Here is a 57671-nt window from a genome sequence, read left to right on the forward strand (position 1 = left end):
ATGCCTCTTTAATCTTTCCAAGTTGCTTTCCATACTTTGGTCCTACTGTCTTTAATTGTGGCTTAAAGGTATAATTTACAAAGTCCTCAACATCATCTCTAAAGCTCACCTGCTTTACATTGAGCTCATCCTTGATAATGTCCGTATAGAATTTGTCTAACACATTGTCAGACTTCACATACATATCTGCAATTGGCTGACGATTTTTAATGTTTGCTTCATTTCTCGCCGCACGACCAAGGACGACAATGTCCAACACCTCATCCATGTCTACTTCCAATTTCTTGTCAATCAACCGCTCATTCACCTGTGGATAGTCGCAAAGATGAATACTTTCTGGTGCACTTTTATCCACATTTCGCACAAGATTTTGATAAATCTGCTCTGTCATAAATGGAATCATTGGTGCAGCTAGCTTAGAAAGTGTCACCAATGCTGTATATAAGGTCATATAGGCAGAAACTTTATCTTGCTCCATTCCCTTAGCCCAGAATCGTTCTCTACATCTGCGAACATACCAATTGCTCATCTCATCAGTAAAGACTTGTAATGCTCTGGCTGCCTCAGTCACCTTATAGTTTGCCAAATCCTCATCAACTTCCTTAATTAAAGAATTAAGCTTTGACATCAGCCACTTATCCATCACAGTCAGCTGATCATACTCCAGCTTATGCTTTGTCGGATCAAACTGATCAATCTCTGCATAGAGCACATAGAAAGCATAGGTATTCCAAAGGGTACCCATAAACTTTCTCTGACCTTCCTGTACTGCCTTTCCATAGAAGCGGTTTGGAAGCCAAGGTGCGGAATTGATATAGAAATACCAACGAATCGCATCTGCACCATATTCCCTGAGTGCATCCATTGGGTCTACTGCATTTCCCTTTGACTTACTCATCTTCTGACCATTTTCATCCTGTACATGTCCAAGGACAATGACATTTTTATATGGTGCCTTATTAAAAATCAAGGTAGAAACTGCCAGTAGAGAATAGAACCAACCTCTTGTTTGATCCACAGCCTCAGAAATAAAGTCTGCTGGGAATTGCTGTTCAAATACTTCCTTATTCTCAAATGGATAGTGATGCTGAGCAAATGGCATAGATCCTGAATCAAACCAACAATCAATCACTTCAGGAACTCTCTTCATCTGTCCACCACACTCTGGACATTTGATGGTCACTGCATCAATAAATGGACGGTGCAACTCAATATGTTCTGGACAATTCTCTGACATCGACTTTAATTCCTCAATGCTTCCAATCGAATGCATAGCTCCACAGGAACATTGCCAAACATTGAGTGGGGTACCCCAGTAGCGGTTTCTTGAAATTGCCCAATCCTGTACATTTTCAAGCCAATCTCCAAATCTACCCTTTCCAATGCTTTCTGGAATCCAATTGATGGTTTGATTATTGCGAATTAAATCATCTTTCACTTCCGTCATCTTGATATACCAAGACTCTCTTGCGTAATAAATTAGTGGTGTGTCACATCTCCAGCAATGTGGATAGCTATGCTCAAATGTCGGTGCAGCAAATAATTTTCCATTTTCCTTTAAATCTTTTAATACTAATGGATCTGCCTTCTTTACAAATACACCTTCCCACTTGGTTTCCTTTGTCATCTCCCCCTTGCTGTTGACAAGTTGGATAAATGGCAGATCATATTTTCTTCCAATTCGAGAATCATCCTCACCAAAGGCCGGTGCAATATGTACAATACCTGTACCATCGGTCAAGGTGACATAGTCATCACAGGTCACAAACCAAGCCTTCTTCTTTGGATCAACAAAATCAAACAAAGGCTCATATTCCTTATATTCAAGGCTCTTTCCATCAAAGCGATCTAAAATTTCAAAATCACTTTCCAATACCTTCTCTACTAAGGCCTCCGCCATAATATAAGTTGTTCCCTCTTTCCTCACACGGACATAGGTTTCTACAGGATTCACACAGAGTGCCACATTGCTTGGCAATGTCCAAGGTGTTGTTGTCCAAGCAAGGAAGTAGGCATCTTCGCCCTTTACCTTAAACTTGACAATCGCCGATTTTTCCTTGACATCCTTATATCCTTGTGCAACCTCATGGCTAGAAAGAGGTGTTCCACATCTTGGACAATAAGGTACGACCTTAAAGCCCTTGTACAAAAGTCCCTTGTCCCAAATCTGCTTGAGGGCCCACCACTCAGACTCAATAAAATTGTTCTCATAGGTGACATATGGATTTTCCATATCTGCCCAAAATCCAACGACACCTGAAAACTCTTCCCACATGCCCTTGTATTTCCAGACGCTCTCCTTGCACTCCTTGATAAATGGCTCAAGACCATATGCCTCGATCTGTTCCTTTCCATCAAGTCCAAGCTTTTTTTCTACTTCAAGCTCCACAGGAAGCCCATGCGTATCCCATCCCGCCTTTCTTGGAACTTTATAGCCTTTCATTGTTCGATATCGTGGAATCATATCCTTGATCACTCTGGTCAAAACATGACCAATATGTGGCTTTCCATTCGCTGTTGGCGGACCATCATAAAACATATATGTTGGGGAATCTTTTCGATCTTCAATACTCTTTTCAAAGATCTCTTCATCTTCCCAAAATTTCTCTACTTCTTTTTCTCTTTCTACGAATTTCAAATCAGTAGGTACTTTGTTGTACATATTTAAACTTCCTTTCATAAAAATAGCCCCATCCTGTGAACAGGACGAGGCAAATGCGTCGATAAAATTACATTCTCTCCATCTCAGCCTTTTCTCTTCCCTATTTAAACATAGTTTTTTATTGCTGTCAAGGATTTGTCACAAGTTCTACTTCCTCGTCCCGACCATGGCAAGAAATATAAAAAGTGTTGACAAATACCAAAGATAAATCCTTGCATCCTTTAATTGATACTTTAATATCATCACAGTCACCACCATGGTCAGAAAAAACAAAATAGCAAAAAAGTAAAAATGCCAATTTTCCTTCCTAAATCGCTTTCTTCCTCCAAGAAAACAAAAATTCAAAAAACTAATGACTACAATAGCTAGACAATATTGAGAGATCTGAATGCTATAGTCAATATGAGAGAGTAGGTAAAAACAACCTCCACAACCCAAAGTTCCCATTCCCCACATCAAGATATCCATAAGAAATAACCCAATGCTCCCCATCTCTAGCGTCTTTGGTCGATTGCGTATTTGATAAGTAAAAATGATTGCCACAAATACAGGAATAACGACAATAAAGAATAAAAGAATAGAAACCAGACTCTGCATCTATGAACTACCCCCTCCTTATAACCTGTTTGTCATTTTAACATTGCAAAAATTTCTTGTCAACAAAGCAAAAAGAGCGTGCAACCTAGGCACGCTCTTTCTTACTATGAATTTGAATTTTCCTGTGCATCCTGTGCTCTTAAAAACTCATCGTCAAAGGCTCTAGCCACCTTCTTACCGCTGTCATTAAAATAAATCCATTGGTCTTTAATCAGTGTCCAGCCCTTGGCCATCTTTCCTTCATTCTTGTCTTTTCCTTCGTGAAGGTAATAGGTGTCTTTGTTCTTATCGACAAATAGACCAGTTTCCATTCTTCCCTCAACTTTTGGAGCCGAAGTATTAAAGTAATACCAATCATCTCCAATCTTTCGCCAACCAACAACAAGTTCGCCAGCGTATTGATCTTGACTTTCTTCGAGATAGAACCAATGTCCCTTCTCATCCTTTACCCAACCAGTTTGCATATTTCCATCGCTGTCAAATCGGAACCACGAAAAATGTGTTCCCTGTTTTGTCTGCGATGTTGTGTAGGCCTTTACCCAAGTGTTCTTATATGGTTCTCCATTGCTTCGAAGAAGTTGCCAATGATTGCCATTTCTTTGCCACTTGCGGTCTACTGTATCGCTGGCCACCAAATGTCCATGCATATTTTTTGCCTGATCTTCCCAACCATAAATCTTACCACTTCGACTTGTCTCTGTGCCCACAGGTGCTTTTACACCTGAGCCATCACTTTTTTGACGATAATCTTTTTGTGGTAAAGTTTCTGACTGTGTTGATTGTGTTGGTGTCTGTGAATGAGTCTGTGAATGAGTCTCTGGAACGCTCACTTGAGGTAAATTTTCAACATTTGGCTCCTCGACATCTGTTGCATTGCCTGAAGTTGTTCCAGAATACCACTTTGTTGTAATCGCAAATCCACCCTCTGAAAGGCTTGAACGCTCTGATACAGGTGAAAGCTCACCATTAAATAGATAGGATTGATTTTTATTGTTCTCTGATGCATTTTCATCATACGCCACGCCAATGGACTCTCCAATTGGCTTTGCATAGCGAACAGCAACATAAATTGGATCGCTTGTCTTTAGGTAATAATCGCTAAAATCTACGCTATTCCAGCCGCTGTGTGCATTTTCCACATCCCTAAATGGAATTAATTCGCGAAGTCGTCTTCCACTATCATAGCCAACGACACCCACTTGAATGTGATTGCCACGGTAATCGCCGCTATTGACCAAGTACAAATTCGCACTCTTTAAAATTCCACCATCAACAGGTGTGACAAATTTCACAGCAACACCCTGTTCCTGACCGCCAGTCATTACAGCTTCCACATTTGCACCATCAACATCACCAACACCATTATTTTGTGAATATTCCTCTAAGTTAGATAACTGAAAAAGAGTCACATTTTTTAGTGTGTTTTCGCCTGCATTGAGTCTTAACTTCATGGTCTTAGAAAGATATCCGTACTTAGAAAAACGAAGTGTATAATTTCCCTCATATGCCGCTTGAATGCGGTATGAACCATCTTCGTTTGTCTGCACATTATCAACATTTTCATCCTCTACAACTTTGACATTGACACCAGAAAGAGCATTTCCTGTCTCATCAAGTACTTTGCCACTCACCTTCGCAATCTGCGCAGGTTGAAGTACAAAGTCTACTTTTTGATTTGACTGACTAGATAAATCCACCTGTGCAGTTTGCGTAATATAACCATAGGCAGAAACTTCTACTGTATATGGTGAACCCGCTTGATTCACTGCATGGGGAATCTTATAACTTCCATCTGACTTTGCATAGGCATAGGCTCCTGTGTCCAATACCTTGATTAATGGCTTAAATGCAATATTTCGGTTGATACTCTGCTTTTTAACCATCACAGCAGTACTCGTCTCCTCTTTCGATTCGTTCTCCTTGGCCTCATCTGTAGCGTCAGCAGGCGTTGCCACTCTAGCTGCTGATACGCTCTCTCCACTGTGAGAACTCTCGCTTTGTTCTTGAGTTGTTTGAGTTGTCTGTGCTTGGGTTGTCTGTGCTGGTGAAACTTCAACCTCTTCATATGCACTCATATTTCTTTCGCCACCCTTTGTGACCTTGCCATAGATGGATCCCTGTTCTCTTCCCCTTAAGCTAGCCACTGCATCGTAGGCATTGACCAAGCCATAGCCATAAGCCATGTTGGGAGATTGAGAAAATTTTTCATCGGTCAATGGCTCTGCTGTCTTTTCCAAAATTTCCTTTGCTCTTTGTGGAGTCAAACTTGGATCTGCTTGTTTTAAAAGTGCCAAAACACCACTGACATGCGGAGCTGCCATGCTGGTTCCGCTGTCATTAACATACTCGCCCATTGCATTCAATGAACGAATAGAAACACCAGGTGCTGATATTTCTGGCTTAGTTACATTTCCAGAAGGATCAAACACAGATGGTCCTTTCTCTGAAAATGGAGCAATCTTCTTTTTCTTATCTACTGCTCCTACAGCGATAACATCCAAAAGATTTGCTGGATTGGCAATGGTGCCAAGTCCACTTTCACTATCTGTATTTTCTGCATTTCCTGCAGCAAATACAGCAATAATTCCTGCATCCTGCCAGGTCTGTGCCATTCTGGCAAACCACTCATCATTATTATTTGATGCACCTGCCCAAGAGTTATTAATAATATCTGGATGCATACTATACATCCAATCACCAGCTCTTAAAATCACATCACTGCTGGTCATTCCCTCAGAGATTGCCCTTGCATTAATAAACTTTGCCCCCGGGGCTACTCCAATTCGATTTAAGCTGTCACCTTCTTTTCCAAGAATTGTTCCTGCAACATGAGTTCCATGTGTGTTCTCTGATGAAGCCGCTGGCTCCACCTTATCTGGATCAATAAAATCCTTGTAATACTTTGTGTCATATGTTCCCGTTGCCGCATCATAGCCCTTATAGGCATTGCGAAGTACAGGAAGTTTATAATTGACACCTGTATCAATAATTCCAATGGTCACACCACTTCCGTCAAGATGAAATTCATCCCAAACACTGTTTGCACGCACCATCTTTACGCCCCAATCAATGCCATCTGCACTGTCGATTGCATCTCCACCATTTTGTGCACTCGATGAACTTGATGTGTCCACTGCACTGACTTTACCATTTAAGGCAATGTCCTCTACGGACGGATGGGCTGCCAATTGTCGGATAAAATCGATATCACTTGCAATGACATGGATTGAATTTGACGAAAAAAAGCTCTCATATGATGAGACCTTTCCCTGCTCCAGTGCACGATCCAACATCTCCTTGATGTCATTTTGTGCCACTGCTGCAGCCTTTTGCGCACTCATATCATCAGCATTCTTATCCTGCCTAATCAGGAGCAAAAGGTCATAAGGGCCACTGCTTTGCTTTTTTAGAATCTCGTCTAAGTGGTTGCTCTTTGCATTTTCTTGAGCTGCATAGGCAATACCTGAGCCAAGTCCAAAGGGCAAGCTAGAACAAGAGAGCACTGCAACAAGTCCCAAACTCAAAACTTGTTTCCATAACTTTTTCATTCCTTGAAATCCTCTCAAAACTTTATGCGTGAGAGGAAGAATCTCTGAAACTTTCAACTCTCACGCCAAAATTATTTTGTAGTTTGAGCCATACTCTAGTTCCAGATTCCTATTCAATTTTTTGTTGCTAAACATTTTATGCTAACAACTGAGATATGCAACGAAAAGGTATGCTACTCGCGATCACCCAGCATATCTTCGGGTCTGTATAAACTTGTTAAATCAAAAAATCGTAACTCGAAATACCACCATCCTTTGAGTATTATAGTTCTCTGAAGCTAAAGAACAGCTTCGCACAATATCATAACAACAAATCACAGAATTGTCTATTTCTATTTTTCTGTGCTATAATTAGGTAAAATTATTTTTAAGAAAAGGAGAATCCCATGGCACAACAAAACTTAAGCCTGCTGACTGACCTATACGAGCTCACCATGATGCAGGGCTATTTTCTATCACATAACACCAATGAAACTGTAATTTTTGACGCATTTTATCGAAGTAATCCTGGACACAATGGCTATGCTATCTGTGCAGGGCTTGAACAGGTGATTCAATATGTAAAAAATCTTCATTTTTCAGCGGAAGATATTCAATACTTAGAAAGTCTTCACCTGTTTCAGCCTACCTTCTTGGAGTATTTAAAAAACTTTAAATTTTCAGGAAGTATCTATGCCATTCCAGAAGGAACGGTGATGTTTCCTAGAGAACCTTTTATCAAGATTATTGCTCCTGTTATTGAGGCACAAATTCTTGAGACAGCTATATTAAATATCATTAACCACCAATCCCTTATTGCCACCAAAGCCGCCAGAGTCGTCCACGCAGCAGATGGCGATGCCGTTCTTGAATTTGGACTTCGAAGAGCACAAGGTCCTGATGCTGGCATCTATGGGGCAAGAGCTGCTGTTATCGGTGGTTGTAGTGGAACAAGTAATGTCTTAGCTGGCAAAATGTTTGACATCCCTGTGATGGGCACACACGCACACAGTTGGATTATGAGCTTTCCCGACGAACTCACTGCCTTTCGAAATTATGCAAAAATTTATCCAAATAATTGCATCCTTCTTGTTGATACCTACGACACGCTAAAAAGTGGCGTTCCCAATGCCATCAAAGTCTTTCTCGAAATGAAGGAGGCAGGGATAAAACTAGAACACTACGGCATTCGCCTAGATAGTGGAGACCTTGCCTATCTTTCCAAGAAAGCAAAAAAAATGTTTGACCAGGCCGGACTAAAGGATGCCATTATTTCTGCCTCCAATGATCTAGATGAAGATTTAATTTCTTCTCTAAAGATTCAGGGTGCACAAATTAATTCCTGGGGTGTCGGTACCCATTTGATTACCTCCAATAAGTGCCCTTCCTTTGGCGGTGTCTATAAGCTCGCAGCCATCAAAGATCTAGCAACTGGTGAGTTTATTCCAAAGATTAAGCTTTCAGAAAATGCTGAAAAAATTACGAATCCAGGAAATAAGACTATTTATCGCATCTATGACAAAAAGGAACACAAAATCATCGCCGATTTAATTTGTATGGCCGATGAACATTTTGATGAAAACAAACCGCTCAATCTCTTCGACCCCATCGAGACATGGAAACGAACTCATCTCGACCCTGGCAGCTACACCCTTCGAGAATTGCTTGTTCCCATCTTTGTGGATGGAAAATGCGTCTATGAAAGCCCAAGTGTGATGGAATTGCAAAAAATTTGCAATGCAGAAAAAAATACACTCTGGGATGAGGCAAAGCGCCTGGCTTATCCTCATGAGACCTATGTCGATCTTTCCAACAAGCTCTGGCATACCAAAAATGAGCTTTTGAAAAAATATCATGTGGCCAATGCCACGCCACTTGATCAAGCATACTAGTAAATAAAGAAAAGGATTACCCATGATACAAGAAATTTACCCAAAAATATTCAACCCACAGTTTAAAAACCATTCTCCAAGAGATGGTGCCTATGCCCTCTACTTTGAGGGCAATACAGTGCTGCTTTCCAAAGATAAACTTGGAAATCATACCATTCCGCAGTTTCAAGACCTGAAGACAAAAAGACAAGATGGGGGATATTACCTATTCTCCATCGATAAAGATGAGTATTATCTCATTGATGATCCATCTGTTTGTAAACATTCTAGTTTCTCTATGGAGCCAATTTCGACCTTTCGACATTTTCATGATCAGGCTGCAAGCTTTGCCGGAGTGACGGGTGGACAGATCTATCGCTTTTTGCAATCGAGAATTTATTGCGGTCACTGTGGAAGTAAGACCATTCGCTCCACAACAGAGCGTGCCGTCATTTGTCCAAACTGTGGTGCGATAGAGTATCCAAAGATCAGTCCTGCCATTATCGTAGCGATTACTGATGGCGATCGCATTCTTTTGACAAAAGGAAGGAACACGACCTATAAACACTATGCTCTTGTTGCAGGATTTATGGAAATTGGAGAAACTCCCGAGGATGCTGTTCGCAGAGAAGTGATGGAAGAGGTCGGACTAAAAATCAAAAATATTCGTGCCCACAAATCACAACCTTGGGCATTTTCAGATACTCTTATGATGGGATTTACTGCCGAGCTTGATGGCGATGACACCATCACCTTACAGGAAGAAGAGTTAAAAGAAGCTTCTTGGTTTGAGCGAAAAGATGTTCCGCTGCCAGATAGCACGATAAGTGTCGGGCAAGAAATGATTGCCTACTTTAAGGAAGGAAAATTGCAATGAAAAAAATCTTACTCATTGGAACGGGAGGCACCATTGCCTCCCAAAAAAGTGATGACGGACTGCGTCCACAAATTAAGCCATCTGAGCTTCTCTCCTATGTCCCTGTAGTAAAAAAATTTGCGGATGTCTCTTCCATCGAATTATTTAATCTCGACAGCACCAATATTCAGCCCGAAAATTGGATACAGATTGCTGATTGTATCAAGAGTAATTACTTTGATTTTGATGGATTTGTAATTTGTCACGGAACAGATACCATGGCCTACACAGCAGCCGCACTGTCCTATCTCGTTCAAAACTCACTAAAACCCATTATTGTCACAGGAGCACAAAAGCCAATTGATTTAGATGTCACTGATGCACGAACAAACCTGCATGACAGTATTCTCTTTGCCTCTCACGACCATGCCTATGGCGTCAATATTGTATTTGATGGTAAAGTCATCAGTGGAACAAGGGCAAGAAAGGAGCGAACCAAGAGCTACAATGCCTTTTCTTCCATCAATTTTCCATATATTGCAGCTATTCAAGATGACCATGTCATCTTCTATCTCGATGATAAATCCGCAGTAAATGAGAGTATTCGCTTTTACAATGAACTTAATTCTAAAGTTTGTCTATTAAAGTTAATTCCTTCAATGGATCCAAAACTCCTCGATTTTATTGGCACACAATATGATGCCGTCATTATTGAATCCTTTGGTGTAGGTGGTTTGCCAAGTCATAAGGATGGAGACTTTAAACTTTCTATTCAACAGTTAATTGAAAATGGAAAGACCATTGTTATGACGACTCAGGTTCCACTCGAAGGAAGTCATATGTCTGTATATGAGGTTGGAAAGAATATCAAACAGCAATTTGGTCTGATTGAAAGCTACGATATGACTTTAGAAGCCACGGCAACAAAACTGATGTGGATTTTATCACAAACAAAAGATCCAGAGGAAATTCGCCGATTGTTTTACAAAACCATCAATCGTGACACCCTCTGGAACGCTAGTTTTTAATTCATAAATGGAACAGGATTGCTCCAGCGCACTTCACTGGATTGCTCCTTTGTCAAAGTATATTTTGCCTTTTCTTCAGGATTTGTCGATGTGCTTTCTTTTAGTGCGTAGGCCTTTGCATCCGAATCCCATTTCCAGCGATTGTCAATCACTGTTCTGCCATTGCTGGCTCGAAGTGTAAATACCACCTGTGCACCGTCTCGTTCATTGACACCATAGGTAAAATCCCCGTCCATATTGTCGTGAACAAAATTTCCTGTCTTATAGCTAGAAATACTGTCATCCGATGGAGAAGGAGCAAGATAGGAATATCCTATCGTTCCGCTTCCCTCCATCAACCCATTGGACCACTCTCCCTCCGAATAATCAAATCTCGGAGCATCCAGATTATAGGCCGTCAAAGCAATACCATGGCCATTGATACTTCCATTGACAAAACTTCCATAAAAAATTGTATTGCTCGCCTTTAGCACAATGCCATCGGCATTTTGCCCCTTCTTTGGCATTAGGCGAACGCCTCGACCATCAAACAAATAGGTTCGCCCCTCAAATGTCTTGTCGCACAAATTCTCCAGATCTTCTTGTTTTTCAAGTAAAATTCTCGCCACAGATTCCAAATTGCGATTTGAAATCTGTGTATATAAGTCATTCAATAAATCTTGTTCCTGTGCACTCAATGTTGGCACAGTGATCGCAATGCTTTCAGCCACACTTTGACTTTGCTCTTCACTCTCTTTTTTATTGTTGGCAATGCTTTGTGCAATGCTCTGTGCTGCACTTTGCTTTTCCTCAGCAATTGCTGTCTCATAAGAGGCCGATTCCGACACAACCATCACTCTCTTGTATGTCTTCATCCCCGGAATAGCCAATGCGGCAACAGCCACAATGCTAATCAATGCGCCCATTGCCACAATCTTCTTTCTTTTCGTTGTCATCTCCCAATCACTCCCTGTTTGCGTCTTAGAGTTTAAATGAAGTCTTCAATGAAACCACACGGTTAAATACCATATGCTCTGGCGTAGAATCCTTACAATCTATGCAATAGAAACCATTTCGCACAAATTGATAGCTGTCATACGCCTTTGCATTGTTAAAGTTTGGCTCTACATAGCATTCCTTTAATACGGTCAATGAATTTGGATTGACATTGAGATTGCCTTCTTCGTCAAACTTTCCCTTCTCTTCATCCACAATATTCTCATAGAGTCTGCACTCTACCTGCTTTGCTGTACTTACATTGACCCAGTGAATTGTACCCTTTACTTTTCTTGCATTAAATCCACTTCCACTCTTTGTCTCAGGATCATAGGTCGCATGAACTACCGTGATCTTTCCATTTTCATCCTTTTCAAATCCTGTGCAAGTGACAAAATAAGCCCCCATCAAGCGCACTTCATTTCCAGGAAAAAGTCGAAAATACTTCTTTGGTGGCTCTTCCATAAAATCCTCTCTCTCAATGTAGAGCTCTCTTCCAAATGGAATCATTCTCTCCCCAAGTTCTGGATTTTCCATGTTATTTGGCATTGGCAGCATCTCCACCTGATCCTCTGGATAATTGTCAATCACCAACTTAATTGGATCAAGCACAGCCATCATTCTTGGTCTCTTTAACTTTAAATCCTCTCGAATACAATATTCAAGCATCCCATAGTCCACAGAAGATTGTGCCTTAGACACACCACAAAGTTCAACAAACTTGCGAATAGATTCTGGTGTATATCCCCTTCTTCGAAGTGCTGCAATCGAAACTAATCTTGGGTCGTCCCAACCATCCACAATGCCATCTTCTACAAGCTTTTTAATATATCGCTTTCCTGTAACCACATTGGTCAAGTATAACTTTGCAAACTCAATCTGTCTTGGTGGCTCACTGTACTCACATTCTCTCACCACCCAATCATAGAGTGGTCGATGATCCTCAAACTCCAGAGTACAAATGCTGTGTGTAATATGCTCAATGGCATCTTCAATTGGATGTGCAAAATCATACATCGGATAAATGCACCACTTATCTCCTGTGTTGTGATGCTTCATTCTCGCCACGCGGTAGATCACAGGATCGCGCATATTGATATTTGGTGATGCCATATCAATCTTTGCACGAAGCACACGCCTTCCATCTTCTACTTTGCCCTCTTTCATTTCCTCAAAGAGACGCAAGTTTTCCTCAACACTGCGATTCCTATATGGACTTTCCTTTCCAGGATTTTTAAAATCTCCTCTATACTCCCTAATTTCATCTGCAGTTAAATCACAGACAAAGGCCTTTCCCTTTTGAATCAATAAAACAGCCTTTTCGTACATCTCATCAAAATAATTAGATGCAAAAAAGAGGCGGTCTTCATAATCTGCCCCTAACCAATTGACATCTTCCTTGATAGAATCAACAAACTCCTCCTTCTCCTTGGTCGGATTGGTATCATCAAAGCGAAGATTAAACTTTCCCTTATACTCCTCTGCCAAACCTGAATTTAAAAGAATGGACTTTGCATGTCCAATATGCAAATATCCATTTGGCTCTGGTGGAAATCTTGTCTGCACATGTGTATATTTTCCCTCTGCAAGATCTTTTTCAATCTCTAATTCAATAAAATTTTTTGATACTACTTCCTCTGCCATCTCGTCCTCCTAAACAGAATATCATTGCTTTTATCTTATCATATCTTCTCAAATAAGAAAAGATGCCCCACCTTTTCTGTCAACTTTCCAGAAAAAATGGGACATCTTGCCTAAAATTCCTCTTCCTCATCCTCTTCTGCAATAACACCAAAAATTGCAGACATTCCTGCAACTGGTCCAATAATTGCTGCAAACAGTGAGATAAAAAGAATGCCTACAAATATCATCCAAAAATCCAAGTAGCTCCCTCCCCTCTGTGATTTATCCTATTTTCCTACGCCTCATCAATGGACTTTCCAATGTCTGTGCGCATATATTTATTGCGAAATGAAATCCATTCCGTCGCCTCATAGGCCTTTTGTCTTGCCTGTGCCAAAGTATTTCCCGTTGCTGTAATCCCCAATACTCTTCCACCTGCTGTGACTACTTTTCCATTCTCGTCAAAGGCTGTGCCCGCATGAAAGCAAAAATAATCATCTCTTCCGTCAAATGCCGAAAATCCAGATATTGGCACACCTTTTTCATATTTTTGTGGATATCCATCACTGGCAAGAACGACACAAACGGCTGCATTATCGGCAAACTTCAATTCTATTTGGTCTAATGTTCCATCAATACAAGCATTAAAGACATCTACAATATCATTCTCCATTCTAGGCAGTACGACCTGCGTCTCTGGATCTCCAAATCTTGCATTGTACTCGAGCACTTTTGGACCATCCGCTGTCAGCATCAATCCAAAGAAAATAATACCTTTAAATTCTCTGCCCTCGGCACGCATAGCATCCACCGTCTTTTGATAAATATGTTCCTTACAAAATGCATCCACTTCTTCAGTATAGAATGGACTTGGTGAAAATGTTCCCATTCCCCCTGTATTGAGCCCCTGATCTCCATCCTTCGCTCTCTTGTGATCCTGAGCGGAAGTCATAATTTTTATGGTCTTTCCATCGACAAAGGAGAGAACACTCACCTCTCGCCCAACCATAAACTCCTCGACAACAATCTTCTCTCCTGCACTTCCAAATTCCTTATTGATCATCAATTCCTCAACGCCTGCCTTTGCCTGCTCAAGATCTTGACAAATCAACACGCCCTTTCCCAATGCCAAGCCATCGGCCTTTAATACAATTGGCATCTTCGCTGTTTCAAGATAAGCAAGTGCTTCCTGTGGCGAAGTAAAAGTCTCATAGGCACAGGTTGGAATACCATACTTTTTCATTAAATCCTTTGAAAATGCCTTTGAGCCTTCAAGAATCGCTGCATTTTTTCTAGGGCCAAATACTCGAAGTCCTTCCCTTTCAAATTCATCTACAATCCCTCCACAGAGCGGATCATCCATACCAATTACGGTCAAATCAATAGCTTTTTCCTTTGCAAAGTCAACCAATGCCTGAAAGTTCATCACAGAAATTGGTACACATTCTGCCACCTGAGCAATGCCTGCATTGCCAGGAGCACAATAAATTTTATCTACCTGTTTGCTCTGTGCAATCTTTGTGCAAATGGCATGCTCTCGACCGCCACCGCCGACAACCAATACCTTCATCACTTGACCTCCTCATTGTTTGCGATTTGATGAATGGCCTGGGGTAAAATCACCCACTCTGCCTCTTCCATCACTCTCTGCTGTAAACGCTTTGGCGTATCACCACTTTTTACTTCTACTGCCTTTTGCAAAATAATGGGACCAGAGTCCATCCCCTCATCGACATAGTGAACTGTAGCTCCCGTCACCTTGACTCCCCTTTTCAGTGCAGCCTCATGTACCTTTAAACCATAGTAACCAACGCCACAAAAACTCGGAATCAATGAAGGATGAATGTTAATAATTCTTCCTCGAAAGGCCTCAACCATTTCTGGTGGAATCTTAACTAAAAATCCTGCCAGGACAATCAAATCCAAATTCCTCTCCTTCAGTGCTCTCAGCATGGCTTGATTAAATTCTTCTCGAGTTTCAAAGCTGGATGGAGACAGTGCCATAGCCTCAATGCCTGCATTTTTTGCCCTCTCCAGTGCATAGGCATTGGCATTATTTGAAAAAACAAAGCTCACCTTGGCATTCTTTACTCTTCCTGCATCAATGGCATCTAAAATGGCCTGCAAATTGGTTCCGCCTCCACTGACCAACACTCCGACTTTTAGCATAGTTTCACGCCCTTTTTTCCATCCTCTACATGGCCAATCACAAAGCACTCCTCACCTGCTGCTCGAATTGCCTTTACTGTCGTTTCTTCATCTTCCTTTGCCACACTAAGGAGCATACCAATGCCCATATTATAGGTATTGTACATCATTTCCTCAGAGACATTGCCCTTCTTTGCCATCAATTTAAAAATAGCAGGAACCTCATAGGCATCTTTTCTAATGACAGCAAGCTTATCCTCTGGCAACATTCTTGGAATATTTTCATAGAAACCACCACCCGTGATATGGGAACAGCCATGAACCTTGACACCGGCATCCTTTATTGATTTCATCGCCTTGACATAAATCTTTGTCGGTGCAAGAAGTGCCTCTCCAAGCGTCTTTCCCAGTTCATCATAATAAGTAGCTAGGCTTTCCTTCGTCATATCAAAAATTTTTCTCACCAGAGAAAATCCATTGCTGTGCACACCACTGGAAGCAATGCCAATTAAGACATCGCCACTTTGAATACTTTCGCCTGTAATCATATCCTTTTTGTCGACCACACCGACAGCAAAGCCCGCAAGGTCATACTCATCTTCTGGATAAAAGCCTGGCATTTCTGCCGTTTCTCCACCAATGAGTGCTGCACTAGACTGCACACAGCCATCGGCGACACCAGAGACAATCTGAGCAATCTTTTCAGGCTCATTCTTTCCACACGCAATATAATCAAGGAAAAAGAGTGGCTCTCCGCCTGCACAGGCCACATCATTGACACACATAGCAACACAATCAATACCAATGGTATTGTGCTTATCCATCAAAAAGGCAAGCTTTAATTTTGTGCCCACACCATCTGTTCCCGAAAGAAGAATTGGCTCATCCATCTCCTTGATTTTTTCTAAAGAAAATGCCCCCGAAAATCCGCCGAGACCACCAAGGACCTCTGGACGCATCGTACTCTTTACAAACTTCTTCATCAATTCCACTGACTTATAGCCAGCCTCAATGTCAACTCCAGCACTCTTGTAATCCATATTGTCCTCCTATCTACTTGCCCATCTCTTTTAGATATGCCTCATATCCAATTTCTTTTAGTCGCTCTGCCTTATGAACCACTTCATTTTTCATCTCTTCGGTATAAGCCTCTAATTTTTTTTCTAACTCGCTGTCAGAAACGGCCAAAATCTTTGCTGCCAAAATTCCCGCATTCTTGCCACCATTGATGGCCACAGTCGCACATGGAATACCTGATGGCATCTGTACGATGGAATAGAGTGAATCCACACCACCAAGATCTGATGTCTTCATAGGAACACCAATGACTGGCAATGAAACAAGTGCCGCACACATTCCCGGAAGATGTGCTGCCTTTCCTGCCCCCGCAATAATCACTTTAAAGCCATTTTCCTTTGCCTTCTTTGCCCAGTCAAAGAAAATATCAGGCTCCCTGTGTGCAGATATAATGGTCATCTCAAAATCAATTCCCATTTTCTTTAAAAAATCGGCTGCCTGTGCCATAATCGGCATATCTGAGTCGCTTCCCATTACAATTCCTACTTTTGACATAACTTTTCTCCTTTGTATTGATCTATGTTATTCGGATATTTTCCGCATTAACCAACAATTTAGCCCATGGCCTCATTCAATTCCTCAAGTCCCTCTAGAGCAAACTTTCCATCGACAACAATGGCAATCTCTTTTCCATCTGCACAAATGGCATGGATATCCCCCAATTCATCATATGGAATCGTGATATCGGTGTGACAATTCATATAGGCCTTTTCCCTGTTGCTGTGACGAAGCAAAGAAACTTCATTGTCCTTGGCAATAATTGCCTTTCCATCTGGATTATAAGTCACTTCATCTTCCTCGTGACTGTAGCAGGTATCACCAATTGCAAAATGGGGGCCCATCTTCTCTGCAATTAAAATTGGCAACTGATCAAAAATCTGATACTTCTTTGCCACTGCATAAGCTGTCGTATTGGTTCCAATGGCGAATTCCCCAAGTGGAAGACTCTTTCTGTTCTTTAAAAGTACTTCCTCAATCAAACTCTGATTTTCACTTTCGTTCTCGAAATTTTGACAGGAATACTTTGAGACCATACCATCACAAAACCACAGTCTCAAATCCTTAAATAAAATATCGCCAATATAGACTCTTCCCACATGCAAAAGTCCATTAGTTCCCTTGAGCACTGGTGAAGTAAAGACCTCACCAACAGGAATATTGACATCTGCAACACAATTTTCAAAATTTGTCTGCTTCTTTGGATCCTTCAAGGAGTGTAATTTCACGGTAACATCTGTATCATTTCCCTGTCCACCCTGAACATGTACACATTCTGCCTGATCAAGAGCATCAATAATGATCTGTTGCATCCTCTGATAGTGTTGATAATCCAGTGTATTGATGCGAATAATTTCATCAAAAATCTTGCGATAGCATTCTTTGTCCTCTACAATGTCTGGCAATGGCCAAGCAATAATCGTAAAGCTTGTCTTTTCCGTTTGAACATAGCGATTTAAGAGCATTGAAAATTCATTTGAAAAATCAAGGCGAAGCTTCTTTTGTTTGTCGCTATAACTGAGGGCATGCTCTGTATTTACTGGCACAAAGCTCTTCTCTCCAAAAGTCTCTATCACTGCCGGTCCCGCATAGACATCAAGAATCTCTTTGTTTTCTTCATAGGCCATTTCTAACAGTGCTAATTTTCTATCTGTAAAGGCCTTTTTTAAAATCAATGCCCCGTCAAAGCGATGGTCATAGTCATATTGGCGATTTGGACTCTGCCCACCACATCCACGGCTTCTTTCCCCAACAATATCAGCTAAACGATATGGTGTTCGGTAAAGAATTGGCTCAAATCCCATATCCAAAAAATTTTGAATTGCTACCTTGACCACTCGCTCAAATCCAATCGGACAATGCAAAGAAACATTCTTTACCTTACTCAAATCCTTTCCCAGCACGACAAATCCCTTTTGATAGCCCTGAGTGTAGGTATCCGCCATCTTTTTAATCGTCTCTTCTGGCAATGCATTGAGATACTTTGCCATAGCAATCTCACTATTTGAAATATATTGACCAAATAAAAATAAATAGCGAAGGTCATTCAAATCTGCATTTTCAATAATATCTCGAATAAAGTGATTTTGTGGTGTCAAAGTTTCTCTCACTCGCTCTGGCACAGTGACATCCAAATAGTCAAACATATACCAAAAGAAAATATCTTCCAACTGCTTTGCTGTGACATCTTCTTCCTTAGCTGCTGTATAGATTTCTAAAAAGACCTCCAACACACTGGAGATATTCTCCTCTTTTCTCTCATAAGCCATCGGAATAATGCTTCTAAGCTCTCTTGCAAGGACACAAAGCACCTGTCCAAATTCTTCTCCATATTTTTCAAAAAGTACATCGGGATGGAAAAATGATTTGTTATAATTTTGTGGCAAAATCTGTGCATATAATTTTTCTTGAATAGACTGTAATGTCTCAAAATCATAGTTTTCATACTTTCCACTGTCGATATCCCTTTTTAATTCATCTACATCAATGACAAATTCAGCCATTGACACAAAAAAGTCGCCAAAGTGCACCGACAAATCCTCTTTTGGAATTTGCCGAATGCGTTCTGTGGCAAGTTCATAACGTTCCATCTTCTACCCTCTTCCAAGTATTCCACCAACTACAATAATCAAAAACCACAATAAAAAATTGCATCCCCCAAGTGCCAGTCCAATATAGGCAAGAATCATTCTTGTCTCCTTTTCTAAGAAGGAAAGTATGCCATACCAAAATCCTGCCAAGGCAAAGAGAATGGAACTAATGGCCAAAGCGGACAGTGATAAATCGGGAGCTCCCTTTAAATCCACAACTAAACGATAGGCACAAATGGTAAAGATGGATGCAATCAAACTCAAAAATACCGACATCAAACTTCTTCTTGAAAGTGGCTTTCGCACATAATTGACCAAAGCAGGATTGATTTCTTGCTTTCGATCCTCTGGATAGCTAAACCTCTCCTCTTCGAGAATAGATTGCCCCTTATTTCTGACTGGCTTTAAAAACTTATACTTCTTGTTCTTTCTCAATTTGTCAAACATCTGTCTAATTCTTTGCCCCATATTGCTCGTAGTAATGATCAATTCTTGACTTTAATTCATCATCAATCACGATTCTTCCCTTGTATGGCTTATTATAAAGATGCTCCACAACTTCGTGCATTGTCACAATCGCTGAAGTCTTCATCCCATACTTTTGTGCAATCTCCTTGAGAGCCGATTGTTCTCCCTTTCCTCTCTCACAGCGGTCCACGCTGACAATCAAACCAATAACATCTGCATCGCCCTGACTCTTAATAATTGGATAAGTCTCCTCAATGGAAGTTCCCGCTGTCGTCACATCTTCGATAATGAGCACTCGATCACCATCTGCAATTGGACTTCCAAGCAAAATTCCCTTGTCCCCGTGATCCTTTACTTCCTTGCGATTGGAACAGTACTTCACTTCCTTACCTGTCAATCTTGAAATTTCCATGCTCGTTGCCACAGTCAGCGGAATTCCCTTGTAGGCTGGTCCAAACAAAACATCAAAATCCAAACCAAAATTGTCCTTAATTGCCTGTGCATAGTACTCTCCAAGTTTGGTCAACTGTGCACCTGTTCGATAAAATCCAGTATTGACAAAAAATGGAGTCTTTCTTCCGCTCTTTGTCACGAAATCTCCAAACTTTAACACTTCACAATCAATCATAAATTCAATAAACTCTGCCTTATATCTTTCCATTTCATCCCATTCCTTTTCTACTCACTTTATTTTGCAATGTCACCGCTTACTTGACAGCACCAATCAATTCTCGCACATCTGAAATTTGATGATCCAACAAGTATTTTTCAATGCCATCGACCACTTCCATCGTCACATTCGGATTATAAAAATTGGCAGTTCCCACACTCACCATGGTTGCTCCCGCAAGCAAAAATTCAATCGCATCTTCCCAGCAAGAAATTCCACCCATACCCACAATTGGAATTTGTACTGCCTGTGCCACCTGATAGACCATTCTGACAGCTACCGGCTTAATTGCAGGTCCAGAAAATCCACCCGTGCGATTGGCAACAGCAAATGTCCGCCTTTGAATATCAATCTTCATCCCTGTCAAGGTGTTAATCAGAGAAAGGGCATCTGCACCACCTGCCTGTGCGGCCTTGGCCATCTCTGTAATATCTGTTACATTTGGAGAAAGTTTCATCATCACTGGTTGTTTGGCATGAGACTTTACTGCCTTCGTAATTGCCTCTACTGCCTTTGGATCCTGACCAAAGGCAATACCGCCCTCCTTGACATTTGGACAAGAAATATTAATTTCTAGCATATCGACATCCACATCTCCAAGTTTTTCCACCACATCAATATAGTCCTCTGTCGTCTTTCCGCAGACATTGACAATAATCTTTGTGTTGTACTTTCGCAAAAATGGCACATCTCGCTTTGCAAATACATCAATGCCAGGATTTTGCAAGCCAATGGCATTGAGCATCCCGCCATACACCTCTGCAATTCGTGGTGTAGGATTTCCAGCCCAAGGAATATTGGCCACCCCCTTTGTGGTCACTGCACCCAATCGATTTAAATCCACAAATTCGGCGTACTCTGCCCCTGAGCCAAATGTTCCACTTGCCACAGTCACAGGATTTTGAAATTCAACCCCTGCAATCTCTACCTTCATATTTGGTGCCATTAGATTTCTACCTCCTCAGCTAAAAATACTGGTCCATCTTTGCAAATTCTTCGATTGTTGACCTGTGAGTGATGATCAACTTCCTTTGTCTTGCACACACAAGCTAGGCATGCCCCCACTCCACAAGCCATTTTCTCTTCCAAGGAGATGTAACAGCGAATATGATTTTCCTTTGCATATGCCTTGATTGCTCGAAGCATTGGTGTCGGGCCACAGGCCATAATGGTATCGCCCTTAATTTTTCTTTCTCGAATGGCATCGAGGACATTGCCCTTTACGCCCTCGCTTCCATCTTCTGTGGCCACCACTATTTCACCATAGGCTTTAAATTCCTCTGCCAAAAATAATTGATTATCCCGATATCCCATGACTGCAGTCTTTTTTCCTACCTCAGGGAGCTGTTTCATCAACTCTAACATCGGCGGAATTCCAATACCTCCACCAATCAAAATCACATCTCCCATATCCTCAAGTAAAAATCCATTGCCAAGAGGTCCTAAAACTTCAATCTCATCTCCCGCACCTAATTTTGCAATTTCTGCAGTTCCTGTCTTTTCTCCTGTCACACGATAAACGAGGCGAAGCTCCCCCTTTTCTCTATCAATACCACAAATACTGATTGGTCTTGGTAGCAATCTCGCTGCATCATCAACATAGAGAGAGACAAATTGCCCCGGCACTGCCTCTTCAACCATTTCCTTGCACGCCAAACGCAGGTCATAGATATGTGGTCCAATACAGCTTTGCGAAATCACTCGCACACGCCTCTTTTGCTTGCTCATTATTTCCTCTCCCATTTCCATTTACTTTACTTTTTATCCGTATTATCCGTACTATTTTACCTTATTTGCATTGTCAACATTGTTAACCTTGTCATTATAGCACCCGATTGATATCCGCAATCATATCCATCGTCGCCTGACGAGATGCCTCAAAGAAATTCTCCTCACCAAACTTTTGATACTTTTCTTGGCGATAGGCAGCAATAATTCCTCTCGATGAGTTGACCACTGCACCGAGTCCATCCTCATTAAAACAATATCGTAAATCCTCTGCCGTTCCCCCTTGAGCACCGTATCCTGGCACAAGAAAATAAGTATTTGGCATTAACTTTCTCAAAACCTTACTCATCTCAGGATAAGTTGCACCGACCACAGCACCGACATTGGAATAGACTCCATCCATGCTCTCTTTTCCCCATGCAACCACCTTCTCCGCCACATGCTCATAGAGTGCCCTTCCATCAATTAAGCGATCCTGAAACTCTCCACTGGATGGATTTGATGTCTTTACCAAGACAAAAATGCCCTTATCATCGCTGTTACAAACATCAACAAATGGCTTAATTCCATCACTTCCAAGATATGGATTGACCGTGAGCATATCGGCATCAAATCCCTTGCAAACGGTATTTCCCACCTGAACATGTCCAATATGTCCCACTGCATATGCGGTCGAAGTTGAGCCAATATCTCCCCTCTTTGCATCAGCAATAACAATCAATCCCTTTTCCTTACAATACTTTACGGTCTTATCATACGCCACTAACCCAGCAAGACCAAATTGCTCATACATGGCAATCTGTGGCTTTACCGCTGGAATCAAATCAGCTACGGCATCGATAATTGCCTGATTAAACTTCCAAATGGCATCTGCTGCCCCCTCTAAGGTCTCACCATATTCTTTCAATGAAGTCTCCACTATATGCTTTGGAACATAGGATAACATTGGATCCAATCCCACACATATCGGTGCCTTTGTCTTTTGGATTTTCTCGATTAATCTGCTGATCATAAATTGAATTCTGCCATTGATATTGACTGTAGACAATCAGTCTTATATAAATGGCCTCTCCTCTCCTATAATTTCGTATCAATGTGTCATCTATTATTCTATAATTATTTTGAATATTGCACAAGTCTTTTAGGGAGTTTCTGTAAGATTGAAGAGACGACAATAAAAATTCAATTAATCAAAATAAATGAGAGTCTCCAAGTAAACTTCTTGAACACTCTCATTTTTATATGCATATTCCTGATTCGCACTGACTTTCCTATAACTAACTATCCTTCTCATTTCCCTATGACTATAGCTACATCCTTAGCTCCTTCCATTACTTTCAAATTCAATCCTGTTGTTGTAGTTCCTGCTGAAAGTGTACCCACTGTGACTGCTGTGCCGTTCTCCACTCCTGCTGTTATTGCTATATTGGCTGTAGTTGTACCCACCACTTCTCCAATAGTAGCTGTGCCTTTTGCCACTGTTACGCCAATCTCTCCTCCTGCTGCAATAATTTTACCTGTGACTGCCGCAGTAGTTTTAGCAATCGTTGCTGCACCTACCAATATTTCTTCAGCTACAGCTGCTCCCGTGGCCGCTCCTGCTAGTGCCCCACCTGTTGCCGCAGCGACTCCTGTGGTAGCTCCTGCCAGTGCCCCACCTGTTGCCGCAGCGACTCCTGTGGTAGCTCCTGCCAGTGCCCCACCTGTTGCCGCAGCGACTCCTGTTGCTGCTCCTGCTAATGCTCCGCCTGTTGCCGCAGCGACTCCTGTTGCTGCTCCTGCTAATGCTCCGCCTGTTGCCGCAGCGACTCCTGTTGCTGCTCCTGCTAATGCTCCGCCTGTTGCTGCAGCGACTCCTGTTGCTGCTCCTGCTAATGTTCCGCCTGTTGCTGCAGCTACTCCTCCTGCTGCAATGATTCCACCTGTGACTGCTGTGGCAGCTTCAGCGACTACTGCCAATGCTGGTAATAAAAAGAACATAACTTTTCTCCTTTACTAAAAAAAATACAACTCAGTTTTTTGTGTCTCCTCATCGGACACCTATAATATATCATCTATATTGGTAATTAATTAGCGTTATATTATCTCACTATTTTGTACCTATTTTAGCTATATATTTATAATATTTTAAATTTTATGTTACTTATAAAGTAACTTACATGGGCAAAAAAATCATTAAGAACGAAACTCTATCGCTCTTAATGATTTTTTTAATTCCTATTTCTTTTCCAACATATCTACCGTTGTTCACTGTTCATCTGGTCGATAATCCTTTTATTCATGTGATCATATGATTTCCAATCATCATCTTGAATAGCTATTCCTGAATATCCAAATAATTCTCGAATATTCCTCACAATATCTTCCGTGCTCATTTCTGTCCGTTTTTTAATCTCATCTTCATTGAGTGAGATCATTTCATGTGCTGCCAAATTGCGAACACTTCCCTCAACCTTTCTCAATTCCTCAACAATTTTCTTTAAATGTTCATCCTCCGAAAATTCAAGAATTAAAATTTTTAAATCATTGGCCTTAATGTCTCCTGGCTTAAAAGCATTCTTATACCCACTATTCAGAGCATCGAATATTGGATCTCCCTTAACCATTTTTTTCTTATTCCATTTGTGTTTCTTCCCCCTGTAATCTTCAATACGAATCCCAAGATTACAGAAACTCTTCAATATTAACCAAAATAGTTCTACAATAATTGGAGAAATTCCTCGGACAAATTCCACATACTCACTTCTTTTTAACTTAATCTCAAGACTCAAAGCATATTCAAATACCTTCTTATACTTTTCATCTTGTAATAAGGTAAAACTTTGCCCGATCACATTTTCTATCTGCTCAACTCTTTTCAAGTCCAAAAGACTTCTGTAATAGGCTAACTCTAACATCTTCGTCAAGGTGTGATCACCTATCATCTTTGCAACAGCCCAAGCTGCATCATAATCATAGGCATGAATCAAACCTTTCAACGCTTCCCTTTGCTTAATATTAAAAAGATAATCACGATCGACTTTTTTACTTCGTTTCCCTTTGCTTGTCTCAGCATTATTGTCCTTACAATCATTCCACATTTGATCCACATCGATCGCCTTCACACCCCTAGTATTACTAGAGGTGCTCATTCCTTCATTTGGATCTGTTACTTGAATAATTATATTTTCATACTCTCCAAAAGTTCCCAACACAACAATGGCACTTTTCATTCCTGGAGTTCCTGACGATGCATTTAAATACAACTGTGCATCTGGATTTTCTTCCATAATCTGTTTAATATTTTTTCTAAACTCAGGTATAAACTTATCAAACTCATATACATTTTGAATATGACTATGGAGAATCTCCCATTCTATCTTTTTGTTTCTCCCTTTTTTGTCAGATAATTTCTCAATGATTTTTGTAAATCTATGATCTGCCTTCTCCTTTTCAAATATCTGCTCTGACATATACATATACACTTTATCAATGTCATAATGCCTACATATATGCAACATTGCTCCATCATACCAATTATTTTCTGATATTGGATCTGTATTTCCAATTGGTGAAAATAGTATCTTCATCTCGATACTCCCCTCTTTTTTAGATCTCCACCATACTAACCACTTCGCACTCGCCCATCTGATAGCGTTCAGAGTTTCTTGATTGCGTCATTCTTCCCCTGCTTACATTTGTCGGTTTGTTTCCTTTAATCTCCACACACTTCAAAATTCTTGGAGAAATTCCATGGACTTTGGCGTCGCTTAAATGTTCTTTATTTTGAAACTTACTATCTAAAATCCGCCCTGTAATCTCTATTGCCTTTTTCTCATCAAATAGCGCATACAGATCTGTCTTTGAAATAAAACCTGCTCCACCACCAAGGAAAAATCTTTTATTGCTAACACTGTGCTTTGGACATCCCTTGAATTTATCTTCAAGAATCTCTTTGTAATATTGAGTAAACTCCTCAAACATCTTGAAAAGCTCATCCTTAGTATAAGGAAATATCGTTGTGTCAATGGTGATCGTCGTTTCAATCTTCACCTTAAAGTCCACACACTCTCTCACCAAATTAAGCGAATGTCCTTCTCCCTTTACTGACATATCAAACTTTTTATAAAGAGCCATATTCTTATCGGCAATCTTCTTGCTGTCGCTGATAATCAGACCACGCATAATGCTGTTGACCATATCTTTCCTATCGCTATCGGTCAGCTTACTGTGCAAAAATTTTACACTCATCGCCTTGTCAACCTCATCAAGATGCTCATCTGAGAAATCCTCTGCTACCCTTGCTCTCATTTCATTCTTATATTCCTCATCTGCATGGCGAATAAGATAGGATAAAATCACTGTGCGAAACATCCCCTTTAGACTGCTACCTGGAATATAAGCTTCTCCTCGGCCATCTCTTACAAATGTATTGATATCTTCTCCATTGAAGTTGCCCTTGACATTGCACTCTCTGAGAATCCAATTTTTATAGTCTTTTTCACTAATCTTATGGTCATTAAAAAAGCTCTGTAAATCATCGTTCTTATCACCACTCATCATCAGCTTTTCATAATCTCTCATGAGATTTTTATCTTTACAGATAAAGCCAAGCATCTTGTTGACATCTATGATTTTCACTCTGCCCTTTTTCTCATCGAAGATGTACTCCTTTTTTTTGAGATTTTGACCACTGCCAATAAATACGGGACCCACAGTATTAAATACAAATTTATACTTTTTTAAATAGCTTTCCATACTACTTCACCCCCATAAAGAATGGTATTCCATATCGATAAACAGAATGTTTGCCTCCAGCCGACACATCATAGATATCTCCTGTAAATTTCTGTTTAAAACTTGCCCCTGCCTCGATCATATACAAATCATTCTTTTTGTGATAAGCATCAGCATAGTTTGTAGAGGCAATAAATCCACCTCTTTTCACCAAAGTATACCCCGCATCTTCCAATGCTACATTTAACTCCTCATCCTTTGGAAGAGAAACCGACAAGGTCATCACTTGCTCATATGATTCAATGTTGAATAAATCTTTAAACTCTTTTGGCAAATTGGCTTCCTCTACCTCGAATCTTCCGTAACCTACACTGACCTTTCCCCCAATACCTGTATAGGACAATGAATCAAAAAGTTCCTTCACAAATTGAAAATCTTTTTCTTCTTCATAGGCCACAAGTACATACAATCCGCTGTCTTCTCTGTAGCGATATCCAGCAACTGCATAGAGTTTATTCTCACCATTTCCCCTTGAAATAGAAACTTTATGCGTCAACAAGGACTTTGCAAATCCGTCGTGAAAGTATTTCTCTTCCTCGATCACATCCATTTCTCCTGCAAGATACTTTTTAAATTGATCGATTGGAATATACTTTAGTGCTTTCACTGCCTTTTTCTTTACGGAGTTTCCCTCATCACTATCATTCTTTATCTCAACATGTATCATCGGCTTTGGAACATAGAACTTTTCTTTAATAAAGGGAAGTGCATCGGAAATCTGAACTTTTCTACCTTCACATAGCTCTTTTAATTTTTCTAAGCTTCCCTGACCTAAGGCCTCAATGCAAAGTGCTGAATAGAGAGTATCTGCTCGAAATGTGCTCTGTGCCTTTGTCAAGCCACCATCGCCAAAATGCACATTGGAAGAAAACTTTAATTTTAAAATCTTCGTTTTCATACTATCTCTCCTTTAAAACTTTTTTGCACTCCTCTAAACATTGATCAAATTTGCTCTTTTCATCCTTATTCTTCCAATTTTCAACAACAAATTCTGCACCATCAATCTCAATTTTTACCTGTCCATAGCCTCTAGAACCATGACCTCCAAGATAATCGTACTCCAACAATTTAAAGCCATTCGCAAGTGTCTTAAAGTCCTCTTTGATCTCCTCTACATTATCTGTTTCGACATTATAGATCAAATTTAGCTGATACTTCGTGCCTCGAACTGCTCTTTCAATCTGTCTTGGATTGGCAACAGCTGTCTTTCGAACAATTGTGTTTTCAAATTTAACTTCTGTCACACTAATGCCAAAATCATCCAATTCCTCGGCGTTGGATAAAAAGCAATCTCCAAACAATAGACGACTTGTCTTTGGATTCTTCTTATCCGCCGTATTGCCAAACAATCTCCTTACCTTGTCATCATCTTCATTGTGCTCTTGAGGCAGACTCCAACCCTCAGCATATTGCTTGGCAAGCAAAGTTCTCATTTTTCCCTTTAAACTGCTGCCAGGAATCATTGGCTTATTGTCACATACATCTCGAATAACTGGTGCATCCACTGCTCCAATAGCTGCAAATGCTGAGCCACCTCCAATATGAAGACCTGTCTCTGCTTTAATACTTCCACTAATTTTAATCTTCCCAAACATATTATTCGTCCTTTCCACCTAAAAATTTTCTATATGCAACCAATGCCTCCATATAGTGGCAAAACAAAATAAGCTCCTTCTTGCTATTCCCAATTTTATCAATCTGCTTCTCAATCTGTGCAGCTTCCCAAAAAGCCTTTACAGTCTTTTCTCTTCCTGCCTCATAGACAAAGCGCATCTTAAAGTACTGAATTCTACTCTTGATCTCATCAGAGAGTTCCTTCTTTCCATCATGCCTTGCATCTGTATAAATTTCACTGAGAATTGCCAATAGCTTACGAATCTTTGATGTCGTCAAGAGTTCTTTTCTGCCAATTAATGCAGTAATGACACTCTCCGCCTTTCCAACATAATTCTCCTCTGTAATAAGATCACCCTTATTGTTGTACCCCATCTTTCTCCTCCTTCTCCCTGACTAAATATATATAGAGATAAATCGCTGTTATGGTCTGTCGATTATCCTCACCGCTTTGCATCCACTCATACATGGATTTCTTAAAAGCCTCATATGCCTGCTGTTTTTTGTCATCGGCACTCTTTTCTGGATTCATTCTTGCCAAAACATAAGCCAATCTTGCCAAATGAATGCTGTTTTTCTTTTGTCCTCTAAATAACTCCAACACTTGATAGAGGAAAGCCTTTCCCTTGTCCTCAAACATAGAAAAGAAATCATTAATAGTTGCAAACTTTCCTCGAATGACCTCATCTGTCAACTGATTCCAATGATATCCATTGTCGTCATCAAAAAGTGTAATTGCATTCTTTTTTCCTTCCCCATCTTCATAATGCTTTGAATTATCTTCCAACTCCCCAGTAATATCGGCCATATAAGAAATTGGATAAGTTGGATCACAAATTGCAATGCCCCCAGATATGGTCAACTTTCCCTGTGTAAATTTCTTTAAGCTATTGCTCAGATCAATGGCAAATTCAATGACATCCTTCCAAGCACCTGCCACAAAGACATCATCTCCTCCAGAGTAAATAATGGCAACCCTTCGCCTTCTCTCTGCTGGCTCTATCAATTCTCTTCCCTCTAGATTAAACTCTCCCTCTTTGAGAATCTTATTGATATATAACTTAAAGAAGATGGACAATCTCCTTGAGAAAGTTGCTGCCCTGCTCAATGTCTGCTTGTCCTCTGAAAATCCACTGACAAAGGCCTGACCTAGATTGTCGACATCCGCTCGAAATACACCCAAGCGGTCAATTCCCACTGCATCTTTTACTAGTTCTCCCAGTGTATCTGCATAGTGATAATCTCCGACAAATAAATTTTCCTGTGTATCCTCTCCAACATAACTTCTATTTTTTGAATAGGAGCGAATATAATCTGCCTTCCTCATACACTGCTTTAGTTCATCGCCATTTTTTACTGGAATCAGATACTCTCCCTCAAAAACCTCAAGGCTTTTCTCACCCTTTATCTGGCTCACCACAAAGAAATTTTGATTTAAAATGTCGCTGGACAATTGCATCAGTCCACCACAAACAGGGCAAATATCTCGTCCCTCATCATCTCTTTCTAACCAATCACTACTCCTGTGACAAATCGCACATTCTCTGCTGTGATCATTGATTTTGATTTTATTTAACTCTCGAATGACATCTGCACTATATCTTTTTGACTTTTTCTCTGATATTCTTTCGGATACACCTTGAAAGATCTTTTTATATGATCCAGCTGGATTATTCTCCAATTCGTTGGCACTACATTCTTGATAGCCCGTTGCATAGAAAAGTTCTGCCTGAAAATTCTTTCTAAGCCAAGCATTAATCTCTGCATCCATCTCATCCAGTGCATCTCTTACCCTCTTTGTGTTTGGTAAAATCATATAGTGATGTCCACCGCCAACATAGAGAAGATTCGCTCTAGATAATCCAATCTTTTCCAATGTCTCATCAATGAGATTTTCCATCATAATCTCAAGATAAAATGACCTTGCTCGCAAATTTTTCAAAATATCCGATGTGCCAAAATGCCCATAGATAAACTTTTGAATGCCAGAAAAATCGGCACTAAATAATAGGAATGCTTTCTTATTGCAAAATTCTTCTTCATTTTTTACCAGTTCTTCACTATAATTTCTCTGCCCCTGCTCCTCAAGATATTCATAAATACTGGAGGCAATGGCTGCCGTCATCTTCAAGTGATCAAACAAAGATACATCTTTTGGCTCATCTGTCGCAGCAAAGGATGGCAAGTAGGACAAATGCCTCTCCAATGCCTCGAGTAAGGAATTGACATAAGCTCCTGTAAAGGTCATTCGACCAATGGCTTCATCAACCCCATCTCTTGCACTGCCTATAAAATCTACATTTGCCTTCTTATCAAGCTTATTTTGCTCCACAGGGTAATTGATTCCTTTATCCAAGCTTCTCGCTTGATATACCTTATTTCCCGTACCTTTTTCTTTCTCATTTAAAATATTAAAAATGCTATCTAGTACCGCATCCTTTGGAAAAGACCACTCTGTAGAATCTCCCAATTTTCTGCGATCCGATGCAGATGCAATATTGCTGGCGATATGTGCGATATAGGCTAAAGAATCTTCACTTCCCCCTCCCTGTAGCACCAATTTTTGATGACTAATGATTTCTTTTAAAACATCATCTGTTTGCAATTTCTTTTTCAGATTTTGATTTTTGCCATTGTCTTCTGCATACAGTGCCTTACAAGTGTCGTGTAGCATACAGCCAATCGCAAGTTTTACTTGTTTTTCATTCATCTTCTTCCTCCCCCATCCCTTGATTTGATTACCTTCATTCCTCCCATGCCAATTCCAGTCTTAATCCCAACACCAGAATATTCACCAAAATAGGCGAGCAATCGAAGAATATTTGCCATTTGTCTTGGTCCACGAACTTTATACCGAATACTTCCCATAAATGCAGGGATATTGACACCCTCCAATGGAAAGCGAATACTTCTCATGTTATACCCTGTCAAAATCACATTTCCATCAATATAGTCGAGCAAATCTCGATCATAAATCTTAGAATCCTTTGAAAATTCATCGTAGCGATTGATTAAGTTTCTAAAAATGAGTCTCGCTGTTGGATACAAAGAATACTCGCCTTGAACCTTAAACGATGTCGGTGACACAAATCTTAAATGAATATAGGGATCTCCATCTACCATATAGTATTTTTCAATCAAATCTCGATAATCTTCTTCTATGATATTTCGTTCCAAGATATCCAACTTCTCATTTCTATGTCGCAATGCAATGTGCTCTAATTCAGACAGTGGCTGTAAAATCTTTTCTTTCGCCTCCTGGTCAAGCACACTAATTGTCCACTCAATTCCCTCTGCTCCTTCGGTAATATACTGGCTGTAGGAATGTAAATTGCTCTCATGCAGTTGATCGGCATACTCGCCATCAATCGCCCCCATCATCACCCCTTGCAACAGAGAGCCTATTTCAAATCCATGCTTTTGTTTTGCATCACCTCTTAGTTTCAATTTCAGTGTCGCTGGCATTTCCTTCCTCCTTAGCGATCTTCTTTGACATCTCACATAACTTTAGAGCACTTTCTAATGTAGAGGCACTAATTAAAAATCTTCCTGCGTGACAAAAATTAAAGTCTTCAACACCCGTCATCTTTCTTAGATTCTCTGCACTTTCTCCAGCCCATTGTTCTGGAAAATACAATCCCGTTGCCTCCTCACTGTCTGCTTCTCTTCGCTCGACAACTTGACCATTATATCCGCCTCGCTCCGATGGATAAACCACATAGTCAATGTCCTTGTGGGCAACAACAGGCTCTTTCCAAGGCAAACCTCGATCTAATATGAGCACACCATGATTAGAATTTTTCTCTAGAGCCTCCTCTACAATATGATTTGCCCTTTGAATTCCTGCAATCACTCGAAACTCATCTTCAAGAATCACCTTGGCCAATGCAACCGCCCGCTCAAAGCACACATCAATATCTGCCTCTTCATCCCAGATTGGATTCATATTTCCAATGACTCTGGCCAGCGGATGATACGCCCCTGTGGTGTCATTGATGTCTAATGGCTCAACAAATCTCTTATCAAACTTTTCTGCCATTTCCCTGCCCACAAGCTTTGGGCCCAAATCTCTCCACAATAGCCCAAATGCGGCATAAGCATATCCGCTCTCACGAACCTCTGCCCCCTTTTGATGGTGGTCATACCGTCCTCCACCAATATCAAATGCGATGCCATCAAAGTCCTCTGGCACATGCATCACTCTCTTTACTTTTACCTCTGGCTTTACTATTTTCAATAATGCAGCAGAAAAAACATCATCTGCATGAAATCTTCCTGCATGCGTCATCACTTCATCACTTATTCTCATACTTTCTCCTATTGCGCGTTTTATTTGCGTCATTTATTACATTATAGTTAAATATTCCTTAATTTTCAAGACTAAGCCACATTTAAATTATAATATTCTACTAAATATGGCATCATAAATCGCAAATACTTCGACAAATTCATCAAAGCTCTGTTGCGTGTCCTCGCTAATAATACTGTTTGCACAGGTACTCCTGACTTACATAGATTATAACAGGTCGTCGAATACTCCCTTGTAAAGAGATAGAGCTCTTCTCCCCCCAATGTCTTTAAATAATAATTTAATTTATTTCTTGATTTTTTTGCCACTAAAACATTACTGTTTTTTACTAAATACTTCTTTGCCATCATTTATTCCCTCCAATACATTCTAAATTTGATCTTCATCTACATTCTAAATTTAATCTCCATCTTCGTATTCTTCTTCATCTATAATCTCAAAATCCTCCTCTCTATTTGCTGTGCCTTTATCCTCTAAACTCTTCACCGCAAACATAAGTGCACTGACCAACAAAGCCTTTCCAAATTCTTTTAATAAATCTTTCTTCATTTTTTTCCTCCTACATCAACTCATTATCTCAATCTCTTTAGTTTCGTTAGCTATCACTTCTTATCTGAGTTTAAAAAATCATCGATAATCTGCAAAAGAAATGATCTTGCAGCTGACTTTGCCACCTCCACCGCTATATCCATTGCTTTTTTCTTAAATTCTTCACTCATATTTTTTTCCTCCCTTTTTTTACTAAAAAATAATACTTTTAATGATTCTGATTGCGCCTTTGACAACCACTTCGTTTACCACTTCTCTCACCACGATCTTACCTGCCTCTTTTGCAACTAATACAATAATCTCTTCCATAATGTTTCTCCTTTACTTTACCTATATCTTATTTGTTTTTTGTCTCTGTGATCTTTGTAGCTTTATTATACCTTCGCTTTATAGTGATATCTAGCGTATTATATTTTTTTATTTTTGTTACCAGATATCCTATTATTGTGATTTATTCTTAAATATTAGTTACTATTTAAGTAACTAATATTTATTACCTTATCTTTCGCCTCTATCCTTTCTGTCTTTTCCATTCTTATGCAAGCCATTCCATCTCAAACCACAACCACCTCTTCAAAGTCTTCTCTCTCCTCCCCATACGCCTTGACCTCATTGACACTGTAGAGCTTATAGATGCGAACATTGTCATCTTTGTTCACTTTCTTTTCTAGCTTAGCAATAAAGTTATCATATTGCTTTTCTGTCAAGCAGGCCTCAAATGCAGATTTTTGCACCCTATGCCCATAAGAATTCAAGAATTTTGCCATTTTCAATCGCTGTTTATCCTCTGAAATATCATAGATAATCACCACAACATACTTTCGCTCCATACATTTTCTCCTATCTCAACCGAATTGGACAATACTCCTTAAAGTCTCCACTTTCCACACAACTAGCAATCGTTTTTATTTGATGCCACACCGCCTGTCGAAAATCCATTTTTCCATCGATATAACTTAGATAATCACTCTCTGTGTGCATCTTTTTCTCTAATTTTGTTATCAATTTCTTCTTTCCTTCTTTAGACATCCACACTCCTTCCCCATCTGGATCCACTCTAAACTCGTCAATCGAAATCTCATTTCCCTGAATCATACTAAAAACCACAGCATCTACAATCGTTGCCCTCCACTCCTCCAATAAATCACTTGCCAGAGCAGCATGTTGACTTTTTAATTTATGCATAAATCCCACAAATGGGGACAATGATTTTGCTTCAATCTCTGCATAAATCTCATTTGACAATATGGTATAACCCAGACTAATCATTGCATTAAAGGCATCCTTTGGCGGACGCTTCGATCTTCCATCAAAGGCAAAATCTTTCTTAATCATTTTTGAAAGTGCCTTAAAATACTCCTTTGCGGCCATTCCCTCACATCCCATAGCTGCCTCGATATCCTTTGTCTTCCCTACATTTTTGCGAAAAGCAGACATCAGTTTTACTTCATCCGAAACATCAGCTTTACTTGTTCTGGCATATCTTTTTACCAAAACCATTTGATTATTAATTTTGGCTTCCAAAATCTTTTTGCTCAAGGCAAGACATTGCTCTTCATTGTCGCTCAAATAGATTTGTTTTTTGATTCTAAGTGCATTGCCACTGGATGCTCCCTCTAATTTTCCAGCATATTTTCCTGTAGGCAAAAGAAAGACAACCTTAATATCCCTCTTTAGACACTCCCTATGTGCCTGCAAACTCATTTGACCGCCACCAAAAACCATCACTGATTCCAAGGTCTCGATTGGCACACTTTTTGTCTTTCCGTCCTTACACTCAACGACAAACTTTCCATCCACTGCTCTTAAATTTGCTCCCTGCTCTGTCACATAAAGGCATGCCATAGTTCTTCCTCCTATTTACTCTATTCTCTATCTTTTTGTTGTTTCCTCTCGTCCGATCCTGTACTTGAAGTATAACAAATTTACTTTGTTTTCGTTAGCGACATCTATTTCTTTGATTTTCTCACTATTTTCAATAATATATTGTATTATTGGCTTTATTTATGTTACTATCATAGTAATTACAATCTACAATCATTTTCGTAATTTCCTGTAATCAGAGTCATAACTTATGGAGGTGGATTTCTTATGAAATTTTATAATTCAAATGATGAAGGAAAAGTTCGTATTCGTTTTTCAATAACGGCTTCAAAAGTAATTCAAGATGATATGTCTATATTTTCTGTCAAGAGTATTTCTGAATTTATCAATATTGTTGTTGCCAATTTTTACAATGAACCAGCAAACAAAGCCTCTATTAATCACTACCTTGAAATACAAGAAAGTACACTCAAAAAACAGTTAAGTGCTGCTGGGCTTGATTCCAATACCATAGAACACACACTAAGATATTTAATTGATAAAGAGGGAGAAACTTCTAAAAAAAGAAAAAAAGATGAAATAAAAAGTGCTCGAATGGAAGTAGAGGAAGAATTGCAGGGCTATTTGAAACAAAAAAATACCATTCCTAGCAAATGCTATTCCCTCAGAAACAATGTAAAAGAATTACTATCCACTTTGGAGGAAGCTGACTTTTACTATGGTATGTCTGCACCCTATGTCAAATGCACTATTGAAGTTTATGCAAGGCTTCCCTTTATCGAGAGAGAACGCATTTACAAAAAAGAGATTTATGACCTCCTAAATACAGCAATCTCAGAAAAACTTCCTCTGAGAATTGATACAAATGTAGGAGATCAGATCCTCTCCTTCAAGGTATTTCCCTACAAAATCCTACCAAATGATCTTCACTCCGAAGATTTTTTAGCATGTTATACCATTCCCATTGACTCAGAGCACACGAAAAGAGATAAAGGACCTGCATCATTTGTCCTGTCTAAGCTAACTTTAAAAACTGTTCGTATACATTCTAGGAATCCATCTCCTCTATACAATACGGATATCAAAGCATTAGAAGAAGCCATTCGTGTACGTGGAATTGAATTTTTGCTCGATGATGTCGATGACATTGATGTCTATCTGACTGAAGCAGGAAAAACCCTCTGTATGACTAAACTCGCTGGCCGACCTAAAATTAATATTTTGCCAACACAAAATGAGTACACTATCCGTTGTTCGACCTATCAAGCCAAAAAATACTTTGCTAAATTTGGTAAAGATGCGATTATTTTAAGTCCCCTCTCCCTCCGAAATGAGATGATCGAGTTTTATAAAGAAGCTATTGAAGGCTATCAAAATTATTCAGAAGAATAGAGCAAATATAGAGCAAATGAATAGCACAGTGATTCACACAAAGTATTTGACAAAGAACCGATAAAAAGAGTTGTTGCTTCCATAGACAAATAATAAAAATAATCTATGGGAGCAACAGCTCCTTTTTTGTGAGCAAAACACCCCAATATAAATTTAAAATTTCATAGAAAAATATAACTTTAGAAAGATATAACTTAGAAAGCAAATAGACCGAAAGTAGTGAACTACCCATAGTCTAAAGCCTATGGGCTTCCTGCTTCGCTGACCTCGCAACCTACTATCTCCACAGGCGTTAATTCGGGCAGTCCCTGCCCTATTGTTTTTTCTTATACTACTTGTCTTAATCCTTCTGCCAATATATTTTTTGCCGCATTGATATCTCTATCGTGTTTTGTATTGCAGAAAGGACACATCCAATCTCTTACTTTTAGATCTTTTACATTTGTATTTTTATATCCACAACTAAAACATAGCTGGCTACTTGCATAAAATGTATCTATCTTAATATAATTTCTACCATTCCATTTTGACTTATATTCCAGTTGTCTTGTCAGCTCATACCACGATACATCGCTTATAGTTTTCGCTAAATTATGATTTTTCACCATATTTTTTATCTGTAAGTTTTCCGAAACTATCACTTGGTTTTCGTTTATAATTTCGCTTGAAATCTTATGCAGATAATCTTTTCTTGTATTAGCTATTTTCTCATGGCATAGTGCTATTTGTTTCCTTTTTTTCTGATAGTTCCTACTCCCCTTTGTTTTATTTGCTAATTGTCTTTGTAATCTTGTAAGCTTTTTCTCATATTTTTTAATTGTCTTCGGATTTTCATATTTCTTCCCATCTGATGTGATACATAAATCTTTTATCCCTAAATCCAATCCTATTTGTCCGTTTGTCTTTACAAGTGGACTATGTTCAGTTTCTACAAGAACAGACACATAGTACTTGCCACTTGGTACCTTAGATATAGTTGCTGTTTTTATCCGACCTGAAAATTTTCTATGTAATTTTATTTTTACCCTTTTTAATTTTGGCAGCTTTATTCTTCCTCTATCAAAATCTACAGTTATATTCCCATTTGTAAAATTGGTTGTGTATGATTTACGATTACTGTGCTTACTCTTAAACTTTGGATAACCTGCATGTTCTTTGAAAAACTTTTGATAAGCACTATCCATATTATAAATTGCATTTGTTAAAGCAAATTTATCTACTTCTTTTAGCCATTCATAAGCTTTTTTCAGCTCTCTATTGCAATAATTATTACAATCTGTTTTACTGACAGACTTTTTTTCTTTTTCATAAGCATCTTTTCTGTACGCAAGGGTTTGATTATATACAAAACGACAACAGCCAAATGTCTTTGCTAACTGTATTTCTTGCTCTTTGTTTGGATAAATCCGATATCTATATGCCTTTAACATTAAGCTTACCCGCCTTTCTACCCTTGATTTTCTATATATTGCTTTAACATTTCTTCAGAAACATTGCCTACGCTACAAGCAAAATATCCATCCGTCCAAAATGTATGTTCTTTCCAAAAATGATTCTTAAGATATTCTGTATGCTTTTTCCATATATGATATGTTGTATAACTCTTAATTAGATTAACCACTTTACTTATGGATATTGTAGGCTCAGTTTCTATCATATAGTGTATATGGTCTTTGTCTGTTTCCATATATTTTATGATTATATTACTCTTTGTGCATATCTCATAAGAAAATTGTTTTATATAATCTGATATTTCTTTTGATACTAAAAGCTTTTTTCTATACTTACATACAAAAAATAATATGATACTGTAATAAATATTTGTGTCTATTCTTTGATTTCCATACTCCCATAACGCTAGTTATTGTATCACAAATATCTATTTTTTGCTACCTTAACCCACCATCTAAAGCTAGTGGGATTGCGGTAGCATTATTTCAAAGCTCATTCAAATAACATCTTTCCTGAAATCTTTTAATTCTTCGTCCCCTAAACGGGGAATCCATTAATATTCATCAATTAATCAATACAATGCAATACTGATTAATGCCAAAATTCACCGTCTCCTGTTGCGATTGACGATTGATTTTCCATTTTCGTCCCCTAGACGGGGAATCATTTTCTAAACGTAGTGGGTAGAATCACTCCCAGATGAATTTAAGAACGTTTCCGTCCCCTAGACGGGGAATCATTTTCTAAACAGCAACAGCGGACAGCATTAGAATTGAATTGCAAAGTTTCCGTCCCCTAGACGGAGAATCATTTTCTAAACCTATAAATCCAAATTAGACCAATACAAAGACTCAGATATTAGTTTCCGTCCCCTAGACGGGGAATCATTTTCTAAACGGAGGTGATAAATGAGTTCTCAACTCAGGGAGACTAGTTTCCGTCCCCTAGACGGGGAATCATTTTCTAAACTGAAGAAATGTTAGCGAAGTCTAACATCGGATTACAGTGTTTCCGTCCCCTAGACGGGGAATCATTTTCTAAACGATATGATGATTTAGCTGTTCTATTAAATACTACAATTATCAATGTTTCCGTCCCCTAGACGGGGAATCATTTTCTAAACGAACTCTCTAACACTTTCCCATCCATAATTTCTACCAGTTTCCGTCCCCTAGACGGGGAATCATTTTCTAAACTTTAAAAATGAGTAATTTCTGGGGATGCAAATTGCATCGTTTCCGTCCCCTAGACGGGGAATCATTTTCTAAACTGCTTTAATCATTGATTCCATAATCTGTTGACATGAGTTTCCGTCCCCTAGACGGGGAATCATTTTCTAAACTAATGAACGAAGCAATCAAGGCAGTTTTGAGAGTGAACGAGTTTCCGTCCCCTAGACGGGGAATCATTTTCTAAACTGTATTAATTATCACTGCAATTCTTGAGGTGACATTTAGGTTTCCGTCCCCTAGACGGGGAATCATTTTCTAAACTAATGAAATTCGTTTCGAACAGTCGTCATTTAGGTTTCCGTCCCCTAGACGGGGAATCATTTTCTAAACCTAAGTCAGGAATCAATCCTTTAGAGATAAACATCGTTTCCGTCCCCTAGACGGGGAATCATTTTCTAAACTGAAATTGTATGTGCCTAATGGATTGATATGAGATAAGTTTCCGTCCCCTAGACGGGGAATCATTTTCTAAACATGATGGCAGAAGCAATTAGCAAAGTTGTAGCACTTGGTTTCCGTCCCCTAGACGGGGAATCATTTTCTAAACTGAAAGTAGCGAGGATGATCAAGCGTGGTGAGAGTTTCCGTCCCCTAGACGGGGAATCATTTTCTAAACTGTACCATTATCCGCTGAGAGAAAAGCAAAGATTGCTGAGTTTCCGTCCCCTAGACGGGGAATCATTTTCTAAACTTATTCGCATCTGTAAACGGAAACAACGAATTTGTTACAGTTTCCGTCCCCTAGACGGGGAATCATTTTCTAAACCATTGATGGGAGCTGCCGCAGGATATGCTCATAAATCTGGATGTTTCCGTCCCCTAGACGGGGAATCATTTTCTAAACTGCCAGATTTTACTTGAAAATTTGGCACTTCTCCTGGTTTCCGTCCCCTAGACGGGGAATCATTTTCTAAACTTATTCGCATCTGTAAACGGAAACAACGAATTTGTTACAGTTTCCGTCCCCTAGACGGGGAATCATTTTCTAAACCATTGATGGGAGCTGCCGCAGGATATGCTCATAAATCTGGATGTTTCCGTCCCCTAGACGGGGAATCATTTTCTAAACATTGATAACAAGCTTCAAATGCTTGGAATCTATCAAACGTTTCCGTCCCCTAGACGGGGAATCATTTTCTAAACTGACATTTGGAATGCGGTGAAGGTTGCCCACCTAAGTTTCCGTCCCCTAGACGGGGAATCATTTTCTAAACACAAGTTTGACTTAATTCCGACTAAGGATATGAAAGCAGTTTCCGTCCCCTAGACGGGGAATCATTTTCTAAACGAGGAGCTAGATATTGACGAGGATACACATCCTCGTAGTTTCCGTCCCCTAGACGGGGAATCATTTTCTAAACCAATATTCCTAAATATTGTATATAATGCTCTATAAACGGCTGTTTCCGTCCCCTAGACGGGGAATCATTTTCTAAACGTATAGTAGGAATCAACCTACTATACCTAATGTTTCCGTCCCCTAGACGGGGAATCATTTTCTAAACATATCCAGAAAATGAGAATGAACGAAATCAAATAACAGTTTCCGTCCCCTAGACGGGGAATCATTTTCTAAACTTGTGAACTGCGTAACCAGCTTTACCAACATGAGTTTCCGTCCCCTAGACGGGGAATCATTTTCTAAACGGATTCTGGAACTCTTTCTCACATTCTTTTTCTACGTTTCCGTCCCCTAGACGGGGAATCATTTTCTAAACTCTTAGAGAACATCCGTGAGGAGCTTCGTCAAGAAGCTGTTTCCGTCCCCTAGACGGGGAATCATTTTCTAAACTATCCTGATGCCTAATGTGCTAAACTAAAGGTATCGTTTCCGTCCCCTAGACGGGGAATCATTTTCTAAACAATAAGGAAGTTAATGAAGTATCTGAGTAATAATTATAGTTTCCGTCCCCTAGACGGGGAATCATTTTCTAAACACTTCTGAGAGATGGGCTCATCTCTTATGGAGTTAGTAGAGCGTTTCCGTCCCCTAGACGGGGAATCATTTTCTAAACAGTGTGTTATCAATATCTGGACATAAACCATCATTCTTATAGTTTCCGTCCCCTAGACGGGGAATCATTTTCTAAACGAGATAGATATTGATTTCAACTGTGAATTCTTTTTAAGAGTTTCCGTCCCCTAGACGGGGAATCATTTTCTAAACGAGGTGTTAGGTTGGCGTTGGATATTTTCAACGCCGTTTCCGTCCCCTAGACGGGGAATCATTTTCTAAACAGAACTCATTGAGGAAATTAGTGAGATAGAAACTATGTTGTTTCCGTCCCCTAGACGGGGAATCATTTTCTAAACCCTATCCCTGCAAAGCCTGTGAACTTCAGGGGTTGAGAGGCGGTTTTCGGGCTAAAAATTTAACAAGCACTTTTTAGTGCCAAAATCCTGTTCAAACAAGCTCGAAACCCTTGAAAAGCACCATTTTAAGCCATCGGGGCAAAACTCAAATTGCCTCATTTACTTTTGAGAGTATAACACAAAAAAATTGCTTTTGCAAACACTTTATTCATTTATATTTACCAATGCCATAAAAAAGACGAGATATTCTTACTGTCTCGCCTTTTCTGACATCCATCATCTATAGCTCCATCACTATTCTTAGTTTTTATATTCTACCACTCTTCCTATCGTCTAGCGATATACTTTCTCCACCACTTCACTTGGCACATAGGCCTTTACAGCTATGCCTTCGCCAAGATACTCCTCGCTCAAGAGTTCTCCATACTTTCGGATTAGCTGAATTTTTCCCGCATCTTTATAGTCAAATATCTTTTCAATATAGACCTTGCGATTGCGAAGAATTTTCTCAAGGAGTTCCTTAAATTCTTCAATGCCTTCGCCTGTCTTTGCAGAGAGACGCATTGTATAGTCGGCATGAAAATCTCTTGGCATTTCGTCGCCTTCTTTGAGAAGATCTGTCTTATTGTAGACGGTGATCACTTCTTTTCCGAGGGCTTCCAGCTTTTTTAAGGTGTCGTAAACCACAAGCATTTGGGTGTCCGCCTCAGGATTAGAAGCATCAACCAAATGAATAATTAAGTCGGCATACTTTGCTTCTTCCAGTGTCGATTGAAATGCCTCAATTAAGTGATGAGGAAGTTTGCGAATAAATCCTACCGTGTCGGTCAAGAGGATCTCCTGACCACTTGGAAGAGCAAGTTTTCTTGTTGTTGGATCGAGAGTGGCAAAGAGCTTGTCCTCGGCAAGGATACTTGCTTGAGTCAAAGTATTGAGTAGCGTAGACTTTCCTGCATTGGTGTAGCCCACAATGGCTGCGACAAACGCATTTGACCTTTCCCTTGCCTGGCGAGCAATCTCTCTGTGCTTTTTTACTTGGGCAAGTTCTGCCTTTAATAGTCCAATGCGATCGTGAATGAGTCGGCGATCCATCTCGATTTTTTTCTCACCTGGTCCCCTTGTTCCAATGCCACCACCAAGGCGAGAAAGGGAGGATCGAAGGCCAACGAGTCTTGCTGCTGAATATTTTAATTGGGCAAGCTCAACTTGAATTTTTCCTTCACTTGAAGAGGCATGCTTTGCAAAAATATCAAGAATAATCATGGTTCTGTCCATTACCTTGGTGCCCAGTTCATGTTCGAGATTCTTTAATTGTGCCGGAGAAAGCTCATCGTCACAAACGACACCGGTTGCATCCAGTTCCCAGACTCTCTCTTTAATTTCCTCAATCTTTCCCTTGCCCACATAGGTTCCTGGATGAACACGCTCTCGATTTTGAATCATCCGATCGAGGCTCTCAGCCCCTGCTGTATCGACCAGTTCTGCAAGTTCTTCTAGGGATCGCTCTGTGTCATCATTGTCGCTTGTTGCCACGCCGACTAAAATCACTCTTTCCTTAACTTCTTCTGTCTGAATTAAATCTGCCATATATTCCTATTCTCTTTCTCTATCTAATACCCAATCCTACTTATACTCTCTATAATCTTGATTCCAAGAAGGCAATCTCATGTGCAGCCTTGGCATCATCTTGGAAATTGGACTGATATGCCTTAAATAAGTCGAGTGCTTTTTGATAGTCATGCATATGTTCATAGCAGGCTGCTTGATTAAACAATAGCTCACGATTACTTGCCTCTAAGCCAAGTCCCTTTTCAAACCAAGCAAGGGCCGTTTGGTAGTCCTCAATCTCATAATAAAACTTTCCAATATAGTCACAAAGCTGAGTGTCCACTTGGCCTTCCTTGCCTGCTGCCGCTGCAAAATAGGCCTTGGCCTGCTCAAGATAACTCTGATCACCACTTTCACTGCTCTTTTTTGCCCAAGCCCTGCCAAGCTCTAAAAGTGCCTCCTTGTGTCCAATACCTGAATCCTTTAAGGCATTGGTCTCATCAAAGAGAGCCTTCGCCTTATCGAGTTCATTGCCCTCTTTTGAAAGACAAATCACTCGCATATTCTTATATTCTGTCTTGTCGCCATCGACCTCGCCGAGCAAAGTATAGGTGTGATCTGCCGCTGCATAGTCACCTGCCAGGTATTCTGCCTGTGCACGGTAACGCAAAATATCAATTTCTGGAACATTGAGCTTATTTAAATCCTTGACCTTAAGAGCAGCATCAAATTTTTTAATTGCCCCGGCATAATCTTTACTTTCCATCAGGGCAACTCCCTCATTTTTTATGCTCTGTTCCTTTTTTGTCTTTCCACTGCAACCAACCAATACCACAGCCACAACAAGCAAGGGAAAAATCCACTTCTTTTTCATTGTATTCTCTCCCTCATTTTCCCTAATTTTTTCCTGTTGTGCCAAAGCCACCTCTAGACTCCCTCGTCAATTCCTTGACTTCACAAAAGGAAAGCTTTGGCTGATGCTCAATAATGCGAAACTGACAAATGCGGTCATTGACACAAATCTTTGTATCTCGCATTGCAAGTGCTGGAAAAAACCATTGATCAGTGTCACCGCAATAGGTTTCATCAATAATTCCCATAGAATTAGGCTGAATAATGCCAAAGTTTTTAAATGTCGAACTTCTTGGCACAACATGGGCTTCATAGCCGCTTGGCAATTCCATAGCAACGCCAAGGGGAATGAGGGCAAATTCGCCTGCCTTTAACTCCACATCCTTGGCCACTCGAAGATCAATCCAATCGCTCTTACTCCCACCAATATATTCTAAACGCTCAATCTCATCTGAAAAATACTTAATTTTAATTTCCATCTTCTTCCTCTTCCTTGATTCCTTCGTCCCCGATTTCTTCTTCTGGGATTCCAAAGTGATAATTCATCTCTTCTTCGACTTCATGAATAATCTCTGCCTCGGCATCTGGCTCCATCTGGGGAAGTTCTGCCAGAGAACCCACCCCAAAGCGACGCAAAAACTCCTCTGTCGTCGCCAGTAACACCGGTCTTCCCGGTGCGTCGAGGCGACCAGCCTCATAAATCAAGCCATATTCCAATAGTTTATTGAGTGCATAGGCTGAGCTCACTCCTCGAATGTGGTCGATCTCTGTCTTTGTCACCGGTTGTTTATAGGCAATAATCGAGAGTGTCTCTAAAACCGCCTCTGTCAGCACCTGTCGTTTTGGGGTTTTGGCGACACGAATGAGGGCATCATAATATTCTGGGCGTGTGCACATTTGAAAGGCATTTTCTAGCTCAATAATCTTCATTGCACTCTGCTCTTTTTCATATCGCTGCATCAAGCTTCTTGCTATTTTCTTTGCCTGATCGACACTACATCCAAGAGCCACACTGAGCTGGCGTGCCTCTACGGATTTTCCCATAGTAAAGAGCACAGCTTCTATAATTTTTTCCTGCTCAATGGTTTCTTTCTCCATTATGCTGTGCTGTACCTTTTTTTGTTCGATCTCCTTTTTCTCTGTTCCCTGCTCCACTACTTACTCTCCCTCAGTCCTGTCAATGAAATGCCAAGATCCTCCATTTCTTTGATGTCCGTATCTGTATTCTTTTCAGTTTTACTTTCAATCACCATATCGCCAAAGGTCTCCTCCTGTTTTAGGCAAATCGCACCGACCTTCATTAGCTCCAACACGGCAAGAAAAGTGACCACTACTTCGAGCTTATTTTTTTGTCTCTCTAAGAGGTCCTTAAACGAGAAATTTCTCCTTCTCCTTGCGTACTTTAATACACTGCTCACCTTTTCTTCAAGGCTAATACGCTCTCTCTTAATTGTGCCAAATTTGCTCCTTTGCTTATCCATTCGACTATCACTGCGTCTCATCACCCCATCAAAGATTTCCTTTAATTTGGCTAGGTTCATATCGCCAAACAGGACATCGAGGTCCACTAAAGATTCATATTGCAAAACCTCATTGGGAATGGTCGGCTCTTTGTAGAGATTTCTTTGGGCAAAAAATTCCTGATTGGCTAGCTCCTTTGCCAATTGGCAATAGCGCTTATGTTCAAGAAGTCGCTCCACTAGTTCTTCTCTTGGGTCAATCTCCTTGCCTGTCTCCTCATTGATTTCCTTTGGCAGAAGCATTTTTGCTTTGATATCAAGAAGAGTTGCTGCCATCACTAAAAATTCTGATTTTATGTCAAGATTGTCCTCTTCCATCGTCTCTACATAGTGCAAATACTGTGCTGTGATGTCCACAATCGGAATATCATAGATATCCATTTTGCCCTTTTCAATCAAATGCAAAAGAAGATCCAGTGGCCCTTCAAATTTCTCTAATTTGTACGAAATTTCTTCCAGCATTTTCTAAACCTTACTTTCCTGTCCTTGCTGTGTATTTACAATATCAATGACGACCAGTTGCGGTTGATTATTGAGACGCAAATTTACACTGTGCGTGCCAAGTCCCGCACTAATAATCATTTTTTGTTTGCCCCTTTGCTTTAGTCCAACCACATATTGGCTAAAAAAATGATATTGCGGAGTCATTAGTCCAATATTTCCAGGTAGACGAATGGTTCCGCCATGGAAATGTCCTGCCAAAGTCAAGTCCGCCCCAAATTCTGCATAGGCTCCAAAATAGAGTGGCGAATGAGGTAATAAAATGCTAAACTTTTCCTTGGAACAATTGCCCAATTTTTTTCTAAGGTATTCCCCATCCATCTTTGGTGTCTTTCCTCTTTTAAAAAAGCGATCATCCAAATCTACGCCAAAGATTTCGATATCTTGGTCAAAATCGGCCTTTTGATCACTCAAGTAAATGACGCCCATTTCTTCTAGTTGTCTGTGAAAAAAGCAATAGGCATTGCCATATTTATGCCGATTTCGCTTCATCCGAAGTTCATGATTTCCATTGGCATAATAGACAGGAAATTTTTCTGTCAATTGCTCTAGCAAATTTAGGGTTTGGAGAAAACAAAGCTCTTTTTTGACTACAGGTAAGTCTCCTCCAATTAGTACGGCATCAGGGGAGAGATTTTCAATATTCTCGACCAGAATGCGATTGTTTTTTCCAAAACTATTTTCGTGCAAATCCGACAAAAAGACAAATCGTCTCTCTCCTTCTATTTTCTTATCTGTCTCCACTCTGTAGTGCACCACACTCAAATGACTTCGCTCAAACTTTGATCTGACCAGTGCCCCTAAAGTCAGTGCTGTTCCCATCCATAGGGTATGTTGAATTATCTTCTGTACTCCCAATTACGACCACACTCCCTCGTGATTTACTCTATAGCCATCGGGTGTCACTGTATCTTTTAACATCTTTCCATCTTGTCCGAGGTAGTACCATTGATTTTTATAGGAGAGCCAACCGGAAATAATCATATCTCCTGAATCACGCAAATAGTACCAATCTCCATTTGGATCCTGAAGCCAACCTGTTGCCATTATTCCATTGCCATCAAAATAGTAATTTGCCCCTTTGATGTTGAGCATCTCTCCCACTGCTCTTTGACCACTTTGCTTGATATAATACCAATTTTGTCCACTCTGATGCCAACCTGCACTTTCGCTTTCAGCAACAGTTTGTGGGCTTCCTTGTTGATTTTCTGGCTGTTCTGGCTTGCGTGATTCACTAGGTAGATTTTCTCCAGGTCCTGCATTTTTTTGCTGTCCCTTCTTTGTCATATTTGCTCCTGGACCTACAACCCCAGCCTTTGCACTATTTCCTGTTGTACTTGTATTGTTGCTTGTATTGGCACTTACATTCTCCTGTGGTGCTGGTGCTGGAGTCTGTCTATTTTCCTCCACCGTAGCAAATCCATAGTCAAGAAGAGCCTTGGTATCCTGATATTGTGTTTGGCTGGCTTTCATCACCACAGCAATCATCCTCACACCATCTTTTTCAACAGCAGTAACTAAGGTGTTTCCCGCCTTTGAAGTATAGCCTGTCTTTCCTCCAATAATTCCTGGGTAGTATCTTGGATCTGCCGGATTAATCATCTTGTGGCCCATGGTAATGATCTTTGCACTTGGTCGTTTCTTTGTCGCTGGGAAGGTATATTGCACTGTGGTATCAATGCTTCTAATAATCTCATTGTTATAGGCTGCATTGGCAATCTTTGCCATATCCCTCGGTGTTGTATAGTGATTGGCATTGTTTAGACCATTTGGATTGACAAAATGTGTATTGGTACAGCCAAGCTCTGCTGCCTTTTGATTCATCAAATCCGCAAAAGCTGGCACAGATCCTGAGACATACTCTGCCAGTCCATTGGCAATTTCATTGGCTGAATAGAGCAAAAGCCCATATAGGCTGTCTCGCACACTAATTTTATCTCCTGCAGTTACACCCAGTGTCACGGCACCCGATTCCAAATTTGTGGTTGCTGCAGCAGAATAGGTCACCGTGTCATCGAGATTTCCTCTCTCTGCCACCAAAAGTGCCGTCATAATCTTTGTAATTGATGCTGGATAAAAACGGGTATCGGCATTCTTTTCATAGAGTACCTCTCCTGTTGTCTCATTGACAAGAATTGCACCCTGTGCTGCAACCTCTGGAGTCTGTGCTGCATAAGCAGTGATGACATTTCTCACGCCAAATCCTGGCATTGGAACAGCCAGCGTAGAAAGTGCAGTGGCCATTAAAATCACTGCAGTTATCTTCTTTATTTTTCTTCTTCCTGTATTTCTATTTATATTCAACATTTCTTCACCTTTCTCCATTCAATCAATCTATGGAATCTTTGTACAGTATAACGTGAACTACCCATCACCTAAAGGTAATGGGCTTCTAAGAGCCTAACAGCTCTATTTAAGAAGTTTGATATTTAAGTTTCCACCTAAGTAATTAGGCAATCCTTATTCTTATCGGCGTGTCCACTTCGCCTCTACTGTATAGGATATTCATATCCACAACACTACTTTTACGCATGATATTTAATGCTCCGTTAACATCTGCATTGATTGTTTTACCACTTGCCGTTTTGTATAGACCACGATGTAATCTTCTGCCACTAAACGGATACTCTTTTGGATTATCGGCATTGTAAACAGGGAGATCGTCTCTATCCCAAAAAGATGATTTCGATGTATAGGATTCTTCCTGTTTTACAAAAACAATGTCATTTCGTTTGCAAAGATATTCCAATTTGTTACGCAACTGTCCATAAGGGATATTTACAAAATTTTGATTGTTTTGCTTTCCAATATGACTGTTATGTTGAAAAGTCTCATTGTAACCAACAACAAGCGTACCTATATTATTGATGATACAATAATCTATCACCCTACGAACAGTTTTATTCATATAGTCGTTCACCTTATTGTTGCGATTACGAGCAACTGCTTTTTGTCTATTTGTAGGCTTTCTACTAAAATGCTGTTTATCTTTTATCGATTGCAAACGGGCATTTTCTTTATTGAACCACTGATTAATCGATTTCAGTCTTTTCCCGTCAATAATGAACGATTGACCACTATTTGATACGGCTGTTACGAGATTGTTGATACCTAGGTCAAGTGCAAGTGCGTTGTTTGTGTTTAGATTTCTTTGAATACATTCAGCTTCATATATATACTGAATTTCAAAGAACCTTGCATTCGCCTTAGGTATAATGCGTATCTCTTTTATCGTCTTATCAAGAAGTATGGGTGGTATCGTAATTTCAACAGACTTATGCGTTTTCTTAAAACTATTGGAAAACGGAAGTATCAGCTGATTACCCTTCAGTCTTACAAAACCAATGATCAGTGTTGTGTATCCATCTTTTGGAAGATAATGTGGCAGTTTACAATCCATAAAAGCATATTTTCCCTGCTTGACAAGTTTAAGCAGACCAAAAAATGACTGAAACGAGCCATCAACCTCTTTCAGTATCTGCTGTGCCATATTGGAATTTAAGGCCTTATAATTAGGACTATTCTTTAAAAGAGTGTAATTCTTCTCATACTTGAGAAATTCACCTTCTGTAAAATAATGCTGACGCACATTATAGATTGCCTCATTAGCAAGATTCTTAGCCGTATGACAAAGTTCCCTGATTGTGATGTAATCTTCCTTGGACAGATGTTTCACTTGTTGTTTTACAGTAAGATACATACGATTTTCTCCTTTCATAGACTCGGAAATAGGATTTCCTATATATGTATTATAGCATATATTTTAAATGATAGTATTTAAGTAAAATATATATGTTGTAAACCTAACGCCATTCATCCCACGGTCTAAAGACCATGGGTTTTCTGGCTGTTATATTATAAAAGGAGGGGTTGCATAGATACAACGCCCCCCTTTTTATGTGATTTTTTATATTCTCTATCTTCTCTTTGCGTGCTTTGTAAATACACCGGCATCGTAGCCATCTGGCTCTGAACCATCCTCTGGCTTGTCTACCATGTACTTTACACTCAGTGACTTTCTTTCATCATCAAATGGAATAAACTCCCAATTTGTCTTGGCATTGAGCTTTCTTCCACATTTTAGCGAAATATTAACTGCAATTAACTTGACACCATTGGCATCCTGTGTCACATACATCGATACATTTTTCTCGCCGAGGAAGGTCACCATCTGATTGTCAACAAGATAGCGAATGACCTCATTGGTATATTGCTCGTACTTTTCGCCATATCCGCCACCAGTAACAATTAAATTCGTGACAATCACGCCCTTTTTCCAGAGTGCACCATCAATATCGCTCTTAAAGCGATCATTGACTTTTTCTCTATCCCCATCAATGGAAAATCCTTCCGCATCCATCACAATGGTCAAGCTGATGCCATCCGATGAAACCTCATCATAGAGCTCTGCAAGGAAAATTCTTCCATCTGCTGTTATTCCTTGAATATAGCCCAAGTCCTCATTCTTGGCACTCTTTCTATTCATCAAAAGCGCTGGTAGCGCATGTCTTGTAATCATCGTCTTTTCCTCCTCGTCACTCAACAGAGTAACTTGTCTAATCTCACGATCTTTCTTTTCTTTTTTCTCTGTCTTCTTTTCGACTGGCACAGCTTCTTCCTTTTGATCGTCAAAGGAAACAAATTGCACAACTGGCTCTTCCTTCATTCTCTCTGGAATATATTCCTTGACACCATCCTCGTCGATGTCTGTGTAGTTATCATCGTCGTCTACATCGTCATCATACATATCGTCGCTCATATCTGGATTGAGCATCACCTCATGATCGCCAAATCTCTCCAAAAAGGCATTGTAATTTGGACGCTCATCCTTTGTGTCATACACTGCAAATACAATATTTTTAAAGTGGTACATCCACTTTTCTTCGACAAGAACTTGATACATATCATTGGCCACATCCTTTGGAGGATTGCCAAATGCTCCACATCCCCACGCACCAAGAATTAAGGTGTCATAGTGCTCCTTTGCGGCCACCTGAATGCCCAAACGAAATTTATGTCTTCTCTCTTCGCCCAACTCTTCAGAGTTTAATTTTCCTGCCTTTACACGAGTATTTGGTGCCGGCAAGGACATAACAGAAACTTGATAGGGTTCAGGCAAAAAACTTCCATCTGCCCTTCGAAAGACTTCGACATCCTTAGAGAGCAATAAATAGTCAAGGTCTGTGTTGCTTGCCACATTCTCCTTATTGGCCTCATACATTTCTAAGGCTTGGCTGCCACTAATGGACTGATACAAACTGCTCTGACGGCAAAGTACCTCTTCTTGTGCATTAGCTCCACGCAGATATCCACCACCTGGATTATATGCATTGGCAAAACTAAGGACTAAAATCTTCCTGCCGCTCTCCCTCATTTGCCAAGCTGCATCAAAACTATTTAGGTCATTGACAATGACATTGGTCGAATCATACATCATTTGATTGCCAACATGCAAATTGGCAAGTAGATCTGGTGTGTAAACTTCCACGGCCTGCCGCCTGCTCTTTGGAATGGTAAGCTCTATTTTTTTGTCATTCAGTGTATAAAAACCTAGCCTCAGAACATCCATATTTTCTGTCGCTATTTTTTTTCTGGATTCTCTACTCATATTCCCACACTCTTTTGCTTTATTTTTTCTTATATGGAACTTTAGCTGCTGGCACTACCTTTGAAGCTGCACGCAAATGAGCACTCTGATCATCAAAGAAAATATGTGCACCAAATGCAGACAAAACCTCACTCTTTTTTATTCCGCCAAGAAAAAAGGCCTCATCGATGCGAACATTCCACGCCCGCAATGTCCGGATCACTCTCTCATGTGCAGGTGCATTTCTTGCTGTCACAAGTGCTGTTCGTATCGGAACTGCATCTGGTGGAAATTGCTGCTGCACATAGGAAATGGTCTTTATTAACTTGGCAAAGGGTCCCTCAGGCAATGGCTTTTTTGCATTCTCTTGTTCATACAAAGTAAATGCTTCTAAGCCCTTCTCCTGATAGATTTTTTCTGCTTCATCTGAAAAAAGTACGGCGTCGCCATCGAAGGCAATTCGAATTTGTGGAATTTCTGCTTTTGGATTGATCTTGACTTCTGGATAAGAATAAATTAGACCTGCTGCCACCCCTGCATCGACAGCTTCTTGCACATCTGACCCATTTGCTGATAAAAAGAGATCGGTATGAAATGCATTTAAATACTTTACAATCGGTGCACCGCCAACCAATGCGGCTCGGGTAATATCTAAACCATAGTGTTCAATAGAATTGAAAATACGCAGACTGGTGTCTGCTGTATTCCTTGACATAATAATAATCTCTGTCAACTTTTTTCCGCCTGCATTCAGCTGGTGCAATGCCCGTACCAAAGAAAAAGCCGTTCCCGGCTTTAGTACATCATTTTCGTGCTCCCTTTGATACTTTGCATAGATCTCTATTCCCTCGGTTTCAAAAATTGCATTTTCCCTCTCTAAATCAAACAATGCCCTCGAAGAGATCCCCACAACCAGCTTTCCATCTAATTGAAATGCCATTGCTCACCTCAATGTATCCTACAATATTACTCCACTATTGTATAATCTTTTCAGATAATTAACAATACCTTTATTAATTTTATTCACTGAAAAGAGTATATCATAATTTCTATAGCTAGAAAAGAGCTAGAAAAATTCTCATACCAATTGTAAGATTTTTGTTATATATTTAGACAACTCATTCAATATGTATCATTACGCAAAAATGCTGGTCTTCAAAACAAAAACCAGCATCTAATTCTATATTCTCTACGCTTTCTGAATTTTCTGAATACTTTCCATTTCTTCTACTATTTTTCTATTGTTTAGAAATTTTGAACCTATAGCAATGAGTAAAAAGAGAATGGCTGCTACAGGATAGAACCAAACTAAACGATTGGTTGTTCCATAAATTTCTAAAATTCCCTGAAAAATACTTCCAATGGTCAAAGTCACCACGACCGCATTCCATGCACTTACGGTAATATTCCTTGGCTCTTTTTTTGCCCTCTTGCTCGCCAAAAGATAGGCAAAGCTTCCCAGACAAAGTGGAATCATAAAGGCATAGATCATATAATAGGAATACACTTCATGGCTAAACTTTTCATAGATTGCACCAAAAATAGCAATAAAAATTGCAAAAATCATATGCCCAAAAATATTATCTCGATAAATCTTATCCAATGTAGACAATATCGCTCACCTTCCTCTCTCGAATATCTCTTCCCGATGTTGTTGGCTTATTGATTAAACTTCCCTGAAATACCATCGTGGATGAGCCACCGCCATCTAAGTTGTAGGCTGTCTTTGCCCCCAAGCTCTTCATAAATTGCGCCAGCTGATACAGCGAAAGTCCTTCGCTCTCCTGTGTTCTTCCATCGGAGACCACAAAAAGATAGTGATTGTTATCGATCAGCCCAATAGCTGTTCTTGGATTGCTCGCCATGGCTCTTCCAACCTCTGCATCGGTTGACACACTCACCTTTCCCTCACTCACAAGTCCTGGGCCAAATGAAAATGCCTGCCAAACCCCTTGATTAACTAATTCCTGTGCGGTCACGGTTGACGGATCAACCACCTTCATACTGCCATCGGCATAGATACAAAGTACATCTTCACTTCCTGCCTCATCTCGGTAGACTACACCATTTCGAATCACATAGCCATCCTCTCTTGCCCCATAGTAATCCCCATTAATAGATAAAATGGCATTTTTTTCACTGGCAATCTGTGAAGTTGTCTCTGTGACATTTTTTCCATAGGTATCACTGGCAAAGGCCGTCTTTAGTGATTGTGCAGAATCAAGCGTAATGTCAGCGACATAGACCTTCGTGTTTTCATAGGTGTATTCCTTTAAGCTGATGTTCTTTCCATCTTGGCTGTAGCTTTTGATCTCCTTTCCACCATCTGTGCTCGTCTTCGTCTGGTTGCTCGCTACTGTCGTCTCACTTTTACTTTTATTGGCACTTGATGTGCTGTTTTTTGCACTGGATGACTTTGTTGTCTTTGTAGCCGATGTCGCTGCCTTTGTTGTCGTATTGGCAAATGCAGAGGTATTCACGCTTGTTGTATTTACCTGATATGCTCTTGAAATAACAAAAGTATCCATCGAAATATACACTGTAAATGCCAATATTGATGTCAAAAATAGAATATTCCACTTATGCTTTTTCATATAAATCTCCCTCCCGAGTTCCTTTTTTAAAAACGAATTGTCTCTGTACACTCCAGCTGATGACAAACATCATAATCTCTGTGATAATCTTTGCCAAATAGGCGTTGATGCCAAAAGAAACAATTCCTCTGAGCAATATCACATTTCCCAACAAAATGCATAGAGCAAGTGTGATATATTTGGGCAAAGATTCGATGGCTGCCTCTTGGCTTTTAAATACAAACTTCCGATTGAGGCTGTAATTTAGGCTTGCACTGACCATTCTAGCCAAAATACTTGAAACTACCATTGCCCCCGAAATCATAAATAACAGACAATACAATCCATAATCTACCAAAAAACTAGTGAGTGACGACGAAGCAAAGCGAATAATCTCTTTATAGATTCGATAAGAGTCCTTGATTGTAGAAAAATGAGATGATCGATTGTCATTGAGATACACCGTTGCAATCTCCACCTCTTTGATATCTTCCTTTCTCGCTAATTCCAAGAGTACATTCATCTCATATTCATATCGTTCACCTCGAACGGAAAGCATTTCTTCCACCATTCTGTCAGAAAATGCCCGAAGTCCTGTCTGTGTGTCAAAGACATCTAGTCCGCTACTGACCTTATATACCATCCGAGTGATACTGTTGCCCAATCGACTTCTCCATGGCACATTTCCTTGAAACCTTCTGCTGCCCAAGATTAGACTATTTGGATTTTCCTCAGCCACTTTCACAACCCGCAAAACATCATCCACTTTATGCTGTCCATCTGCATCCACAGTAACAATGACATAGGGAATAGAAAAATTATTTTTAATATATTCTAGCCCTGTCTTGATCGCTGCACCTTTTCCACGATTATGAGTGTGGGTATAAATTGCAGCATATTCACTGGCCTGAACAAAGAGCGAATCACATTCTTGACTAGAGCCATCATTGACAATCACTACACAAAAGCCCTCTTCTTTCAACTCCTTGGCAATCTTTACCATCTCTTTTTCTGGTTCATAAGCAGGTATTAGAGCAATTCTCTTTTCTTCTCTCATCTTGGGTTCCTCCTTTTCTTTTTGATTAGTCCTAGGATACCCAAAAATTATGTGAAAATAATGATTAAATTTTGAATAATCTGTGTTGTGAACTACTCCGACTTATTGTAAGTCCACAATTACCTATCATTTTACGGATAGCTAAATTCTTCATTTCAGGATGTAACATACCGCAATAATGACATACTTGTGATGACGGAAACCACTGACCTACTTTTACAAGATATTTATTTCTATCAGATAGTTTATACTCAAGCATTAATAGGAACATACCGTATCCGTTATCGAGAGTAGCTTTGCCGTTACCAAAGCCTTTATTAGACATAGCCTTCATGTTCGTCGATTCTACGCAGACAACATCATACTGATTGGCTAAGTAGATATCTTATGCTGATGATTCAAACGCTGATTGGCTATATGTCTATAGATTTTGTTCACTTTACGAAGTTGCTGGATATCGTTATTCGACTTTCCTTCATGTTTTTTAGAACCTTGCTAACCTTCAATCTTATCAGAAAGCATAAGATTATAAACCTTACTTGACTCATCACCTCCTCATATAATCAAGTGTTTTTTGTTGAAAATTCAAAGTTTTTTAACCTTGTCTGTCTCAGTAAATAAGCCAGAGTTATGAACATTTCGGTGTATCTGGTACTGAAATAGCGGTAAAAGGGTACACGAAATAAAACATCATTGATTTTCGCTTTACTGGCCTTGCGTATACCCATCCCTCTATGGCAGCTAACCTCCTATATCCACCAGGATCATCTCTGTCTCCAGAGGTCCTAACTTCCTTCGTCCTGCCTGCCCATAACCAGGGTGTCAGCTATGCTCCTTTCCACTTTTAGACAACGAAAAACAGTAAACCTTTTTTCGATTTACTGTTTCTGTATTAAGATATATAAAATTTTCAAATTAGTAGTTTGTTTTACATAAGCATATCTGTTTAACACTTATCTAGTAAAACATTCCTTGCATTCTCTTCTGTATCTCCTTTTTCATCATATCCATCATATGGTGCTTTTGGGTTATGAACTTTGGGCTTCCTTTTTAACGCATTGCAGATCTCATCTGTATGAGAAAAAGCAAAATCTATATCATCAGTCCAACCTGTGTGACCTGTGATAATTTTTAACTTCAAATTTCTCTTTCTAAGTGTTCCCTCTAACTTCTTAAGAGATTTAACTTGTAATTTTTTATCTTCTGCAAGAATGTTCAAAAATGCGTATCCACCATCTGCTCCAAGCCAAATCGTGTCACCTGTAAACAAATAAGTATCATCAATCAGATAGACAAGATGTCCCCAAGTATGACCTGGCACAAGAAATGCTTCTATCTTAATATTCCCAATATAAAAAACCTGTCCATCATCAACTAATACTTTTTTATTTTCTATGCAAACTTGCGGAAGTTTAACTAATCCACCAAATACTTTACGCTTTTTATGACCTTCTAAATATTCATTTTCGATTTTTCCAATATATACAGTGGATTCGCTAAACAATCCATCACCGCCTTTTTCAATAGCTCCGACATGGTCTGTGTCTTGGTGTGTAATTAAAATTTCCTGAATATCTTTCGGATTGACATTAAGCCACTTCATTTTTTCCGCTAATCTAGCATAATTATAACCCCCGTCTATCATAACCGTATGACCATCTTTTTTGTAAAAATAAATATTAGCAACATACTCTCTAACACAACTTACTCTCTCATCAATATGCCCTGTATTTAATGGCTTAAATATTTCTTTTCCCCGAAACAGAAACGACATGACTTTTTCTTGTTTTTTAGATTCTTTTTTTGACATAAATCCTTGCCACATACTCCTCGTATTATATAGTAGTAGTTTTTAGAGACCCTCTCCAAGGTCTTTATAACTATTAAGTCATAGTCTTTTCTTTACCTCTTCCGTAGGTTCGACTATGATATATAAGATACTGTGGATTGGTTATTTACTCCTACCACTTGATGGTTTTAGAAAGGCCCCAACCACAGTCTCTTTGCTCATTTGTTAATCAGTTAGATACCGCATGACGGTTTATTTAGAACGAGGCTACAATCGCAAGGAGTCCCTGTGGTTCTAAAACAGTATCAAATACATTTTAAAGGAGATTATTATGATTTATGTAGGAATTGATGTCGCTAAGGATAAGCATGATTGCTTTATCACAAACTCTAATGGAGAAGTATTATTTAAAGCTTTTACCATTTCTAACAGTCAAGATGGTTTCAATGACCTTTACCAAAGAATAGAATCTGTTATGGAAGATATAACAAAAGTAAAAGTAGGACTGGAAGCTACCGGACACTATAATTACAATCTTTTAGGTTATCTCATTGATAAAGGTCTGACCACCTATGTCATCAATCCGTTACATACAAATCTGTACAGAAAAAGTCTAAGCCTTAGACTCACGAAAACGGATAAAGTAGATGCCCGCACGATTGCTTACATGCTCATGTCTGATGTGAACTTGAAGTCCTACTCAGATACATCTTACCACAACGAAGAATTAAAGTCATTAACTCGTTATCGTTTTGATAAGGTAAAAGAACGTGCCAAACTAAAAACTTCCGTTTCAAGACTGGTCTGTATCTTATTTCCTGAATTAGAAAAACTTGTACCAACACTTCATATGACATCCATTTATGCATTGCTTTCTGAATTTCCCGGGGCTAAATATGTAGCTGGTGCACATCTTACCAGACTTACAAATCTTCTTTCAGATGCATCTAAAGGTCGATATGGTA

49 protein-coding genes, 1 pseudogene and 1 CRISPR repeat array (2 of these 51 cut by a window edge) are annotated in these 57671 nt (G+C 39.7%); of the genes and pseudogenes, 5 read left to right on the forward strand and 45 right to left on the reverse strand.

The genetic code is table 11. From position 1 onward, the window contains the following. From J5A74_08990 to J5A74_09000, 3 genes are all read right to left on the reverse strand, one after another. Positions 1-2662: the 5' portion of an isoleucine--tRNA ligase gene (locus J5A74_08990; GenBank protein QUI96874.1), read on the reverse strand. 461 nt of this gene lie to the left of the window's left edge; the window shows 2662 of its 3123 coding nt (coding positions 1-2662); it begins with the start codon at positions 2660-2662; its stop codon lies beyond the left edge, outside the window. Positions 2663-2809: 147 nt separating this feature from the next. After that, positions 2810-3259 (reverse strand): hypothetical protein, encoded by a 450-nt coding sequence (locus J5A74_08995; protein QUI95506.1) that lies wholly within the window; start codon positions 3257-3259, stop codon positions 2810-2812. A 104-nt stretch (positions 3260-3363) separates the two neighbouring features. Next, positions 3364-6807 (reverse strand): S8 family serine peptidase, encoded by a 3444-nt coding sequence (locus tag J5A74_09000; protein ID QUI95507.1) that lies wholly within the window; start codon positions 6805-6807, stop codon positions 3364-3366. Between the two features lie 386 nt (positions 6808-7193). Between J5A74_09000 and J5A74_09005 the strand changes: the two genes are divergently transcribed. From J5A74_09005 to J5A74_09015, 3 genes are read left to right on the forward strand one after another with little or no spacing between them, the layout of a single operon-like run. Then, positions 7194-8678: a nicotinate phosphoribosyltransferase gene (locus J5A74_09005; GenBank protein ID QUI95508.1), complete on the forward strand. Its 1485-nt coding sequence runs from the start codon at positions 7194-7196 to the stop codon at positions 8676-8678. Between the two features lie 22 nt (positions 8679-8700). After that, the gene (gene nudC, locus J5A74_09010) at positions 8701-9534 is read left to right on the forward strand and encodes an NAD(+) diphosphatase (GenBank protein QUI95509.1); all 834 of its coding nucleotides are present in this window, start codon (positions 8701-8703) and stop codon (positions 9532-9534) included. Next, on the forward strand, positions 9531-10541 hold the full coding sequence (locus tag J5A74_09015; protein QUI95510.1) for an asparaginase: 1011 nt from the start codon (positions 9531-9533) through the stop codon (positions 10539-10541). The genes nudC and J5A74_09015 overlap by 4 nt, the downstream gene beginning before the upstream one ends. Here J5A74_09015 and J5A74_09020 read toward each other — a convergent pair. From J5A74_09020 to cas1, 25 genes are all read right to left on the reverse strand, one after another. Then, positions 10538-11476 carry a hypothetical protein gene (locus tag J5A74_09020; protein QUI95511.1) on the reverse strand — a complete coding sequence of 313 codons (939 nt, stop codon included), beginning with the start codon at positions 11474-11476 and terminating at the stop codon, positions 10538-10540. The two genes, J5A74_09015 and J5A74_09020, sit on opposite strands and share 4 nt — an antisense overlap. 25 nt (positions 11477-11501) lie before the next feature. Beyond that, a complete protein-coding gene (locus J5A74_09025; GenBank protein QUI95512.1) occupies positions 11502-13160 on the reverse strand; it encodes a glutamine--tRNA ligase/YqeY domain fusion protein in 1659 nt (552 codons plus the stop codon). A gap of 274 nt (positions 13161-13434) precedes the next feature. After that, a complete protein-coding gene (purD, locus tag J5A74_09030) occupies positions 13435-14709 on the reverse strand; it encodes a phosphoribosylamine--glycine ligase (protein ID QUI95513.1) in 1275 nt (424 codons plus the stop codon). Next, positions 14709-15308 (reverse strand): phosphoribosylglycinamide formyltransferase, encoded by a 600-nt coding sequence (locus J5A74_09035; GenBank protein ID QUI95514.1) that lies wholly within the window; start codon positions 15306-15308, stop codon positions 14709-14711. The genes purD and J5A74_09035 overlap by 1 nt, the downstream gene beginning before the upstream one ends. Beyond that, positions 15302-16327 (reverse strand): phosphoribosylformylglycinamidine cyclo-ligase, encoded by a 1026-nt coding sequence (locus J5A74_09040; GenBank protein QUI95515.1) that lies wholly within the window; start codon positions 16325-16327, stop codon positions 15302-15304. The genes J5A74_09035 and J5A74_09040 overlap by 7 nt, the downstream gene beginning before the upstream one ends. 13 nt (positions 16328-16340) lie before the next feature. Then, complete coding sequence (gene purE, locus J5A74_09045) at positions 16341-16859, reverse strand: 5-(carboxyamino)imidazole ribonucleotide mutase (GenBank protein QUI95516.1); 519 nt, start codon at positions 16857-16859, stop codon at positions 16341-16343. A gap of 59 nt (positions 16860-16918) precedes the next feature. Beyond that, the gene (locus J5A74_09050; protein ID QUI95517.1) at positions 16919-18952 is read right to left on the reverse strand and encodes an aminopeptidase; all 2034 of its coding nucleotides are present in this window, start codon (positions 18950-18952) and stop codon (positions 16919-16921) included. Between the two features lie 3 nt (positions 18953-18955). After that, positions 18956-19420: a hypothetical protein gene (locus J5A74_09055; protein ID QUI95518.1), complete on the reverse strand. Its 465-nt coding sequence runs from the start codon at positions 19418-19420 to the stop codon at positions 18956-18958. Beyond that, the gene (gene pyrE, locus J5A74_09060) at positions 19404-20081 is read right to left on the reverse strand and encodes an orotate phosphoribosyltransferase (GenBank protein ID QUI95519.1); all 678 of its coding nucleotides are present in this window, start codon (positions 20079-20081) and stop codon (positions 19404-19406) included. The genes J5A74_09055 and pyrE overlap by 17 nt, the downstream gene beginning before the upstream one ends. 46 nt (positions 20082-20127) lie before the next feature. Continuing rightward, positions 20128-21036 carry a dihydroorotate dehydrogenase gene (locus J5A74_09065; GenBank protein ID QUI95520.1) on the reverse strand — a complete coding sequence of 303 codons (909 nt, stop codon included), beginning with the start codon at positions 21034-21036 and terminating at the stop codon, positions 20128-20130. Further along, a complete protein-coding gene (locus J5A74_09070) occupies positions 21036-21818 on the reverse strand; it encodes a dihydroorotate dehydrogenase electron transfer subunit (protein QUI95521.1) in 783 nt (260 codons plus the stop codon). Before J5A74_09070 ends, J5A74_09065 begins: the two co-directional genes overlap by 1 nt. A gap of 94 nt (positions 21819-21912) precedes the next feature. After that, entirely contained in the window at positions 21913-22830 is a 918-nt protein-coding gene (gene pyrF / locus J5A74_09075; protein QUI95522.1) for an orotidine-5'-phosphate decarboxylase, read from the reverse strand. A 278-nt stretch (positions 22831-23108) separates the two neighbouring features. Further along, positions 23109-23798 (reverse strand): hypothetical protein, encoded by a 690-nt coding sequence (locus tag J5A74_09080; protein QUI95523.1) that lies wholly within the window; start codon positions 23796-23798, stop codon positions 23109-23111. A gap of 257 nt (positions 23799-24055) precedes the next feature. Further along, on the reverse strand, positions 24056-25387 hold the full coding sequence (locus J5A74_09085; protein QUI95524.1) for a CRISPR-associated protein Csm6: 1332 nt from the start codon (positions 25385-25387) through the stop codon (positions 24056-24058). Between the two features lie 19 nt (positions 25388-25406). Further along, complete coding sequence (gene csm5 / locus J5A74_09090) at positions 25407-26555, reverse strand: type III-A CRISPR-associated RAMP protein Csm5 (GenBank protein ID QUI95525.1); 1149 nt, start codon at positions 26553-26555, stop codon at positions 25407-25409. A 1-nt stretch (position 26556) separates the two neighbouring features. Then, on the reverse strand, positions 26557-27492 hold the full coding sequence (csm4, locus tag J5A74_09095) for a type III-A CRISPR-associated RAMP protein Csm4 (GenBank protein QUI95526.1): 936 nt from the start codon (positions 27490-27492) through the stop codon (positions 26557-26559). A gap of 1 nt (position 27493) precedes the next feature. After that, positions 27494-28189, reverse strand: a complete 696-nt coding sequence (csm3, locus tag J5A74_09100) for a type III-A CRISPR-associated RAMP protein Csm3 (protein ID QUI95527.1) — start codon at positions 28187-28189, stop codon at positions 27494-27496. A gap of 1 nt (position 28190) precedes the next feature. After that, complete coding sequence (gene csm2 / locus J5A74_09105; protein QUI95528.1) at positions 28191-28583, reverse strand: type III-A CRISPR-associated protein Csm2; 393 nt, start codon at positions 28581-28583, stop codon at positions 28191-28193. Next, entirely contained in the window at positions 28567-30918 is a 2352-nt protein-coding gene (gene cas10, locus J5A74_09110) for a type III-A CRISPR-associated protein Cas10/Csm1 (protein QUI95529.1), read from the reverse strand. Before cas10 ends, csm2 begins: the two co-directional genes overlap by 17 nt. Next, positions 30915-31673, reverse strand: coding sequence for a CRISPR-associated endoribonuclease Cas6 (gene cas6, locus J5A74_09115; protein ID QUI95530.1), 759 nt, complete (start codon positions 31671-31673; stop codon positions 30915-30917). Before cas6 ends, cas10 begins: the two co-directional genes overlap by 4 nt. Then, positions 31639-32517, reverse strand: coding sequence for an MYG1 family protein (locus J5A74_09120; GenBank protein ID QUI95531.1), 879 nt, complete (start codon positions 32515-32517; stop codon positions 31639-31641). The genes cas6 and J5A74_09120 overlap by 35 nt, the downstream gene beginning before the upstream one ends. A 71-nt stretch (positions 32518-32588) precedes the next feature. Beyond that, entirely contained in the window at positions 32589-32867 is a 279-nt protein-coding gene (locus J5A74_09125) for a hypothetical protein (protein QUI95532.1), read from the reverse strand. 49 nt (positions 32868-32916) lie between these two features. Then, positions 32917-33066 carry a hypothetical protein gene (locus J5A74_09130; protein ID QUI95533.1) on the reverse strand — a complete coding sequence of 50 codons (150 nt, stop codon included), beginning with the start codon at positions 33064-33066 and terminating at the stop codon, positions 32917-32919. 554 nt (positions 33067-33620) lie between these two features. Next, the gene (cas2, locus tag J5A74_09135) at positions 33621-33896 is read right to left on the reverse strand and encodes a CRISPR-associated endonuclease Cas2 (GenBank protein ID QUI95534.1); all 276 of its coding nucleotides are present in this window, start codon (positions 33894-33896) and stop codon (positions 33621-33623) included. A gap of 10 nt (positions 33897-33906) precedes the next feature. Then, positions 33907-34911: a CRISPR-associated endonuclease Cas1 gene (cas1, locus tag J5A74_09140; protein QUI95535.1), complete on the reverse strand. Its 1005-nt coding sequence runs from the start codon at positions 34909-34911 to the stop codon at positions 33907-33909. 246 nt (positions 34912-35157) lie between these two features. On the opposite strand from cas1, the gene J5A74_09145 reads away from it, so the two are divergent. Beyond that, positions 35158-36282: a hypothetical protein gene (locus J5A74_09145; GenBank protein ID QUI95536.1), complete on the forward strand. Its 1125-nt coding sequence runs from the start codon at positions 35158-35160 to the stop codon at positions 36280-36282. 326 nt (positions 36283-36608) lie between these two features. On the opposite strand, the gene tnpB is transcribed toward J5A74_09145, so the two are convergent. The 17 genes and pseudogenes from tnpB to J5A74_09230 all read right to left on the reverse strand — a co-directional run bounded on the left by tnpB (position 36609) and on the right by J5A74_09230 (position 56727). Beyond that, positions 36609-37712 (reverse strand): IS200/IS605 family element transposase accessory protein TnpB, encoded by a 1104-nt coding sequence (gene tnpB / locus J5A74_09150; protein ID QUI95537.1) that lies wholly within the window; start codon positions 37710-37712, stop codon positions 36609-36611. A 17-nt stretch (positions 37713-37729) separates the two neighbouring features. Then, positions 37730-38135, reverse strand: a pseudogene (gene tnpA, locus J5A74_09155) (IS200/IS605 family transposase). Positions 38136-38374: 239 nt separating this feature from the next. Continuing rightward, a CRISPR array of direct repeats spans positions 38375-41279; the repeat unit is 36 nt; unit sequence GTTTCCGTCCCCTAGACGGGGAATCATTTTCTAAAC. A gap of 333 nt (positions 41280-41612) precedes the next feature. Beyond that, a complete protein-coding gene (hflX, locus tag J5A74_09160; protein QUI95538.1) occupies positions 41613-42866 on the reverse strand; it encodes a GTPase HflX in 1254 nt (417 codons plus the stop codon). A gap of 49 nt (positions 42867-42915) precedes the next feature. Further along, positions 42916-43701 carry a hypothetical protein gene (locus J5A74_09165; GenBank protein ID QUI95539.1) on the reverse strand — a complete coding sequence of 262 codons (786 nt, stop codon included), beginning with the start codon at positions 43699-43701 and terminating at the stop codon, positions 42916-42918. A gap of 22 nt (positions 43702-43723) precedes the next feature. After that, entirely contained in the window at positions 43724-44158 is a 435-nt protein-coding gene (locus J5A74_09170; GenBank protein ID QUI95540.1) for a deoxyuridine 5'-triphosphate nucleotidohydrolase, read from the reverse strand. After that, a complete protein-coding gene (scpB, locus tag J5A74_09175) occupies positions 44148-44777 on the reverse strand; it encodes an SMC-Scp complex subunit ScpB (GenBank protein QUI96875.1) in 630 nt (209 codons plus the stop codon). Before scpB ends, J5A74_09170 begins: the two co-directional genes overlap by 11 nt. A 56-nt stretch (positions 44778-44833) precedes the next feature. Then, the gene (locus tag J5A74_09180) at positions 44834-45658 is read right to left on the reverse strand and encodes a segregation/condensation protein A (protein QUI96876.1); all 825 of its coding nucleotides are present in this window, start codon (positions 45656-45658) and stop codon (positions 44834-44836) included. 6 nt (positions 45659-45664) lie between these two features. Continuing rightward, complete coding sequence (locus J5A74_09185; protein QUI95541.1) at positions 45665-46522, reverse strand: metallophosphoesterase; 858 nt, start codon at positions 46520-46522, stop codon at positions 45665-45667. Positions 46523-46558: 36 nt separating this feature from the next. After that, entirely contained in the window at positions 46559-48025 is a 1467-nt protein-coding gene (locus J5A74_09190; protein QUI95542.1) for a D-alanyl-D-alanine carboxypeptidase, read from the reverse strand. Between the two features lie 124 nt (positions 48026-48149). Next, complete coding sequence (locus J5A74_09195; GenBank protein ID QUI96877.1) at positions 48150-49400, reverse strand: transposase; 1251 nt, start codon at positions 49398-49400, stop codon at positions 48150-48152. Positions 49401-49616: 216 nt separating this feature from the next. Continuing rightward, positions 49617-51308 carry a TIGR02452 family protein gene (locus J5A74_09200; protein ID QUI95543.1) on the reverse strand — a complete coding sequence of 564 codons (1692 nt, stop codon included), beginning with the start codon at positions 51306-51308 and terminating at the stop codon, positions 49617-49619. A 19-nt stretch (positions 51309-51327) separates the two neighbouring features. After that, positions 51328-52227: a 5'-nucleotidase gene (locus J5A74_09205; protein ID QUI95544.1), complete on the reverse strand. Its 900-nt coding sequence runs from the start codon at positions 52225-52227 to the stop codon at positions 51328-51330. Positions 52228-52476: 249 nt separating this feature from the next. After that, positions 52477-52899, reverse strand: a complete 423-nt coding sequence (locus J5A74_09210) for a hypothetical protein (protein QUI95545.1) — start codon at positions 52897-52899, stop codon at positions 52477-52479. Next, entirely contained in the window at positions 52883-53881 is a 999-nt protein-coding gene (locus J5A74_09215) for a phosphodiester glycosidase family protein (GenBank protein ID QUI95546.1), read from the reverse strand. Before J5A74_09215 ends, J5A74_09210 begins: the two co-directional genes overlap by 17 nt. Then, positions 53868-54917: a bifunctional glycosyltransferase family 2/GtrA family protein gene (locus J5A74_09220; protein ID QUI95547.1), complete on the reverse strand. Its 1050-nt coding sequence runs from the start codon at positions 54915-54917 to the stop codon at positions 53868-53870. Before J5A74_09220 ends, J5A74_09215 begins: the two co-directional genes overlap by 14 nt. A 64-nt stretch (positions 54918-54981) precedes the next feature. Beyond that, complete coding sequence (locus J5A74_09225; protein ID QUI95548.1) at positions 54982-55242, reverse strand: transposase; 261 nt, start codon at positions 55240-55242, stop codon at positions 54982-54984. A gap of 621 nt (positions 55243-55863) precedes the next feature. Continuing rightward, on the reverse strand, positions 55864-56727 hold the full coding sequence (locus J5A74_09230; protein ID QUI96878.1) for an MBL fold metallo-hydrolase: 864 nt from the start codon (positions 56725-56727) through the stop codon (positions 55864-55866). 310 nt (positions 56728-57037) lie between these two features. Here J5A74_09230 and J5A74_09235 point away from each other — a divergent pair, with 310 nt between their 5' ends. Continuing rightward, on the forward strand, positions 57038-57671 hold the 5' portion of the coding sequence (locus J5A74_09235) for an IS110 family transposase (GenBank protein ID QUI95549.1). The gene runs 542 nt beyond the window's last position; only the first 634 of its 1176 coding nucleotides appear in the window; it begins with the start codon at positions 57038-57040; the stop codon falls past the right edge of the window.

This window comes from Lachnospiraceae bacterium oral taxon 096 (genome assembly GCA_018141845.1).
GTDB lineage: Bacteria > Bacillota > Clostridia > Lachnospirales > Lachnospiraceae > F0428.

Excerpts from the sequence above, each read along its gene's own strand:
- J5A74_08995 (QUI95506.1), bottom strand. The coding sequence starts at position 3,259 with ATGCAGAGTCTGGTTTCTATTCTTTTATTCTTTATTGTCGTTATTCCT.
- J5A74_09000 (QUI95507.1), bottom strand. The coding sequence starts at position 6,807 with ATGAAAAAGTTATGGAAACAAGTTTTGAGTTTGGGACTTGTTGCAGTG.
- J5A74_09005 (QUI95508.1), top strand. The coding sequence starts at position 7,194 with ATGGCACAACAAAACTTAAGCCTGCTGACTGACCTATACGAGCTCACC.
- nudC (QUI95509.1), top strand. The coding sequence starts at position 8,701 with ATGATACAAGAAATTTACCCAAAAATATTCAACCCACAGTTTAAAAAC.
- J5A74_09015 (QUI95510.1), top strand. The coding sequence starts at position 9,531 with ATGAAAAAAATCTTACTCATTGGAACGGGAGGCACCATTGCCTCCCAA.
- J5A74_09020 (QUI95511.1), bottom strand. The coding sequence starts at position 11,476 with ATGACAACGAAAAGAAAGAAGATTGTGGCAATGGGCGCATTGATTAGC.
- J5A74_09025 (QUI95512.1), bottom strand. The coding sequence starts at position 13,160 with ATGGCAGAGGAAGTAGTATCAAAAAATTTTATTGAATTAGAGATTGAA.
- purD (QUI95513.1), bottom strand. The coding sequence starts at position 14,709 with ATGAAGGTATTGGTTGTCGGCGGTGGCGGTCGAGAGCATGCCATTTGC.
- J5A74_09035 (QUI95514.1), bottom strand. The coding sequence starts at position 15,308 with ATGCTAAAAGTCGGAGTGTTGGTCAGTGGAGGCGGAACCAATTTGCAG.
- J5A74_09040 (QUI95515.1), bottom strand. The coding sequence starts at position 16,327 with ATGGATTACAAGAGTGCTGGAGTTGACATTGAGGCTGGCTATAAGTCA.
- purE (QUI95516.1), bottom strand. The coding sequence starts at position 16,859 with ATGTCAAAAGTAGGAATTGTAATGGGAAGCGACTCAGATATGCCGATT.
- J5A74_09050 (QUI95517.1), bottom strand. The coding sequence starts at position 18,952 with ATGGAACGTTATGAACTTGCCACAGAACGCATTCGGCAAATTCCAAAA.
- J5A74_09055 (QUI95518.1), bottom strand. The coding sequence starts at position 19,420 with ATGGGGCAAAGAATTAGACAGATGTTTGACAAATTGAGAAAGAACAAG.
- pyrE (QUI95519.1), bottom strand. The coding sequence starts at position 20,081 with ATGGAAAGATATAAGGCAGAGTTTATTGAATTTATGATTGATTGTGAA.
- J5A74_09065 (QUI95520.1), bottom strand. The coding sequence starts at position 21,036 with ATGGCACCAAATATGAAGGTAGAGATTGCAGGGGTTGAATTTCAAAAT.
- J5A74_09070 (QUI95521.1), bottom strand. The coding sequence starts at position 21,818 with ATGAGCAAGCAAAAGAGGCGTGTGCGAGTGATTTCGCAAAGCTGTATT.
- pyrF (QUI95522.1), bottom strand. The coding sequence starts at position 22,830 with ATGATCAGCAGATTAATCGAGAAAATCCAAAAGACAAAGGCACCGATA.
- J5A74_09080 (QUI95523.1), bottom strand. The coding sequence starts at position 23,798 with ATGTTCTTTTTATTACCAGCATTGGCAGTAGTCGCTGAAGCTGCCACA.
- J5A74_09085 (QUI95524.1), bottom strand. The coding sequence starts at position 25,387 with ATGAAGATACTATTTTCACCAATTGGAAATACAGATCCAATATCAGAA.
- csm5 (QUI95525.1), bottom strand. The coding sequence starts at position 26,555 with ATGGAAAGCTATTTAAAAAAGTATAAATTTGTATTTAATACTGTGGGT.
- csm4 (QUI95526.1), bottom strand. The coding sequence starts at position 27,492 with ATGAAAACGAAGATTTTAAAATTAAAGTTTTCTTCCAATGTGCATTTT.
- csm3 (QUI95527.1), bottom strand. The coding sequence starts at position 28,189 with ATGTTTGGGAAGATTAAAATTAGTGGAAGTATTAAAGCAGAGACAGGT.
- csm2 (QUI95528.1), bottom strand. The coding sequence starts at position 28,583 with ATGGGGTACAACAATAAGGGTGATCTTATTACAGAGGAGAATTATGTT.
- cas10 (QUI95529.1), bottom strand. The coding sequence starts at position 30,918 with ATGAATGAAAAACAAGTAAAACTTGCGATTGGCTGTATGCTACACGAC.
- cas6 (QUI95530.1), bottom strand. The coding sequence starts at position 31,673 with ATGCCAGCGACACTGAAATTGAAACTAAGAGGTGATGCAAAACAAAAG.
- J5A74_09120 (QUI95531.1), bottom strand. The coding sequence starts at position 32,517 with ATGAGAATAAGTGATGAAGTGATGACGCATGCAGGAAGATTTCATGCA.
- J5A74_09125 (QUI95532.1), bottom strand. The coding sequence starts at position 32,867 with ATGATGGCAAAGAAGTATTTAGTAAAAAACAGTAATGTTTTAGTGGCA.
- J5A74_09130 (QUI95533.1), bottom strand. The coding sequence starts at position 33,066 with ATGAAGAAAGATTTATTAAAAGAATTTGGAAAGGCTTTGTTGGTCAGT.
- cas2 (QUI95534.1), bottom strand. The coding sequence starts at position 33,896 with ATGGAGCGAAAGTATGTTGTGGTGATTATCTATGATATTTCAGAGGAT.
- cas1 (QUI95535.1), bottom strand. The coding sequence starts at position 34,911 with ATGGCATGCCTTTATGTGACAGAGCAGGGAGCAAATTTAAGAGCAGTG.
- J5A74_09145 (QUI95536.1), top strand. The coding sequence starts at position 35,158 with ATGAAATTTTATAATTCAAATGATGAAGGAAAAGTTCGTATTCGTTTT.
- tnpB (QUI95537.1), bottom strand. The coding sequence starts at position 37,712 with ATGTTAAAGGCATATAGATATCGGATTTATCCAAACAAAGAGCAAGAA.
- hflX (QUI95538.1), bottom strand. The coding sequence starts at position 42,866 with ATGGCAGATTTAATTCAGACAGAAGAAGTTAAGGAAAGAGTGATTTTA.
- J5A74_09165 (QUI95539.1), bottom strand. The coding sequence starts at position 43,701 with ATGAAAAAGAAGTGGATTTTTCCCTTGCTTGTTGTGGCTGTGGTATTG.
- J5A74_09170 (QUI95540.1), bottom strand. The coding sequence starts at position 44,158 with ATGGAAATTAAAATTAAGTATTTTTCAGATGAGATTGAGCGTTTAGAA.
- scpB (QUI96875.1), bottom strand. The coding sequence starts at position 44,777 with ATGGAGAAAGAAACCATTGAGCAGGAAAAAATTATAGAAGCTGTGCTC.
- J5A74_09185 (QUI95541.1), bottom strand. The coding sequence starts at position 46,522 with ATGGGAACAGCACTGACTTTAGGGGCACTGGTCAGATCAAAGTTTGAG.
- J5A74_09190 (QUI95542.1), bottom strand. The coding sequence starts at position 48,025 with ATGGAGAAAGGTGAAGAAATGTTGAATATAAATAGAAATACAGGAAGA.
- J5A74_09195 (QUI96877.1), bottom strand. The coding sequence starts at position 49,400 with ATGTATCTTACTGTAAAACAACAAGTGAAACATCTGTCCAAGGAAGAT.
- J5A74_09200 (QUI95543.1), bottom strand. The coding sequence starts at position 51,308 with ATGAGTAGAGAATCCAGAAAAAAAATAGCGACAGAAAATATGGATGTT.
- J5A74_09205 (QUI95544.1), bottom strand. The coding sequence starts at position 52,227 with ATGGCATTTCAATTAGATGGAAAGCTGGTTGTGGGGATCTCTTCGAGG.
- J5A74_09215 (QUI95546.1), bottom strand. The coding sequence starts at position 53,881 with ATGAAAAAGCATAAGTGGAATATTCTATTTTTGACATCAATATTGGCA.
- J5A74_09220 (QUI95547.1), bottom strand. The coding sequence starts at position 54,917 with ATGAGAGAAGAAAAGAGAATTGCTCTAATACCTGCTTATGAACCAGAA.
- J5A74_09225 (QUI95548.1), bottom strand. The coding sequence starts at position 55,242 with ATGTCTAATAAAGGCTTTGGTAACGGCAAAGCTACTCTCGATAACGGA.
- J5A74_09230 (QUI96878.1), bottom strand. The coding sequence starts at position 56,727 with ATGTCAAAAAAAGAATCTAAAAAACAAGAAAAAGTCATGTCGTTTCTG.